The organism is Streptomyces sp. NPDC002463 (assembly GCF_042889835.1).
GTDB classification, from domain to species: Bacteria; Actinomycetota; Actinomycetes; order Streptomycetales; family Streptomycetaceae; genus Streptomyces; species Streptomyces nymphaeiformis.
The window spans coordinates 1-42419 of record NZ_JBIARL010000039.1 but is presented as its reverse complement, the minus strand read 5'-3'; the positions used below and the strand labels follow the sequence as shown (position 1 = coordinate 42419).

Genomic DNA, 42419 nt, shown 5'->3' with positions numbered 1-42419 from the left:
TGGAGGAAGGGCACGAACTCGGCACAGGCGTTCTCCCAAAGCCGCACGATCGCCGGGTATTTCCGACCCCACTTGTCGGCGTACTCGTTGAAGTGCTCAGCCAGGTAAGGATGAACGTGCTCAGCTTGGTGATCGTCAGGATGCCGGCCGTGTGGTGGGAAAGGTCAGGGCGGTGGGCCCTTGTCGTTGGCGGCGGAGAGAACGCATGATCGACTCATGCGAGGCGCCTTCGACGATGTCCCATTGGCCACGCTCTTCCCCCGCCTGTCGCCTGCCGACGTGGAATCCCTGGAACAAGCCGCCCGTGCAGTCGATGCGGCTTGCACGGACGGAGACAAGGCTGAGTGGGAGTGGGCACTGGATCACGTGGCCTTCCCGGGCCCGCAGCCGTGGACGCCCGTCGTGCTCGGCCTGGATGTCATCGAGCATGCGGACGGGGGCGATCAGTTGGAGTTCCTGCTTCAAGTCGTGTGGACAGACTTCGGCCAGCTCGCGGTCGACGCGGCGGTGAACGTGGCCTGCTGGTGCGACACCGATCACGCCAGCCATGACGTCGACGCCCTCAGGCTTGTTGTCGGTGAGGAGACCTCACTGCCCCGTGCCTTCCAAGCAGGTGCTGAGCGTCTGATCGGATGGCTCACCGACCCTCGCGACGCGGATTTCTGGCGTGCCCGAGCGGCTCTGCCGCCCCGCCAGCCCGCCTAGGAAGCCGGCGGGATGACGACGGGTGACGGACAGTTGGTGTGATCAGGCCACGTTGGTGTCGCGTTCGATGGCGGCGAGCCGGTTCTTGAGTCGGTAGCTGGGGCCGTTGATGGAGACGACGTCGCAGTGGTGCAGGAGTCGATCGAGGATGACTGTGGCCAGGACTTCGCCACCGAACACCTGTCCCCATTCGCTGAAGGTCTTGTTCGAGGTCAGGATGATCGAGCCCTTTTCGTAACGCTTGAAGATCACCTGGAAGACCAGGTTCGCCTCAGCGCGTTCGAGGGGCTGGTAGCCGACTTCGTCGACGACAAGAACTCCGGGCCGCAGGTAGGTGCGGAGCTTGCTGTTGAGTCGGCCGGCGGCTTCGGCGGCCTTGAGCTGGCGGACCATGTCGTCGAGGGTCGTGAAGTAGACCGAGAATCCGGCCCGGCAGGCGGCGACCGAGAGAGCGACGGCGATGTGGGTCTTGCCGACCCCGGGCGGTCCCAGCAGGGCCGCGTTGGCCTTGGCCTCGACGAAGGCGAGGGTGGCGAGGTCTTTGATCTTCCGGGGATCGAGTTCTGGCTGGAATGCGAAGTCGTACTCGTCGAGCGTCTTGTGGTGCGGCAGTTTGGACAGCCGCAGGCCCTGGCGGAAGCGCCGGTCGTCACGAATGGCGAGTTCCTCGGCCAACACGAGGTCGAGGAAGTCGAGGTAGCCCATCTTGGCCTCGTCTGCCCTGCTGGCGTACTGCTTCAGGCTCTCGGCCAGGTGGGGCAGGCCGAGCTTGGCGGCTGTGGTGCGGATTCGGGTGCTGACCAGCTCGGTCAACTGGGCTCCTCCTGCGTGGGATAGGTGGTGAAGGGACGGGTTCCGGTCAGTTCGTCATAGACCGACAGTGATCTACAACCGACCTCGACGCGGACGGCCGCGGCCCGGTTCAGGAGAGCCATCAGCGAGCCGGCCGTCTCCTCGCTGAGTGCGCCCTGATGGCGGGGCTGCGGAGGGATGTCACCGGTGGTGGTCCGTCGGTTCCGGCCGTCTGGAAGACCGCCCCAGTGCTTCTCGTCGACGACGCAGGCTCCGCGGCCGCTGGCCCTTGGGTGGATAGCCAGCAGGGTGTCGCCGTTGGCGCCGGGGACAGTGGAATGCAGCGTGATCTGGGACTTCGTGGCCCTGACTTCCACCAGCTGGCGCGGGCGGACTTTGCGGGCCGGCACTGAGTAGAGGTTCGCGTCGAAGGCGACCAGACAGTCCTTGCCGACGTAGCGAAGGTGCCGTTGGGTGACCACATAGGGCGTCCCCGGAAGGGGTCGCAGGGCCATGTGGTCGCGGATCGCGCGGTGCCCGACCACTTCGCCGTGGGTGCCGTGGGACTTCGCCCGGCGCAACGGAACCCAGGCGTTGAAAGCGGAGTCCAACTCCTCGATGGAAGAGAAGGACCGTCCTGCCAGGACGTGGTCGCGGACGATCAGGACTTGCCGCTCGACCCGGCCTTTTCCGGTGGGCCGGTAGGCGGCCAGCACGTCGATGTCGAAGTCGTAGTGCCCGGCGAACCCGACCGCCTCCGGGTGCAGCGGAACAGCCTCGCCCGGCGCCACGTGGCGTCGGACGACGGTCTTGGTGCGGTCGTAGACGATCGACATCGGCACCCCGCCGAAGTGGGCGAACGCCTGCCGGTGGCAGTCGAAGAAGGTGGCCAGGTCCTGGCTGGTGGTGAAACAGCAGAACGGATCCCTCGAGTAGGACAAGGTCATGTGGAACGAGTAGACCTTCGGATGCCGACATGGGCGAGGATCTGCCCCTCGTCTCCCCAATCGACCTGGGCCTGAGCCCCAGGCACGACCTCGAACCTGCGGTGCAGACCGGCCAGCTCGCCCGGGCTGATGCCCAATTCCTCCGCGATCCGCGGCCGGGCCTCCTGCATGTAGAGCTTGACCCGCTGGTAGGTGCCGGTAAAGCCATACTCGGCCACCAGCCTCTCGTGAACCACGGCACCCTTGATCAGAATCTCGGACCGCAGCATCGCGTCGATCAGGGGCGCGACCTCGTCCACCTTCCGCCGACGGCCATGTCCCGGCGCAGCCCGACGAGGCGAGGCAACCGGGCCTTCAGAGGACAGATACTTCCGGACCGTGCGGCGGTTGAGTCCGGTCTCCTTCGCGATCTCCGACAGGCTCATCGCCCCGGACTCGAACAGCCCGTGGAAGCGTCAAAGCTCCATCCATCGTTGCGGGTCCAAAACCACGGTCAGCAGCCCTCCGCCACCCTTCACAGGCCGGCAGCAGACTGCCCACGATCAATCTCCAGTACGTCAGGAGGTGGGCACGTTCATCCGTACGCGCCTGGGCACGTTCACGTGTACGCCGACACCGTGAAGCCTTACGGTGCCTGCTCCGGCGCCGCGGCATCACCTTCCAGCGCACCAAGACATGGAAGGAATCACCCGACCATCATCGCGACGCCAAGCTCGACCGGATCGAGCAGGTTCTGGAACGCTTCCCGGACCGGGTCTTCGCCTTCGACAAGTTCGGGCCCCTGGGGATCCGACCCACCGCAGGCTCCTGCTGGGCAAAACGGGGCAAGCCCAGCCGGCTGCCGGCGACCTACCGCCGCACCCACGGCGTCACCTACTTCCACGGCTGCTACTCCATGGGCGACGACCGCCTGTGGGGCGTCAACCGCCGCCGCAAGGACACCGTCAACACCCTGGCCGCACTGAAGTCGATCCGTGCCGCCCGACCCGACGGCGCCCCGATCTACATCATCCTGGACAACCTCCCCGCCCACACCGGCGCCGACAGCCGACACTGGGCGAAGAAGAACAAGGTCGATCTGTGCTTCACCCCGACCTACGCATCCTGGGCCAACCCGATCGAGGCCCACTTCGGCCCGCTGCGGCAGTTCACCCTGGCCAACTCCCACCACCGCAGCCACCCCACGCACTGCACTGCTACCTGCGTCGGCGCAAAGCCAGCGCCCGCCACCCCGACGTCCTTGCCGCCCAACGCAAGGAACGCGCCCGCATCCGCGGAGCGCCGAAAGGGGCAAGTTCACGAGAAGGACAGCGACAGAAGGACGACTCAGGAGGCGGACGGCTCGATCTCCCCCGCAAAGACGATGACCTGGTCGATGAGGCTCCGCCGCAGATGGACGACGTCCGTTCCCGCCAGGCGGGGGCCTCCATCCGGCGTGGTGAAGACCCACTGGTACCGGGCCCATTCGTCAGGCATGTCCACCGCTGAACAGCGCACCATCGTGCCGGTCCCCGCCGGGTGGCGCCGGATGTCCAGCACGAACCGCTCGACCGCCGCGATTCCTTCGCTGCGACCCAACGGCCCCCAGAAGACCACGTCTGAGGTCAGCGCCTGGGAGAGCAGGGAAGTCACATAGCTGTCGTCCGAGGCGTTGAACGCGGAGATGAACGTGTCGATCGCGGAGCGTGCCGTCTCTTCCTGCATGCACCAGTAATACCAGTCGCCTCGCGGACCGCGCTCGTCCCGCGAGCCGCCTTCCGATCACGGTAGACCATCCCGGTCACAGCACCAGGTATTACGGCGTAATACGAGGTCCATCCCCGCACGAACGGGGAGCAGACTCCGTGACCTGCAGTTCTATCCCACGAACAGCACCATCTGAACCACTTTCCCCGAAACCGGCAAACCGGATACCCCTCCCCTGCACCGAACCAACCCCTCCGGCACGGGAACCCGGGCCATCGCCGACCTCGTCTCCGACCGCAACACCACCGCCTGACAAAACCACCAGCTCAGGACCGCGCATCCCCAACGCAATCACGCACCAGCTCGTAAGCGGCATCGCACTGGCGCGCGTATAGACCCTAAAATCCCAGGCCGCTTCCTCCTTGGGCTGCGTGGAGGCTGAGATGGGCTCTGTGACCGTTTCGAGGCCGAAACACGACGGCACCACCACCGATCCGCCCTACGCTCATACGCCCCAACCACCACGGAAAATTGGAGGATCGTTGGCCTCGCCGCCCCCGCCGTCCCCGCCGCCATCGCGGCTGCAGCGAGTGCGCACCTGGTACTCCGGCTTGAGCCAGGGAAGCAGGATCTCGTTCTGGGGTATCGCCATCGCCGCCGTGATCGGCGTCATCGGCATCATCGTGCCGGTCGTGATCAGTGCCGAAGGCAAGCCAGATGCCAAGTCTCCCTCTGTTCCGTCCACACTTCCGGGAACGGTCGCGCCGGACAACGACGGCACGCCGACCGCCACCAGCAAGGCGCCCGAACCGAGCAAGTCCCATTCACAGGAGCAGCAGGCGGCGTACAAGGAGGTGTACTCCGAGCGCCTTCTCAAGCTCCGCACACCGCGATCCAACGAATGCTGGAACTCGTTCATCGACTTCGACAAGGGGCAAGTGGCGTCCAATCGCAGCCGTGTGTCTGTTCCCAAGGAGGCCGACCTCGCTCTGAACAGGTGCGCTGGTTTCGGCCTCGGGGTACAAGTGGCCGCTGCAGGTACATCGAGCACTTCTACCCCTTCAGCAGAGCAGTGTCTTGAGGCTGCCAAGCAGGGCGGGATCCAAACTGTCGAAGGCTACGACCTGCTCAGAGATGAAGACCCGATCAAGCGCGGCACCGTGCTGTGCCTGGAGACCGCAGAAGGCAAGGTCGTTCGGGCTATCACTGAGGAAGTGCGCTGGACCAAGCTGGACGGACTCTCGGTCGAATGGGGTGTCGACTACACATTCAGGGCGACTGCTTGGGAGCTGTAGGGCCACCCTGGTGTGTGAAAGCTGCATGCGCCATCGGAGCCGTCGACGTCCCGCTCTGCTGAACCGCCACCGTTGAAGTGCTCATCGACGCGCACTCCGGAGTCAACCTGGATGGAGCTCCATCCGGTTGAAAGGGGCCGGCGCTCGCCACCCTGCGCTCGAAGCGAAAGCCGGAGGCAGCGCCGGTGTAGGGGGGGGCGGGCAGGCGAAGGGGGTGGCTACCCGGGGAGATCCGGGTGGCCCCCTTGTTGTGCCGGGCGGATCAGCCTAGGTGAAGGATGATGCCGATCGGGTCGTTCCGTGGCCGCGGGATGTCGCTCCGGGCATACTGGCGGCTGGTGCGTGCCAGCTCAGTCCCTGACTGGTTCGACACGAATGGGATCAGATCCGCCCAGGTAGAACATGCACACCGCGTATTCCATGCCCACGTCCATCCTTTCCGGGGACACGACGTAGAGTCCTGCGGTGGGTGCGGGAATAGTCCTCGCACGCCAGGCTCTGGGCGAGCTTGGTGGGACCATCCCCGCAGGCGCAGGGAGTAAGTCGGCGTCTTCGACTACTGCTCGAAGAACGCGGGGCCATCCTCTCGCGCCCCGCGCAGGCGGGGAGCAGGCTCGATGACCTGCAGTTCTACCGCACGCCCACTCCCACCTGAACCACTTTCACCGAAACTGGCAAACCAGACACCCTTCCCCCGCACGAGCGGGGCAGAGGGTTCTGCGAGAGCATCGGGGCCCCACGGCCTGGTTCAGGCCCTCCACGGTGCGTTTGAGGTGAGGGGTGTAGACGGGCAGGTCCTCGACTGTCACGTCCAGGACAGTGAACGCAGCACTCACCGTCTGGGACAGGAAGTCCTTGCCGCGGTCCACCCGTACCCTCTCCGGCAGACCGCCGAAGGGGCCGTAAGGCTCCTCGCGCACCACGGGGGAACGCAAGTCGGCCAGCACCGACTCCCGCAACGGATGGACCGGGGTGACCGCCACACCGGTGATCGCGTTCGTCGCGCAGTCGGTGAACCACGTGATCCACGGCCTGCGGGCCCGGCCCTCGACATCGACCAGCACCGGCGCCTGCATGTGGTCGGTCTCCCACACCTGATTCCGCCAGGGACTCGGCCGGGCAAGAAACACATCATGCTTACGCGCCGCCCGCTCCCCACCCGCGAGCCCCGCCCGCTCCCCCGGCGACAGATCACGACCGATCGCCCGATGCAGCGTCGGAATCGACGGTGGCGGCTCCCCCTCACCCCTGGCCGCGCGAGCGGCCAACTCACGGTGGACAGCAGCAACGTTCCCCTTCCACAACGCGAGCAGAGCCCGGACCTCGTCAGTGACAGTGAACCGCCCGTGCCACGCAGCCCGTCCCCCCGGCGCCGCAGCCGCGGCCTCATCCCGCTCAGTGGCAGCCAGCCACCACCACACCGCTTGCTCCCGCACCCCCAACACGTCCACCACCGACCGCACCCTCGCAGTGGTGAGCTTCCCCTCCCGCCGCAAAGCCAGCAGACGGCACACCGTCACAGCGCGCAACGCTCGAACAGCCACAGCCGGCAAGACCCCACTCGCATCACCACCCGCCCGTTCTGGGGCCGGGCACTGCTCTGTCTGATCCACACCCCGAGCACAGCAACACCCACCGGCCAGCGGATCAGAACTCACGAAACTGAGACAGCGTCACCCCCCCATGCAATAACACCCCCGGAACAGCGACACCCCACGGAAACTCACCCCTTGGAACAGCGACACCCCACCCCAAGAACCGATACTGACCAGCACCCGCACACAAACCGCCACCGTCTCTCAGACCACTGTCGCCAAACCGAGAGATCGCAGCCCGAGGCCGAGCCCCGGGCCAGGCTGTCACATCACGGACTTACGCGATCTTTCAGACATGCTTGCTTCGCTACCTGCTCGGCGTGCTGTCCCGCATGACCGTCTCCGCCGGGAGCAGGAGTCCGGTCGTCGGTGTGGGGGTGGTGCCCTCGACCACGGTGATCAGGCGGTCGACGAGCGCGTGCGCGATCGTGGCCAGGGGCAGCCGGACGCTGGTGAGAGTGGGCTGGAGCAGGGTGCACAGGGGCATGTCGTTGAAGCCGGTGACGGCGACGTCGGTGCCCACGGTGAGTCCGGCCACTCGGACGGCCTGATACGCGGTCAGGGCGAGCCAGTCGCTCGCGCAGACCAGGGCCGTCGGGCGGGCGGGGCCGACCAGCAGCCGCTGGATCGCCTGGGAGAGCGCAGCCGGGTCGTCTTCGGGGACGCTGACCTCGAAGGCTCCGTCGGGGGCGGCCGCCGCGGCCTGGAGCAGGCCGGCCCTGCGGTCGGCGAGCCAGGGCAGGGACGCTGCGGAGTTGACGTAACAGATCCGACGGTGCCCCTGGCCGAGCAGCGTGTGGACCAGCTGGGCGGTGGCCGCGGCGGAGTCGATGTCGACCCAGTTCTGCGGGCGCCCGGGTGCCGTACGGCCGAAGGCGACGAACGGGAACCCCGCCTCGGTGAGCACGTCGACCCGGGGGTCGTCGTGGACGACGTCGGAGAGGACGAAGCCGTCGATCTGGCGGGCGGCGATCAGTCCGTTGAAGGACTTGGCGACCGCCCCGGAGCCCTGCTGGGGGTCGCAGCGGAACAGCAGGACACGGTGGCCCACGGCGTCGGCGGCGCTGACGAGCGCCTGGAGGAAGCCGCCCATCAGGGGGTTCGGGTCGGCGGGGTTGTCGGCGGGTGCGGGATAGCCGATGACCTTGCGGGTGCCGGTGCGCAGGCTGCGAGCGGACTGGTCCGGCTGGTAGCCGAGCTCCTCGATGGCGGCGGTGACCCTGGCGAGCGTGGTCGCGCGCAGCCGGTGGGGGGCGTTGAGGGCGTTCGAGACGGTCTGGCGGGAAACTCCCGCCGCCCGTGCGACGTCCTCGATGGTCACCTGTTGAGCGGTCATCGTTCCTCTGTGGCTGTGGCTGTGGGCGGTGGGTTGGGGCGGTGTACGGCCGCCCCGACCCACCGTCCGTCGTCCCGTTCAGTCCTCGCGGGTCAGGGTGAGCAGGCCGCCCGTCGGCACGTGCACCGGGTTCACGCCGGCGACGAGGTCGAGGACGGTCTCGGACAGGATCTCACCACGGCAGTCCTGGACGAGGGCGAGGGCCCGTTCGGGCTCGGTGACGCCGATCAGGACGACGGCGTCGCTGTCCGCGTTGGCCACGAGGACGGTCTGCGGGGTGGTCAGCGGCTGTCGGGGCGGCAGGGTGACCGGCAGCGGTGCGTAGCGCGCGATCACCGTCGTACGGGCGTCGTGGGCGCGGACCAGCGGGTAGCCGAGGTCGGGGCGCTCGGGTTCCAGGGCGCCTTGCTGGAGGACGTCGGCGTGGCGGCGGAAGACGTCCAGCCAGAAGCGTAGGGTCGACAGCTGGTCCTCGGTCTGGGCGCCGAGGTCCACGGAGATCTGGGGGACCGAGAACAGGGCGTTGACGAGGTGGACGGCCACTGCTTCCGGTGTCTCGGCGGAGTGCCACATGATCATGTCGGCGTGGACGGCGAGCGGGCCCGCGGTGAGGCGGCAGTCGACGGTGCGCTGGCGGTTCTCCGCGGGGCTGAGCGGGCAGTCGGTGGCGCGGACCATGGTGGCGTACGGCCAGAGGCCGGGGCTGACGTACGGCTGGCGGTGCTCGATGATCACGTCGGGCCGGGTACGGCGCAGCCGGGCGTCAAGGTCGGCGACGAGCCGCCGTACGCCGTCGTGGACCTCGGCGTGGTCGGTGCCGGCCGGTGCGGGCGGGGGGTCGGTGACGGCGAAGCGGTCGACGAAGTCGATCTTCACGCCGTCCATCCCCCACTCCTCGACGGCGCGGGAGACCTTGTCGATCAGGTAGGCGCGCACCTCCGGGTGGCGAGGGTCGAGCACGGCCGCGTCCAGGTGGGGCTCCTCCCGCAGGATCAGGCCCTTGAAGCGGTCCCAGGCCTCGTTGTGACGGCCGATGAACGGCAGCGCGTACCAGAGGAGGTAGGAGAGGCCGAGGCGGTGGACCTCGGCAACGTGGGCGGCGAGGTCGGGGAAGGCCTTCGGGTTGGGATCCCAGTCGCCGCAGTGGCCGTAGCCGCGCGTACGGTCGGAGGTCTGCCAGCCGTCGTCGACGATGATGCTCTCGCAGCCGATGGCCGCGGCCAGGGCCGCCTGGCGTTCGACGGTGGCGGTGTCGACGTTCTGGTGGAGGCTGTACCAGGTGGAATAGGCGGGCATCCGTGCGACGGGGGCGATGCCGGGGTGGTCCGCGGCCCCCTCGGCCCACCAGTCGGCGACAGCCCGGACGGTGGTGGCGAAGTGCCGGCCGGTGAGATCGATCCGTACGCGCAACGGCGGCCCGGCAGGGGTGATTTCCTGCTCGACGGTGAAGGCGAACTCGCCGCTCTCCTCCACCACGCCGGCGCCGACGCGCACGGGCGCGGCCGTCTCGCCCGCCGCGGCGGTGCACAGGGCGCGGTCGTCGGTGCCGACGAGGCTGGCGACGGGGGCACCCAGGGCGAGGGAGACCGTTCGCGGGGCGATCCAGGAGGGCGGGAGCCAGCGGCTGGCGTTGGTGTCGGGGGTCCAGTAGGCGGTGGCTCCGACGCAGGGGACGCGCCATTCCGCGCGGACGGTGACCGCCTCCGCCGCCCGGACCTCGATCAGGGCCACGCCGTCGGTGACCTGGGTGACGGTCGACTGCCACTGGTCGCTGCCGAGGGCGGTGAGGTGGACGGTGAGCGGGGTGCCGGTGGAATGGAGTAGGGGGGTGGGGAGGGGGCGGTGGACGACGGTTGGAGGGGCGGCGGGGGTGGCGGGAGTGTCAGTGGTGGCCGAGCTGCTTCCGGAGTTGGGGCGCCAGGCGGGGACGGGCTGCTCGGTGGGCGTGTGCGGGGCGCGCGTGTCCGAGGCGATGGCGGCGGGCGCGTTCGGGGCGGTGGCGTCCGGGGTGGTGGCGTCAGGTCCGGTCGGGTCCGGTGCGGTGGTCACGAGAGTCACTCCTTGGTCGCCCCGGCCAGGAGGCCGGAGATGAACTGGCGTTGCAGGACGAGGAAGAGGCCCATCACGGGGAGGGCGGCGATGGCGCTGGCCAGCAGGAGCTGCGCGTAGTTCGTGGTCGAGAGGCCCTGGAGGGTAGCCGTGGCCACCGGGAGCGTGTACATCTCCGGGCTGCGCAGCGCGATCAGCGGCCAGACGAACTGGTTCCAGCCGCCGAGGAAGACGAACAGGGCCAGGGCAGCGATGATCGGGCGGTTGACCGGGACGACGATCCGCCACAGCACCCGCAGTTCGCCGGCGCCGTCGACGCGGGCGGCGTCGAGGAGTTCGTCGGGCATGGAGCGCAGTGCCTGCCGCATCAGGAAGATGCCGAACGGGGTGACGAGACCGGGCAGGATGATGGACTGGTAGGTGTCGATCAGGCCCAGTTCCATCATCATCTGGAAGATCGGGATGAGCATCACCGTGTCGGGGATGACCAGGGTGCTGAGCAGCAGGACGAAGAACAGGTTGCGCCCGCGGAAGTCGAACTTGGCGAAGGCGTAGCCGGCGAGGACCGAGACGACGACGGCCCCGACGGTCTGGACGCCGGCCACCACGAAGGTGTTGAGCAGGACGCGGGCGAGACCGACGGACTCCTGGAGCCCCTGGAGGTTGTCGAGGAGGTGGCCGCCCGGCACCAGCTTCGGCGGCCAGGAGAACACGTCCTTGTCGTCCTGGGTGGCGGCGATCGCGAGCCAGTAGAACGGGCCGACGCAGAGCCCGAAGGCGCCCGCGAGCAGAACGGTGAGGAGGGGGCCGCGCATCTTCATCGGCGCTCTCCCATCAGGCGGACCTGCAGGATCCCGAGGACGGAGACGATCAGCGCGAGTGCGTAGGCGAGGGCCGAGGCGTAGCCGAAGTCGAAGTACTTGAAGCCGTTGTTGTAGAGGTACATGGTGACCGTGAGGGTGGAGTTGTCGGGGCCGCCGCCGGTCAGGACGTACGGCTCGTCGAAGAGCTGCAGGGTGCCGATCGTGGAGAGCACGACGGTGAGGAGCAGGATCGGCCGCATCTGGGGCAGCGTGATGGCGAAGAAGCGGCGGACGGGGCCCGCGCCGTCGACCATGGCCGCTTCGTACAACTCCTTGGGGATTCCCTGGAGTGCGGCGAGGTACATCACCGCGTTGTAGCCGGTGTAGTGCCAGGTGATGACGAGGACGACGCCGACGCGGGCCCAGAAGGGGGTGCCGAGCCAGTTCACCGGGTCGACGCCGACGAGCGAGAGCACCCAGTTCATGAGGCCGGCGTCGCGGTTGAGGATCACGGAGAACATCACGCCCGCCGCGACCAGGCCGGTCAGGGACGGGACGAAGACGCCGAGCCGCCAGAGGGGCCGCAACCACACCTTGGTGGAGTTGAGGCCGAGCGCGACGAGCAGGGCGAGGCCCAGCATCAGCGGCACCTGGACGACCAGGATGAGCGCCGTGTTCTGGAGCGCGGTCCAGAACAGCGGATCGGCCACGAGCCGGCGGTAGTTGGCGAGTCCGGAGAACTGGGTGGCATCGCCGTTGCCGGTGGTGAGGCTGATCCAGAACGACGCGGCGATGGGGTACGCCTTGAAGACGGCGAAGCCCAGGACGGCGGGCATGATCAGGAGGTACGGGAAGGATCTCCGGGTCAGTAGTCCGCGGCGGGCGGGGCCGGCGCTCGGGCGGCGGGCGGGGTAGGCGGCCGCTTCGCTCCTGGGCGTCGCCTCTTTACGGGAAGCCGCGCTGGTACGGGAAGGCGCCCCGTCGCGGGAGGTCGCGCTGTCGCGGGCGGCGTCGTCACGAACGCTTGCGGGACCCGAGGGGCCGGTGCCGGCACCGGCCCCTCCGGTGGCCGCGGCCTCGCTGTCGGGAGCTCGGTCGGGAGGTGCGAGGGACATGGTCAGGCCGCCTGCTGCCGGCCGGTCTGCTGGGCGAGCTGCTTCGCCGCGGCCTTCAGCGCCTCGGCGGGGTCGGCACCCTTGACGAGGACCTGGCTCTGGGCATCGCTCGCGAGCTTCAGGGCACGGCTGTAGTCGCCGGTGAAGTTGGTCGCGTCCGACCCGGAGGCGAGCGAGTCGACGAAGGAACGCAGCACCTTCTGGCCGCCGTAGAAGGGGTTCGGCGCACTGAACTTCGGGTCCTCGTAAGCCGCCTTGAGGGCGGGGAAGACGCCGCCGGAGGCGAACATGCGGTTGATCTCGGCCGGCTTGGTGAGGGCGTACTCGATGAAGCGCCAGGCGGCCTTGCGCCGCGGGCTCGTCGCGGAGACGGTCAGGTAGGTCGAGTTCACGATGGCGCTGCGCTTGCCGCCGGGCACGGCGGCGGGCGGCTGCATGACACGCCACTTCCCGCTCTGCGCCGGGAACTTGGTGGCCATGTACTCGATGGCCCAGGCCGGGTACGGGGCGGTGGCGAGCTTCCCCTGGCTGAGCAGGCGCTTACCGGTGCCCGTGCCGGCGGTGTCGGCCATGAGTCCGGCGTCGTTGATCCGCTTGATGACGGTGAGGGCCTGGATCGCCTCCGGGGAGGCGAGCGTGACCTTGCCCTCGTGGTCGAAGTAGAAGGCGCCCTGGAGCTGCATCAGATTCTGGAAGAAGTCCATGTCCTGGGTGGTGCCGGGCTTGTCGAGGCCGATCAGCTGCGCGCCGGTGGCGGCTCGGATCTTCGGTCCTGCGGCGATCAGGTCGTCCCAGCTGGTGATCGAGGCGGGGTCGACGTCGGCCTTCTCGAAGTAGTCGCTCCGGTAGAAGAGCCCGAGGGGGTTGACCTCCCAGGGCAGGGCGTGGACCGCTCTGTCCTTGCCTATGACGGTCGGCCACAGGCCCTCGACGAAGGCGTCCTTGTGCTTGTCGGCGCCGAGCCTCGACAGGTCGGCGAGGCCCTGGGGGAACTTCTCCATGTAGCCGGGCAGGTAGTCGACGCCGATGTGGAGGACGTCGCCGAGACCCTTCCCGCCCGCGGCGAGACCGACGGTGATCTTGTCCCAGATGGCGGGGTTGCCGAGATCCTGGACGTCGACCTCGATGCCGGGGTTGTCGCGCTCGAAGGACGGGACGACTCCGCGCAGGGCCTCGGCCGCGGTGGTCCAGCTCCAGACCGTGATGGGACCGCTGTCGCCGTCGGCACCTGCGGAGCCGGCGCCCGAATCGCCGCCTCCGCAGGCGGTCAGGCCGAGCCCGGCGGCGGAGGCGGTGGCGAGGTGGAGGATCTGGCGGCGGCTCAGGTGGTGGGACATGTCGGCTCCTGGCTACGGGGGGTGTGGGCGTGGGTGTCGGGGTTGATGGCTCTGCTTGTGCTGCTGGTACTGCTTGTGCTGCTGGTACTGCTGGTGCTCGTTGTGCTGGTCCGGAAGTGGCTCGTGCGCCGGGTGAGCGCGTGCAGGGCTTCGGCGAAGAGGTCCACTGCGGCGGGCGGGGTGGAGACGTGCGGCGAGAGCCGGATCCACTCGCCGCGGCGCGTGGTGATCACGCCGGCCGCTTCCAGGACCTGGTGGACGGCGAGGGGGTCGTGACCGGGGAGCCGGAAGGTGCCGATGCCGGCACGGTCCCGCTCCCCCAGTCCGTCCAGCAGGACCTCGGCACCCGCCCGCCGCGCGCGGTCGAGCAACTCGGCGAGGGTGGCCCGGATGCGGGTGCCGGCCGCAGCGGGGCCGCCCCGTTCGAGCAGACCGTCGACGGCGGCGCCAATGGCCGCCGCGGCCGGGAAGTCCGGGTTGGTGGCGAGGTGCGCTGCCGCGCCCGACAGTGGCGGTGCCGGGTGCCGCGCCGCGAAGGGGTCCGTGACGCCGGCCCAGCCGCCGAGGCCTGGCCCCAGTCGCTCGGCGCACCGGTCGCGGATCAGCAGGAACGCGGCGCCCCAGCCGGCTCGTAGCCACTTCTGGCCTCCGCTGACGAGGATGTCGGCGGCGTCCACGTCGAGAGGGACGGCCCCAAGACCCTGGATCGCGTCGACGACCAGCAGCCGCTCCGGCCCGAGGATCTCCTTGAGGGCAGCGAGCGGCGCCACATGACCGGTGAGCGAGTCGACTGCGCTGACGGTGAGTGCGGTGACGTCGGGGGTGAGGTGCCGGCGCAGCAGGTCGGGCGAGATGTGCCGCGGCCCGTCCGGCTCGACGAGACGCACGTCGGGGCCGCCCCGGCCGGCGAAGCGGATCCAGGGGTAGACGTTGGCGGGGAACTCGTCCCGGGGCACGAGCACGGTGCCGGGCCCGCGCAGCGCGGCGGCCGCGGTGAACAGGCCGTTGCTGGTGGACGGGGCGAGCGCGATCTCGTGTGGCCTGGCATCGAGGAGCCGGGCCGCCGAGACGCGGGCGGCGTCGCTGCGGGCGAAGAGCCGGTCGAGGTCGGCGGGCCCGGAACGACCGGCCAGCGCGGTCGCGTTGGCGAGCGCGGTGGTCGCCTCCGGGGCGAGCGGACCGACGCGGGCGTAGTCGAGGTAGCCGACGGTCGGACCGCCACCCAGGGCTGCACCGGGGGCCGTTTCGGAGGCCGGTCCCGGGGCCGGTCCGGGGGCGGCCCGCCTGCTGGTCTCCGGCGCCCGCATACGAATTTGATCGTTCAAAATGCATCCCTCAAATAGCCAGGGGCCTGGGTTCCCTGGGATTTGAAGGTTCACAGTAGAGACGAGAAGACGCCCCGACAAGAGGTCGGACGATGTCGACACGAACAGGAAGCCGGGTGGCACCCAGGAGATGACGGACCGTCTCTACGCCGTCCGATCACCGAGGGTGCCTCCGACGCAGGCACCGGCGGCCAGCTGGGCATAGGTGTCACCGCACCGCAGGTGAGTCACCCGCGGCAGCAGCTCCCCGCCCTCGCCCACACGCACGATCACCGCGACCGAGAGCGAGTTCCGCACCGAAGCGACGGCGCCGACCTGGACAGCGATTCCGGCCGTGACGGTCACACGGTCCTCGGCACACGCGGGGAGCAGCCATGGCAAGCACGTTGGTAAGCAAGCCACAGGCATGATCAGCACGTCAGGAACGCTCACCGCAACTCCCACAGCCACCGGTACCAACCCATCCCCGCAAAAGCGGGGAGCAGGGCCCTGGTGCAGGGGTCGGTCAGCCGGGACCCTCCCCGCGCGGGCTGGAAACAGAGTCCGCGATGGTAGTCCGTGGCCAGCAGGAGGGGGCCATCCCTGCGGGTGCGGGGAGCAGTGCACCAGGAACTCCACGACGATCGCTGATCGGTCCGTCCTCTCGGGGGTGCCCCCGCAGCCGCACGAACCACACAGCACACCCATCAGCTGCACTACGTCAACGCTGTTGACCGGGCTGGGTATGGCTTGTCTAGGATCCGCCGTACCGACCCGCCAGCCCCGCAGCCTTACGGAGTGCCGTGATCGCCCCAGAGTCGCATCCCGCCGTCGGACCGGGTTTCGCCCCCGCCCTCGACTTCGCCTTCGAGGTCCGCGTCTTCCTCGCTCCCTCCCTGCACATCGGGCACGGTGCCGGCGAAATCACCGAGTACATTCCCATCACCGGCGGCACCGTCGACGGCCCCCGCCTGCGCGGCACTGTCCTGGCCGGCGGTGGCGACTGGTGCGACAGACGCCGCGGGGTCTACCAGCTCGATGCCCGATATCTCCTTCAAGCCGATGACGGCGCGGTCATCGACATCACCAACCGCGGTTACTACCACGAGGACGACCCCACCGCCCCCGCCCAGTATGACGGCGCCCTGCAGGTGTCCGAGACAGGCGTGTACTACCGAACCTCCCCCGTCTTCCGCACCGACGCCCCCGCCCACCTCTGGCTCGCCCGCACCGTCTTCATCGGCCTCGCCCGCGGCGACGACTCCGAAGTCGCCATCCGCTTCTACTCCGTGACCTGACCACCGCCGCGGCCAGCCGCAAAGGAACGCCTCCCGGACACGCCCAGCTGGAACAGCCGACGAACCCACTGAGCGAGCGACGACGCTCGCGCATCTGGACGGGGCCAGGAAGAACACCCAGGCGGGGGACTGTCAATCGAGCGGCTCTTCCAAGATTTTCGTAGGCGTTGATCGTCCGTGACCGTGCGTCGGTTGAGCAGGATGATGTGACGCAGGAGGCGGTGGCTGGGGCGGCCGTACATCAGGCGCTTGAGGAGCTTGGTCTTGGTGTGGGTGCCCTCGGTGCGGCCGTTGTGGTGGGGCAGGGTGAGGGAGGCGTCGACGGCGGCGCGGTCGCGCTCCAGACCGTTCGCGAAGGAGTGGAGAAAGGGCAGGTCAGCGCTGCGGGTCCGGGTGATCCAGGCCGTCAGCTTCTCGGCGTTGCCCTCGCGTGGGATGAGCAGGTCGGCAAAGGCATGGATCCGGCCGGCCAGCACGGCCATCTCGGGGCAGGCGTGGGCGAGCTGGTCGCGCGGAGTGTGCCGGTCCTCGTCGAGGTGGTCGGGGTGGCGGGTGAGCAGGCCGGTGACCTTGCGGGGTGAAAGGGCAGCATGGTCGGCCTCGACGCGGCCCTGGTTGATGTAACGGACCAGGAGGTTGGCGCTGCCGGTGTAGCCCTGCTCGCGGATCTCCGACAGCAGGTGGGTGACGGGGACAGCCGGGTCTTCGGCTCGTCGTTTGCGCAGGTGGTCGCGGTAGGGATCGACGAGGCAGGCCCGGTAGACGGGGGGCGCGGACCATGCGGTCCGGCTCGCTGTGGCGGGCGTAGCGTTTGACCGTGTTGAGGGAGACGCCCAGATGCCGGGCGCATGCGAGCAGGCCGACGCCCTGGTCGAGGAGGTCATGGACCTGTTGCCACCGTTCCCGGGTGGTGGCGCGGTTGCCCTCGCGCAGGGGCGGGCCGAACTTGCTCCAGCACGAGGCGTGCGCGCCGATCTCTTTCAGGGCTGTTTCGGCCAGGCCGTGCCAGAGGTGCCAGCGGTCGCCGACCTGCACGATCGTCGGGTCGGCGTCGGTGGTGGCCTGAACGAAGGCGCCCGAGCCGTCGCGGCACACTACGCGGACGCCGGGATGCTCGCGCAGCCAGGTGGTCACGATGGCCGCCTTCCGGTCGGGCAGCACGTCGACGCGCTGCCCGCTGTCAGCATCGATGATGATCATTGCGTAGCGGTGCCCCTTGAGCAGGGCGAATTCGTCGATCCCGACCACCACGGGCGGCGGCCGGTCCCGCAGCGCGATGCGCATCAGACAGTTCAGCACCGTCGCCCAGGACAGCATCTGGTGCAGCACCGCCAGCAGCCGGGCCCCGGCCGAACCCGCCAGCGCCACCGCGACCGCCTCGACGATCCGCCGCAGAGCCGGGGTCCGGCGCTGATAACGCTCCGTCAGCCCGTCGACCTGCTCGACGAACGTCGTTCTTGGGCAGGCGGGGTTCTCGCAGTACAGCCGCCGTACCGACAGATCGATTACCACCGGCCGTCCGCTGACCGTCCCGTCCGCGACATGCCGCAGATACCGCGAGTGCGTCCAGTCCGACATTTGCCCGCACCCCGGGCAGCGCTGGGACACGTCATCCCTGGTGAACGCGGTGATTCTCAACATCACCAGGCCGGCATCCACACGCTCGATCCGTAACCCCACGAGCGGGGGCAGCAGTTCCTCAACAGCGACATCACACGCCAGCAGCCTGGCAGCAGCAGCCCCTCCTCGTGGCAGATCACCGGAACGATCAACGCCTACGAAAATCTTGGGAGAGCCAAACGATTTACAGTCCCCGTCATCGAGGAGATCCGCCCGCTCGTCGCCCAGCGCGTCCTCGCCGCCGGCCCGGACCCCGACGCCCGCCTGTTCACCGGACCGCGCGGCGGCCGCATCTCCACCGCCGTGCTGCGCGACGCCATCCACTGGGACACCATCGTCACCAAGCTCGGCTACGAACACCTGCGCCGCCACGACCTGCGCCATACCGGGCTCACCTGATTCGCCGACGTCGGCGTCCAGGTGCAGGTCCTACGCGAGATCGCCGGACACGGCTCACTGACCACCACCCAGCGGTACCTGCACCCCGACGTGCACAAGATCACCGCCGCCGGCGCTGCCCTCTCGGCGCACCTCAGCGTCCTCCGCGCCCCGCGGATCGTCGTCGTCCGCTGACGGTCAAGGCGGGCTGGTCCCCGAATGGTCCCCACCGACCCGGCTCTGGTCTGCCATCCGGCACCGTCAGGCGACCAGGCCGCCACGCCCCACCAGCAGTGCCACATCCACACCGGCGACGAGGATCGAGGCGATGAACGGCAGTCGGACACAGCGACCGCCGAGGAGCGCACTCACCAGCGCCGTCAGTGCGACCACCACCAAGGCGGCCCACGAGGAGACGCCAGGTACCCCTGGACCACCGAGGACGAGCACCCCGGACGCCACGACCAGCGGTGCCGGCAGCAGCAGCCGCGTCCACGTCGGGCCGAGACGCTGCGGCCACCCACGTACCCCCGCTCTGAGGTCGAACTCGATGTCCGGCAGCACGTTTCCCAGATGCGCGCCCACGCCCAGCAACGCACCGGCCGTGACGACCCACCAGGCCGGCGCGACCCTCCCCGGCAGGCTCAGCACCACGAAGGCGGGAAGCGCCGCGAACCCCACGGCGTACGGCAGCCAGGACAGCCGCGTCGCCTTCAGCCCCAGGTTGTACGCCCACGCGCCGCCGACGCCGACCAGATGGACGCTCCCGGCGAACAGACCACCGGACAGGGACAGCGGGACGCACGCCACCAAAGCCATGACCGCGGCGGCCCGCACGGCCCCGGCGGTGACAGCGCCGGACACGACCGGCTTGCCGTGCCGATCGGCCGCCCAGTCACGCCGGGCGTCGACCGCGTCGTTGCACCACCCCACTGACAGCTGGCCCGCCAGCACCGCCACGCCGACCAGCACAGAGCCCCTCACGCTGTGCCCCGCCGACACCGCGAGCGCCGTCATCAGCAGGGTGACGGCGGCCGTCGGCCCTGGGTGACAGGCCCTCGCAAGGCCGGCGAGAAGGCCCCCCTTGGGCCGTACGGCCCCGACGGTGGCCCGGTTCGTCGCGTCCACGCGCCGATCGTAGGCGCCCAACGAGCGATGACGTGGTACGACCACGGGGCACGGGGCACATATGGGTGCACGTCGTCCGCACCAGGCAGTCAGCAGGGAGTCCGATGACCCGGATCGCAGCAGTGCACGGAGTCCTGGCACCACACCGGCACGCCCAGCAGGAGATCACCGACATGGTGGCCGGTCAGTGCCTGGCCGCCGACGGCGACCGGCGTGCTCTCGACCGCCTCCACCGCGGCGCGCGGGTCCGCTGGCGTCATACGGCACTGCCTCTCGACCGGTACGGCGAGTTGAAGGACTTCGGCGCGGTCAACGACGCCTTCCTCACCCATGCCGTGGAGCTCGGCGCCGAAGCCGTCTCCGGGGCGCTCGACGCGGCCGGCCTGTCCGCCCGGGACGTCGATCTGCTGCTGTTCACCTCCGTTACCGGCATCGCTGTGCCGTCGGTGGACGCCCGGCTCGTCGGACGGCTCGGGATGCGGTCGGACGTGAGACGGCTTCCTCTCTTCGGCCTCGGCTGCGTCGCCGGCGCGGCCGGCGTCGCCCGGCTCCACGACTACCTCCAGGGGTGGCCGGAGCACATCGCCGTGCTCCTCTCCGTCGAACTCTGCTCACTGACCTTTCAGCGGGACGACGCGTCCCCCGCCAACCTGATCGCGACCGCGCTCTTCGGGGACGGGGCCGCCGCGGCCGTCGCCTGCGGCACTCGAAGGCACACGGCAGCGGCGGGGGCCGGCCCGACGGTGGTGGCGAGCCGCAGCCGGCTCTACCCGGACACCGAACGCCTGCTGGGCTGGGACATCACCGCTTCGGGCTTCCGCGTCGTGCTGGATCCCGCCCTTCCCGACGTGGTGCGCAAGAACCTCGGGGCCGACGTCGATACCTTCCTGTCCGATCATGGCCTCACGCGCAAGGATGTGACGGCCTGGGTCAGCCACCCGGGCGGGCCCAAGGTCCTCGACGCGGTCGCGGAGGCGCTCGACCTGCCGGACGATGCCCTCGACGTCAGCAGGCGCTCACTCGCGGAGGTCGGCAACCTGTCCTCGGCGTCCGTGCTCCACGTCCTGCGCGACACGCTCGCGGAAGGCAGCCGGCCGCCCGCCGGAACCCCTGGCCTGCTGCTCGCCATGGGCCCGGGCTTCTGCACCGAACTCGTCCTGTTGCGCTGGTAGGAAGCAGGAAAGGAAAGACGAGGAGACATGACCTGGTACATCCTCCTGGTGCTCGCGACCGGCGCCGAGCGCCTCGCCGAACTCGTGGTCGCCCGGCGGCACTCTCGCTGGAGCCTGGCGCGCGGCGCGGTCGAACACGGACGGCGGCACTACCCGGTGATGGTGGTGCTGCACACGGGCCTTCTCCTCGGCTGCCTGGCCGAGGTGGCGACGATGCGGCCGCCGTTCCGCCCAGGCCTCGGCTGGCCCATGCTGGCCGTAGTGGTCGCGGCCCAGGCCCTGCGCTGGTGGTGCGTGCGGACACTGGGGCCGCGCTGGAACACCCGGGTCCTTGTCGTGCCCGGCCTGCCTCTGGTCGCCGGCGGCCCGTACCGATGGCTGCGCCACCCGAACTACGTGGCGGTGGTGGCCGAAGGAGCGGCGTTGCCGCTGGTCCACGGGGCATGGCTGACCGCCGTTTTGTTCACGCTGCTCAACGCCGCGCTACTCACCGTGCGCATCCGCTGCGAGGACGCGGCGCTCGCCCCGGCCTCCTCGGTGCCGCCTGCCACGCCGTCCGGGACCGCCACGGACGGCACGCGCCCGGCGCGGACCTCCGTACCCGGCGGGCTCGCGTGATCGACCTGCTCGTCGCGGGCGGCGGGCCCGCCGGACTGGCCACCGCGATCCACGCCACGCTGACCGGCATGGAGGCCGTGGTGATCGAGCCCCGGCCCGGCCCGGTGGACAAGGCGTGCGGCGAGGGGATCATGCCCCGCGGCGTTCGGCACCTGCGCGCCCTGGGCGTCGAACCGGCCGGCCACGAGCTGGGCGGCATCCGGTACATCGACGGCGCCCACCATGCGCAGGCTGCTTTCCGCGACGGCTCCGGCCTCGGCGTACGCCGCACCGTCCTGAGCGCCGCGCTGTACCGGCGGGCCTTCGAGCTCGGCGTCCGGATCGTGCCCGGCAAGGTCGGGGAAGTGCACCAGGGACCGGAGTCGGTGACCGCTGCTGGGCTGCGGGCCCGGTGGCTCGTCGCGGCGGACGGCCTGCACTCGCCCCTCCGCCGGGCGCTCGGGCTGGACCTGGCCACCCCCGGCCCCCGGCGCTACGGCCTGCGGCGCCACTACCGCATGGTCCCGTGGTCCGACTTCGTCGAAGTGCACTGGTCCAGGCAGGGCGAGGCGTACGTGACCCCGGTCGCCGACGACCTCGTCGGCGTGGCCGTGCTGAGCACCGCCCGACGCCCCTACGCCACCTATCTGGACCGGTTCCCCGAGCTGGCCGCGCGCCTGCACGAGGACGCGGCCGCGAACGCGGTCCGCGGCGCCGGGCCGCTCAGACAGCGGGTGCGCGGCAGAGTCGCCGGCCGTGTCCTGCTCGTCGGTGACGCGGCCGGCTACGTCGACGCGCTCACCGGCGAAGGCATCGCCCTCGCGTTGGCGTCGGCCGAAGCGGCGGTACGGTGCCTGCGGGCGGGGCGGCCCCAGGAGTACGAGCGGGCATGGCGGCGCCTGTCGCGGCGGCAGCGGCTGCTCACCAGGGCACTGCTCCGGGCCGGCTCCCGGCCGGAGACCTCCCGCCTGATCGTGCCGATGGCCGCCCGCATGCCGGGCGTGTTCTCGGCGGCCGTGCACGCGTTGCGGTGATCGTGCACGCGTGGCGGTGATCGTGCACGCGTGGCGGTGATCGTGCTCGCCCGGCTGGCCGGACGCCCACGGCCCGGGCGACGTCGCCGCGCCCGGCGGATACTGGTCGCATGGACGTGTCCGTGCCCTGGTTCGACCTCCGGGAACGACTCGGCCGCACGCTGTTCGCCCGTGTCGCGGGCCCGGAGGGCCCGGACAACCGCGCCCGCATCCACGACACGCCAGGGCCGCGTTGGTTCGGACCCGATAGCGCGATCCGTGCGGTGCACGGCGACGCCTCGATGTTCGTCGGCGGGCTCAGGGCCCTGCTGCTCCAGTCCCTCCATCCGCTGGCCATGGCCGCCGTCGCGGCCCATTCCGGCTTCCGCGGGGACCCGTGGGGGCGCCTCCACCGCACCAGCACGTTCCTCGCCGTGACGACGTACGGAACGGCGGACGATGCGCAGCAGGCCGTCGACCGGGTGCGCGCGGTGCACGAGCGCGTGCGCGGAGTGACCGCCGCCGGAGCGGCGTACCATGCCTCCGATCCGCATCTGCTCGGCTGGGTGCACGTCGCAGAGGTGGACAGTTTCCTGATCGCCCATCAGCGCTATGGCGCCCACCCGCTGGATCCTGCGGGCTACGACGCGTACGTCGCCGACACCGCCCGCGTGGCGGCCGCCCTCGGCGTGACCGACCCTCCGCGCGACCGCGCCGAGCTGGCCGAGCGGCTGGCCTCGTACCGGCCCGAGCTGTACGCGACGCGGGAGGCCCGCGAGGCCGCGCGCTTCCTCCTGCGCCACCCGCCCCTTCCCCGGATCGCCCGGGCCCCGTACGCGATCCTGGCTGCGAACGCGGTGTCGACCCTTCCGCGCTGGGCATGCGAGTCACTCGATCTGCCGTACCCGCCGGCGCTGGAACGCACGGTCGTACGGATGGCCGGCCATGCCCTGGTGGGAACGATTCGATGGGCCCTTGGTTCGCCGACACCCACGCGGGACGAGGAAGGACGGATCTCGCGGTCTGCGTGAAATCAAGGCCCTCCCTTGCCACAATGGGCCCGATGGGCTGTCTCGGCGCTTGGGCCGGGGCCGACCCGGGGGGAGCGGGAAACCAGTGGTCGATCGGCCTTCCGTAGACGTGGACGTCGCCGTTCTGTTGGATGCGCGCATCGCGATCATCTGCGACAACTACTCCCCACACCTGACCACCAAGCGGTGCCACCGCGTGGCGGCCTAGTAGTGCTTCGTTAGGTTCTGAGTCTGGTTGTGTTGCGGGGCAGGCGGCGGCCGCAGGTGGTGCAGGTGCCGGTCCAGCACTGCAGCAGGTCCACGCCCGACCTCGTGGAACTCACGCCAGCCGAGATTCGCCGTCTGCTGGCAGCTGCCCACCGACATCCTGCTGCACAGGGCAACCACTCGATGAACTGGTCACGATGGCGCCGCCGGCACCAGGCCAGAGCCCGCCGATGTCACTACACACGGCGCGAACACTCGTTCGCGGGACGGGCCGGGCGGACCCGCCCCACACCCGACACCACCCCGCCACACCCCCCAACCCCAAGCCGTTGACCAGCGAAAATACAGAAGTCCGACTGGAGTACTAAGACTGACCGGATGCGGCCAAGTCCTTCCCTTGCTGCCACCTCGGGCCATGCGCGTGCAGGAAGGCGTTAGCAGTGGAATCGCTTGCCGTGTACGTCCCGAAGCCGAAGCCGACGGGGCTGTGTCCGAGCTTCTGGAGCAGCGATGCGGCGATATTGTTGTCTACAAAGCCGAACTCTCTTTGCATCCAAATCTGTACCGCCTCTCGGCGGCTACCTTCAACGATGAGCGGGTCTCCCCCACGTGCGAGCCTGCCGCCGGTCATGATGTTTATGCTGTCCATCGACTCCTTGAAGTGATTGTTCATGTTGGCGAGGATGCGATTCTGTTCCTGAACGTTGGCGTTTGCTTGCGCCTGCGCGGCGGCCACCTGCTGGGGAGTCATCGGGCCCTGGTTCCCGGCCTGGTAATTGACTCTCATTTGCGCCTCGGTCGCGGCATCCAGAGAGGGGTAAACGCTCTCGCAGAACCTCGGGAACAACTGGAGCCACCCAATCTTGTTATGGATGTGACCCGCACTGTTCCTCGCTGTGATGTCAACAGCCCCTACGTAGCCCATGTCGCTTTGCCGGACCAGGAGATAGTCCGGGCGGGTCGCCCCGATCGCTGCCTGTGTCTGCGACACGAACCCAGCGGGGGCTCCCCCGTTAGGAACGCCGTCGAGTCGTAGCCCTGCCAGAGTCTCGATAATGTAACCGAATGACCTGCTAACCCCTCCGGGAACACCTGCGGTCATTTGCGTATTCCATGTCTGCAGCCAATGGGCGATGTGGCCGTTGGTGGCCGCCAGGGCCGCATATGCTCCGAGTGAAGGGGCCGAGACGACAAAGTTGTAAGCCCATTGGACCGCGTCGTCCACAGTTCTGGCATAGTTCCAGAACATGACCGATTCCGGGTCTGTCCGGTTTGAATCGTAGTCCTGAACTATTGCCCGCTGAACTTCTGCTTCGCCGCCGGATCGTGTCCTGGTTGCTTCGTGGTCCGCCTCGGTTACCGGCGCCTGGCCGCTCAAGGCCCGGGCCGCGTTGGCCTCGGCCTCGCGTTCGTAGCGGTCGGAGGGGTCGGACACCCTGAGCCCGGAACCGTTGTCGGTACCGGCAACGGGCCCTTGGCGCTGTTGGATGACATGGGTGAGTTCGTGGGCAAGGGTGTGCTTGTCCTCTCCGCCCACGCCGATGACCACATGGCTGCCCGAGGTGTAGGCGCGAGCCCCGATCTCCGCCGCGGAGGCCCGTGCCGCCGCGTCGTTGTGGATACGGACATCGGAGAAGTCCGCCCCGAGACGTTCCTCCATGTCGGTACGTGTCGCGTCGTCCATGGGCTGGCCCGGGGAGCGGAGCACGTCGTGGACAGCCGACCGCTGCACCGTCGGCCCCTCCGGTGCCGGGGACGACGTGGCGGCCTGGTGGCCGCAGGCCGGTCCGTGCTGGTGCAGGTCGGGCTGCGCCCACGGATAGCCCGCCTGACGGAGCATCTGCACCATGGTCCCGTTCCCCGCCGTCCGCTGGATCAGCAGCGACTCCGCCCGGGACAGCGGAGCCCGGACTGGGGCCTGCTGGACAGTGTGCTCGGGGTCGGCCCCCCGGCCGTGCTCATAGACCATTGCGGTGCTGCCTTCCGTCCGACAGATGCTGGGCAAGACCCACGACACCTCCTCCGGAGGCCGCGGGGAAGAGCCAGCCGGTCGCAGAAGCGGGCACGAGCAAATGCCCGAAGAGTCATGCCCCTCGCTGCTGTCACCCGACCCGGCGACTCTCCGAGCCCGCCTCCGGCGTCCACCGGCGGCGCGTGCCGCACCCGGACTCCGGGCGCCCGAAGGCCATCTACCTCAAGAAGGACGTGCGGGAAGCGCTCGCGAACCGCCCGGGCCAGGGCTCCCGGACCGATCTGCGGCCCGGGAGCTGACGACGGCACCGCCCCCACCGTGTCCGGCCTCGGGACTGGTGGGCTCGCATGTTGAGGTGTCGCGTATTCCAGCTCAGAGCGACACGATCGGTCACTTTGGGTCATGAGGGCAGTGTCCAGGGTCCGGCCCGGAGTAGGTGTGTTCGTCCGATGGCGCGTTCGAAGCGCTTCGGGAGGGAGAGTACCGATGAACGTCGTCGCGATTATGGAAGCACTGGCTGAACAGGGCGTAACGGTGCTATTCAAGGCCGACGCTGAGCGGATGGCAGAGAGGCGCAAGCCTTGGACCTTCGTCGCCAGTGGGGCGCCGTTGCGCGAGGACGTCCTTGTGCGAACCGATGCCGCGTCTGTGGAGCAATGCCTCGCAGCGTGCTTGCCCCGCCTGCGTGAGCTGGGCTTTTCGTTCCCTGAGTGAGAGAGCGGTCGTCGTAGTTCAACGTGTGTGATCGCCAGGGACGTATCGGCTCCAGGTTCCTCCAGCTTCGGTGACCAGGCGGGTAGCTGTCTTGTCGTGGTAACCGAGGGCCTTCGCGATGACGGGAGCAGGGGCTTGGAGGACCAGCTGTCGGATTGCGGAGGTCCTGCCGCGCTGCGGCAGGACGCCGATCTCGCGCAAGTGGACTTGAAGGCTGACCGGGTTCATCGGCTGGCCGGGCTGGCGTCCGGGGAAGAACCACTGTGAGCTCCTGCTGCTGGTGCTGGCAGGACTGGACGTATGCCCTCATGAGGTCAGTGCCGGGCGCCAAAGAGGGTTCCCAAGGGGCCTTCGAAGGGGGTGCCCAGGGAGTCCCCCTTGGGCTTGCCCAGCGCGGGCCGGCCTTCGGGTGTGATCGGCCCGAGCGGTGCCGCTGCCCGGTCCTCGGGTGGGTGCTCGTCATCGTCTGGTCTCCTTCGCTGCCCTGGCCGGGGCGATCGGGGCGAAGGAGCAGCGTGCTCGCCCCCCCTTGTCCGCGGTCTAACCGTGGCCGGGTCAAGGAGAAACACGGCAGCAGGCAGGGCGGTAGCAGAGGTGGACAAGGGGTCACGGTCGGGCTCGTGGTCAGACTGGCCACGCTGGACAAGGTTGGTGGTCCAGGCGTCGAGGCGGACGAGGTTGATCGCTGCTGCGGTGAACTGACGCTGGAGGCGGGTTCTGCCGAGGGCGGGCGCGGCCGGCCTCGGGGCGCTCGGGCAGCGACGCTGCCCTCCCTCCTGTCCACCGAGACATTCCCCCGGCCTGTTCGAAGCGGTGTTGTGGAGTGGAACCCGACTGTCTCCACGGAAAGGCGTCCTCTCCATGACTCGCGAAGCCAACCGGTCTCCGGACTCCGAACACCGACACCAGCAGACGACGGCGCGAGCCCCTCTCGCCCCGCCCGATGCCGTCGAGATCCAACGCACCGCCGGGAACGCGGCGCTGATTCAGCTCCTGCGCCAGACGGGTCACCCCTGGGCCCAGGAGCAGCACCAGCACGCGGCCGACTGCGGCCACCAGCAGAACGCGCGGGCCGGACAGCCCGCCGTGCAGCGCTCGGCCGTCCACGACGTGCTGCGCACCTCTGGACGTCCCCTCGACGACGCCACCCGCACCGACATGGAATCCCGGCTCGGCGCCGACTTCTCCGACGTCCGCGTCCACGACGACTCCGCCGCCAAGGCCTCCGCCGCCGAGGTCGGAGCCCGCGCCTACACCTCCGGCAACCACGTCGTCATCGGCGACGGCGGCACCGACAAACACACCCTCGCCCACGAACTCACCCACGTCATCCAGCAACGCCAGGGCCCCGTCGCCGGTACCGACAACGGAAGCGGCCTGAAGATCTCCGACCCCTCCGACCGCTACGAACGCGAAGCCGAGGCCAACGCCACCCGCGTCATGCGCTCCGCATTCCCCGAGGTCTCACACGCACCCGCCGCCGAACGGGACCAGCAGGCTGCCACCGAGGGTGCCGTGGTCCAGCGGGTGATCGGACAGAACAACAGCACGGCCGGAGTCGACCACGCCCAGGGAGAACACGTTTTCAATGACGTCGCGACCCTGGTCAACGAATTCCGGGAAGCCGCCAGAGCGCAAGGCGTGGCTCTCATCGCCTGGGTCAACGGAGCCGGGAGGGTGCACAGCAAGGCAAAGCGGCAACGCGTCGTCGCGAAACTGACGGCGGCGAACACACAATTGGCCAGCCTGAGCGCGGAGGCCGCCACCACGCTCGACACGCACCGGCGGCACCACCAGTACGGCACGGTGAATTCGGGGCTGGGCGACGACAACAACGCCGGGGTGTTCGGCCTGTACAAGCGGGACATCCTGGCGCTGCTGCGTGACTGCCGCCCGGACAGGCTCTTCCTGGAGAACGAGGCCGCGAGAAGTCTCACCGAACTGGAGAACGCACGCGACGACAGCATCGTCGACATAGTCGCGCTCGGGCACGTGAGAAACCAGTTCGGAGAGGGCACCGTCAACGGCGGCTGGTACACCGCGGCCAAGGCGGCCATGGACGCGGCCTTCACCGCCATGTTCGCCGCTCTGCGCAACATGCTGGAGATCAAGGACGTCCTCGCGGAGGAGGAGGCCTGACAACCGAGGGCCGTCGGGCGGCGACGGCCCACCGCCCTAACGCTCCGTACCACCGGGGGTATCGACGCCCGGGGCGCCTCCGCCCTACTCGGCATCTCGGCGCACAGCGAGAAGCCGAACGCCGCCTGGGAGCTGGTCAAGTTCCTGACCACCGACACCGAGGCCGTCGTCGCCTTCACCAACGACATCCTGAGCTGAGGTCAAGGAGAAAGGCACCGGGTGGATGCGCGGCCCCACTCCCGTCGGTGTCGTCCACTTCCACCGGGTGGGCTCCACTCGGTGGAAGTAGACGCGGGACATCGCCAGTGCGCGCCACCGCACCGGGTGCGCACACCATCGGGTCCACTCAGTGGCCGGCCTCTCGGCCGCGGTGTGGTCCGGGCTCCTGCGGGCGGTGCGCCTGGCGGCCGTCATCATCGGCCTCGTCCTGGGCGCCCTCATGTTCCTCTACGACAAGTCCGTGCCCTAATGTCCCGCGCCAGCCTGGCGCGGGACACGGCGCATCGTCAGGGCCGCATCCCTCTCCAGCGTTCGATCAGCTCAGCCTGCCAGTCCATCACTGACTGCCGTGGGATCCCGTAGGCACTTCGTGCCGCGTTGCCGCCGTCCTTGGGCTGCCCCTAGTCGGAGCTTTCGCTGCACGGGGCTGTCTCGCGTGTGGCAGTCATTGGGTGGAGGAGCTGTTCTCCGAAGATGTGCTGCAAGTGCGGGAGATCCGTGTCCTTGCCCAGCGGGAGCCACCCCTCGGGCAATGAAGTCGTCGCACCGGATGGTGGCTCCGTCCCGATGGGAGCGAAGAACATCTGAGCAGGCTCTTCCCACACTGACCTTTTCCAACATGGCTAGGGGGCACTGGAGTTGGTGCGGCGGAAGGCCGAAGCTGCTGGTAGACGGGCTGTCAACCAAGATCAATATTTGTTGCTGGGAGCCTCGCGTGCTTGTCTATCCGTCCGGACTCGACCTGTCCACTTCCGCACTGCGGCTGCTGCGGCGGGAGCTGACCGCTCGGCGCCGACAGATTGGCACCCACTGGCGTCGGCTCACTTGCGGCCGACAGGCGTTGATGACCCTGGCCTACCTGCGCCGCGGTCACACCTTCGCCCAACTCGCGGCCGGGTTCGGCGTCGGCCTGGCCACCGCCCACCGCTACGTCACCGAGGCCGTGGACGTCCTGGCCGTCCTCGCCCCCACCCTCCAGCAGGCCATGGCGGTTGCCGCACGCAAGGCGTTCGTGATCCTGGACGGAACCCTGCTGCCCATCGACCGCATCGCGGCCAACCGACCTTTCTACTCCGGCAAGCACCGCAAGCACGGCATGAACGTCCAAGTCCTCACCGACCCGTTCGGGAAGCTCATCTGGGCTTCGCCGACCCTGGCGGGCACGGTCCACGACATCAGAGCAGCTCGTACCCACGGCCTGCTCGATGCCCTCAGCACCGGCGACATCCGGTGTTGGGCCGACAAGGCGTACCAGGGTTCCGGCCCCGCCGTCCGCGTCCCGTTCCACGGCCGCTGGAACACGCTCTCCGCCGGGAAGAAGGCCGTCAACCGTGCCCACGCGAAGATCCGCGCACTCGGCGAACGGACCATGTCCACCCTCAAGTCCTGGCGCCTGCTGCGGAAGCTCCGCTGCAGCACCACCCGCATCACCGACCTCGTCAAGGCCGTCCTCACCCTGGAGCTGACCGCCTCAGCCTGAGGAGGAAGCCTCGCTGCCTTCTATACTCCTGGCGTGTTTGATACGTCGTACCTCTTCCATGTTTCGTCCGTGCTCAATCGGCAGTCGATCGCACGGCATGGCCTGGATTGGACTCGGATGGGCGCCGCCCGGGGAATCGCCGGCAGCCGCCGCCCTGAGGTGGAGGGGATCTTCGTCTGTCGAGGCGAGGAGGACGCAGGCTTCTTCCTTCAGATCAACAACACCGGTGGGCCGGTTGATCTCTGGTCCGTGGACGGCATCGATGAAGGATTGCTCCTCGACAACGGCAACGGATTCGTCTACCTGCCCGGCCGCATACCAGCCGCGCAAGTCCGCCTGGTGCGATCAGATGTTCCTCCGCAGCATGGTTTTTGACTCCGCACGGCGCTACGGCTGGGAGCAAACCCACGCGGAATCTGGCTGCTAGCTCGGCGAAGGTGTAGTTGCAGCGTGGGGGGCCAGGGTCGTCAGCGCCCGGCGGCTGAACGTCAGCCGCCGCCGGGTGCCGATCTGTCGTCGCCGAGTGGTCAGCTCCAGCCGCGGCAGCTGCAGTGCTGAAGTGGACAGATGCACCCCCGCTTGAGTGGGCAATGACTCGGGTGCTCGGCGGAGAAGGCTGCGGTTAGTCGACAACCCATCTACCTGGGGCTTCGTCGTCCCGTCACCGCGCCCCCCTCGATCTCACAGCCAGGTTGGAAGGGCTCAGTGTGGTTGTCACCAGCTAGGCACGCGGCTTGTCACAAATACTCGTTCAGCAGCCTTTCTGTCACCAGTTCCTCGACGACCAGCTACGCGGCCGTAGACGCTCGCCCTGGGGTCCGAACATGATCAGGTACTCGACCGGTCCGCCGGGACTGGCGTTCGCCACCCCGTGCGGGGTGCGGGTGTCGAACTCGGCGACATCCCCGGGGGTCAGGATGAGGTCCTGGTCGCCGAGGGCGAGCCACAGCCGCCCGTACAGGACGCACAGCCACTCGTGGCCGTCGTGGGAGACCTGACGGGGCCGCGCGGGCGGTTCCTCGAGGGCGGGCAGGACGTGCTTGTGGGCGTGCAGGCCGCCGACGTACCGAGTCAGCGGCAGCACCGCCTTGTCGTCGCCGAAGCTCAGCGGCGCCGTAGCGCGCGGCTCGGCCCCGGGGCCGGGCGCGGTGCCGGCCAGCTCGTCCAGGGAGACGCCGTATTCCTTCGACAGGTGCAGCAGCACCTCCAGGGTGGGCTTGCGCCGGCCGGTCTCGATCCGGGACAGCGTGCTGGTCGAGATGCCGGTCGCGCAGCTGACACCGGCGAGCGTCGCGCCGTAGTGCTCGCGCGCGGCCCGCAACCGGGGCCCCATCGCGGCCATCGCGCCGTCCACGTCGTCGACTGCCACCCTTCCCGCTCCTTCTTGCCGTGCCACTCCAGCGCTCTGTCCTGCGATCTTGCCAGAATGGCAACGCTGATCGCGCCGAGGGGCCGCCGCGCCGCATGATCGATGGGTACCCGCCGACCGCCCGCGAACCGAGGAGCAGTCCCCCCATGCACTCCGAGCCGACCGCCGCACTCCGCCACCGCACCGTCGAGGCCCCTGCCGGGCGCCTGCACCTGGCCGAGCAGGGCACCGGCCCGCTGGTCCTGCTCGTGCACGGCTTCCCCGAGTCCTGGTACTCCTGGCGCCGCCAACTCCCGGCCCTCGCCGCGGCCGGGTACCGGGCGGTGGCGATCGACGTACGCGGCTACGGCCGCTCCTCCAAGCCACAGGCGACCGACGCCTACCGAATGCTCGACCTGGTGGAGGACAACGTCGCCGTCGTGCGCGCCCTCGGCGAGGAGAGCGCGGTGGTCATCGGCCACGACTGGGGCTCCAACATCGCCGCCTCCTCCGCCCTGCTCCACCCCGGGGTCTTCCGCGCGGTCGGCCTGCTGAGCGTCCCCTACGCGCCGCCCGGCGGCCCCCGCCCCACCGACCTCTTCGGCCAGATCGGCGGCCCCGAGCAGGAGTTCTACGTCTCCTACTTCCAGGAGCCCGGCCGCGCCGAAACGGAGATCGAGCCCGACGTCCGGGGCTGGCTCGCGGGCTTCTACGCGGCCCTGTCCGCCGACACCATGCCAGCTGAGGGCGAGCCCGACCCGCACTTCGTCGCCCTCGGCTGTCAGCTGCGCGACCATTTCCCCGCCGGCCCGCTCCCGGCATGGCTGAGCGAGGAGGACCTCGACGTCTACGCCGCGGAGTTCGAGCGCACCGGCCTGACCGGCGCCCTCAACCGCTACCGCAACATGGACCGCGACTGGGAAGACCTCGCCCCCCACCGCGGAGCCCCGATCAAACAGCCCGCCTTGTTCATCGGCGGCGCGCTGGACGCATCCACCATCTGGATGTCCGACGCCATCGACGCCTACCCCACTACCCTCCCCGCCCTGTCCGCCTCCCATCTCCTGGACGGCTGCGGCCACTGGATCCAGCAGGAACGCCCCAACGAGGTCAACAGCCTGCTCACCGACTGGCTCGCCACCATCCAGGACTGAGCCTCTTCCAACCTGCCGTTGCTGACTTGTGTTGGATGGATCTGCGGAACGACGAAGCTCCTGGTAGACGGGTTCTCGACCAAGATCGCCCGCAGTCACCGGGAGCTTCGCGTGCTTGTCTACTCGTCGTCGATCGACCTGTCCAGTTGCACCCTGCGGTATCTGACGGGACGACTCGCTGTCCGGCGAGGGGAGGTCGGGACCCGGTGGCGGCGTCTGACCGCCGGTCGTCAGGCTCTCCTCGCCCTGGCCCATCTGCGGTGCGGTGACACCTACGCCCGGCTCGCCGCCGGGTTCGGTATCGGCATCGCGACCGTGTACCGCTACATACGCGAGGCCGTCGAAGTGCTGGCCAGCCTCGCGCCCACCCTGGCCGAGACGATGGACATCGCCCGGACCAAGGCGTTCGTCATCCTGGACGGCACACTGCTGCCGATCGGCCGGATCGCCGCCGACACCCCGTACCACTCCGGCAAACACAAACGCCACGGCATGAACGTCCAGGTCCTCACCGATCCGTTCGGCCGCCTGCTGTGGGCCTCGCCCGCGCTACCCGGCTCCACTCACGATCTGACCGCCGCCCGCACTCACGGGATCGTCGGAGCACTCACCGACGCCGATCTCAAGTGCTGGGCAGACAAGGCGTATCAGGGCGCCGGCCGTCAGGTCCGGGTTCCCTTTCGCGGCCGTCGCCTCAAGCGGTGGCAGCGGCTGCACAACAGCACGCACGCCAAGATCCGCTGCCTCGGCGAGCAGGCCATGGCCACGCTGAAGGGCTGGCGCCTCCAGCGGAAGCTCCGCTGTAGCACCAACCGCATCACCGCGATCGTCCAGGCCGTTCTCGTCCTTCATCACGCGTCAGCGTGAGGTTGGAAAAGGCTCGTTGACCAGCCCGCCACCCGCACCACCCCGAGAGCCGTGCCGTTGAGGCCGGGCGTATGGCGGTCTTGCAGCAGCAGCGCCATGTGACGTCGGTGAGCTGGCCCGTGGACGTCGACACCAGAGTCAACGTCCTGGTCCGCGCGGCCGCTGCGGCTGGTGAACGCACCTCCCGAGCAGAGCTGTTGACCGCCCTGGTGTCGGCAGTCGAGGTTGATCCCCAGCATCTGGCCGATCTCCTGCACAAGTACCGCCGCCTGCCTTCGGACGCGTTTGCGGCTGACGAAAACCGAGACGACCTTCCTCTGGTACGCCCATCCGGCCCTCGCCGCGTGGCCCGACCTTCCTAACGAGCAGCTCCAGCCGAGGCCACATCGCCAAGACGTCGTTTCACTTGGTGAGTCGTCGGTAGTTGATGAGGGTGGTAGCGATGGCCGTGAAGCCAAGGAAGTGCTCTGGCTTGCGTTCGTAGCGGCGGTGGAGCCGGCGGCAGCCGGCAAGCCAGGACATGGTCCGCTCGATGACCCATCGGTGGCGTCCAAGTCGCCGTGAGGTCTCGATTCCCCGGCGGGCGATCCGAGGAGCGATGCCGCAGCTGCGGAGCCATCGCCGCGGGTGGGAATAGTCGTAGCCCTTGTCCCCGTGGAACTTGTCGGGCCGTCGTCGGCGTGGTCCGCGGCGGCTGCGGATCGGCGGTATCGACGCGACGAGCGGCTTCAGCGCGAGACTGTCATGGGTGTTCGCCTCGGAGATCGCGACCGCGACCGGCAGGCCGGACCGGTCGGTGACGAGATGGATCTTCGATCCGTTCTTGCCGCGATCGGTCGGATTCGGTCCGGTCAACAGCCTCCTTTGAGGGCCCGGACACTCACCGAATCGATGGCGAAACGCGACCAGTCCAGGCCTCCCTGGGCGCCGAGCTCATCCAGGATGACCCGGTGGAGACGGGCCCAGACCCGCTCCTTGCTCCAGCGGGCGAAGCGCCGGTAGACGGTCGGCCAGGCCGGGCCGAACACCGGCGGCACCTGTCGCCACGTGCAGCCCGACGTGGCGACGAACACGATCGCGGCCAGACACTCACGATCCCCGGCCCGCCGACGGCCACCACCCTGAGGCCGTACCACCACCGTCTCCGGCACCACCCGCCGGAACAACTCCCACAACTCATCCGGCACCAGCCGCTCAGCGAGACTCGTCATGCCCAGCGCAACGAGCCAAACCGCCAAAGGAAACGGCGTCTAAGACCGTGTCCTATGTGGTGAGGCGGGCGTTGGGTTCGTCATGGGGCGGGGTACATGGAGTTGGATTGTTCCGGACGGGTTGTGGGAGATCGCGCGGCCGCTGATCCCGCCGTCGAAGGTGCGGCCGCAGGGCGGCGGGACGCAGGACACGCCTGATGAGACGCTGTTCGCCGCGATCATCTACGTGCTGGTCTCCGGCTGCGCCTGGCGGGCCCTGCCACCCTGCTTCGGCATATCGAAGTCCACGGCCCATCGCCGGCTCCTGATCTGGTCCAGGGCCGGAGTGTGGGGCCGGCTGCACGAGGAGATCCTGCACCGCCTCGACGACGCCGGCCTGCTCGACCTCTCACGCGCCGTCCTCGGCTCCGCCCACGTCCGGGCGAAAAAGGGGGCGAACTCACCGGTCCGAGCCCCGTGGACCGCGGCAAGGCGGGCTCCAAGATGCACGTCCTGTCGGACGCGAACGGACTGCCCCTCCTCGTCGGCGTCTCGGCCGCCAACACCCACGACAGCCAGGCCCTGAAGCCCATGGTGCTCGGTCACCAAACGAAACACGACCCCCACCGCGGCCGTCACCTCAAACCCCAGCGCCTCCACGCCGACAAGGCCTACGACATACCTGAGCTGCGGAAATGGCTCCGCGGCAAACGCATCGGCGTCCGCATCGCCCGCAAGAGCATCGAGTCCTCAGAACGACTCGGACGCCGTAGGTGGGTGATCGAGCGGACCATGTCCTGACTGACCGGCTACCGCAGACTCAACCACCGCTACGAACGACACCCCCGCAACTACCTGGCCTTCCTCGGCCTCGCCGCAGCCATCTGCTGCTACAAACGACTCCTCCGCCTCACCACATAGGACACGGTCTAAGAAGCCGTTGCCATACCGATCATGGAGTCTGTTGATCGAACGGGAGTCTCGATCGGGTGATCGCGGGCCTTGCCCGGCATGAGAGCAGGGCCGGCGGTATACGGGGAAGCTCCAGGGGAGCGGACGGCCGCGCACTGCTACGGTCGGGTGCCATGAGCTGGCTTCCCGATGACTTCGTCCACCCCGTCCTGGTACCGCTGCCGGGCGGTGGCCATCACCTGCGGCCGATCCGGGAGGCGGACACCCCGCTCGACTATCCGGCTGTGATGGGTTCGCGCGAACGCCTGTGGACCATCTTCGGCCCGGCCTGGGGCTGGCCCGCGGCCACCATGACCTACGAGGCCGACCAGGCCGACCTGTTGCGGCACGAGAAGGAGATCGCCGCACACCAGTCCTTCAACTACGCGCTGTTCGACTCGGCGGAGACAGCTCTGCTCGGCTGCGTCTACATCGACCCACCGGAGAGAGCCGGCGCGGACGGCGAGATCTCCTGGTGGGTGGTGGACGAGCTGGTGGGCAGCAAGGTCGAGCAGGCCCTCGACGAGCTGGTACCGCAGTGGATCGCCGCCGACTGGCCGTTCGAGCAGCCGCGCTTCCTCGGCCGCGAGATCTCCTGGTCGGACTGGCTCGCCCTGCCGGAGCATTCCGACACGTAAGTGGTTGTTGCCCGTACCGATCTCGAAGGCTGCCGATCGAACGGGAGTCTTGATCGGGTGACTGCGGCGGTTTCCGCGCGTGAGAGCAGGGCCTCCAGGTAGCTCGGGGGTGCGATCCCACTCCGAGTGGTTCCCGGAGGCTCTGTTGTCTTTGTTGTACGTGCCCGAGCATGTTGACCTCAACTCGCCCGCCGTGTCGTGCGATTGCCTCGCGCACGTGTACGGCAACGCGGCCGACCATCCGGACCGGGTGCGCCGGTATCCGTCGGACATGACAGACGCGGAGTGGGCGGCCGTCCGGCCGTTGCTGTCGGTGCCGGCCTGGTCCCAGGGGCGGGCGGACGGCCCGAGGGCTACTGCCACCGGCAGCTGTTGGACGCGATCCGCTACGTGGTCGCGGGGCGGGATCTCGTGGCGGGCGATGCTCGCGGACTTCCCCGCATGGGCCCGGGTCTACGCCTTCTTCCGCCGCTGGCGCGAGCACGGGCTGATCGCCGAGTTCCACGACCGGCTGCGCGGGACGGTGCGTGAGCGCGAGGGCCGCGAGGCCGAGCCCATTGCGGGGATCATCGACGCGCAGTCGGTGCGGGCCGCCGCGACGGTTCCGGCCGCCTCACGCGGCTACGACGACGGGAAGAAGGTTCCGGGCCGCAAGCGGCACATCGTGACCGACACCCTCGGCCTGCTCCTGGCCGTCGCGGTCACGGCTGCGAACATCGGCGACCGGGACGCCGCGGCGGGCCTGCTGATGCGGCTGCGCCGTCTGCACCGCGACATCACCCTCGTGTGGGCCGACGGCGGCTACACCGGCTCCCTCGTCGGCTGGTGCCGGGATCGACTCGCCTTGACCTTGGAGATCGTCAAGCGCACCGACGACATGGCAGGGTTCGTGGTGCTGCCGAGGCGGTGGGTGGCAGAGCGCACGTTCGCGTGGTTGATGAACTCCCGCCGTCTGGGACGGCCACGGTCCGCCGGACGGCACTGAACGCCCCCGACGCCTCCAGGAGGAGCCACCCACGCTCCGCCAGGCGCCGGGCTTTCGGCCGCAGCCCCTCGACCTTCGCCGGCATCGCGTCAAGGCCCAGCTCCATCGCGATCTCCTTGGCCCGAAGCGGTCCGTGACCCGTGGATCGCTGCTGCTCCAGCACGCCCAGAATGCGCTGATAGTCCGGCGCCAGAACCGTCACCGGCAGCCCTTCCCGCCAGGGCGGCACCGTCGAGCCCGGCGCCGGCGCGAGCGGCAGCACCGCTTTCTCCTCGGCCTCGGTCCCGGCGGTGGTCTTGGCAGCCGAGGCTGTCAGGGCCTTGACCAGCTCTTCCCGCGCGATCACCCGCCGGTCCAGCTCGATCTCGGCGGCCTCCAACACCTCAGCCAACCGGGCGGCTTCCTCCCGTAGCCCTTCCACCCGCACACGGGCCGCTGTCTCCCGCTCCTCCAGCGTTCCCAGCACCGACGCCATCGCGCACCCCTCGCTCACGGAGCGGAAACAAGACGCCGGATGTCTCTCTCATTCCGAGCTACACCATGCCTGACCAGCAGAAACCAACGGATCACGTTCGGTTGAGATACGGCTTCTCAGGAGATAGCGCCGTCAGGCTTGGCGGGCAGAGGCGGTGAGCCGGTCGGCGAGCGCGATGACGAGGTCTCGGAGTTCGTCCGGTCGCTCGATGACGAACGGCCGGTCGAGCGAGGCGAGGACGGGAGGCAACCAGTCGAGCCGCTCCGCCCTCAATTCGACGTGGAGCCAACGCTCGGTGTGCGGATCGCCTTCCGCGGCCGCGGGCCCCTCCACGCTCGCGACGCTGGCGGGCAGTCGGGTGCGGATCTGTTCGACCGTCCCATGGATCCGCAAGGTCACTTCGTGCCGGTACGCGGCCTTGACGAGCCCCGACAGGACGCGCTGTGCCGGATCAAGTCCAGCGGGCGGCTCGAACGAGCCTGGCAGCGCCCTCGCGTCCGCGATGCGATCGAGCCGGAAAGTCCGGTCCTGGACGATCTCGGGATCGGTACCCGTGACGTACCACCGGCCCGAATGGGTCACGATCCCGTACGGGTGCAGCGTGCGTTCGCTTCGTCGGCCGTCTCGGGTGGTGTACCTGATCGAGATCGGGCGGCGATGGCGTACCGCATCGGCGATGGCGAGCAGGACCCCTGTCTCCGGGGTGGCCAACGCGCCGGGCGGATCCGTGAAAGCGAGGGATTCCATGACGGCGTCGAGCCGACGGGCAAGACGCTCGGGCAGTGCCCGGCGGATCTTGGCCGCTGCCGTCTCGCCCGCGGTCTCGCTCGCCGTCAGCAACCCCGTCCTACGGCCGGCGACGAGGCCGAGCAGCACGGCGAGCGCCTCGTCGTCGTTGAGCATGAGCGGAGGCAGGCGGTACCCGGGGGCGAGCCGGTACCCGCCATAACGGCCACGGACCGCCTCGACGGGGATGTCGAGGTCGACCAGGTGGTCCACGTACCGCCGCACGGTGCGCCCGTCGACACCGAGCCGGTCGGCGAGTTCGGCCACCGTTCTGATGCCGCCCGACTGCAGGAGTTCCAGGAGGGTGAGCACGCGGCTGGTAGGTCGAGCCATGCCCACGAGCCTAGCGTTGATACCGGACCGATTCTGTCCACTATTTGCTCTAGCGTCCGAGGTGCAACGACTTCGCCAGCCTAAGGAGAGCACCATGGACTTCGTCTCGACCCGGATCATCACCGGCGACATCACGCGCCTCGTCGACTTCTACGAGCGAGCCACCGGAGTGCGGGCGGACTGGTCCACCGAGGACTTCGCCGAACTGCGTACCGCCAGCGCGACCCTCGCGATCGGCAGCACCCGCACCGTGGCACTGTTCGCGCCCGGCTCCGCCCGTCCGGCCGACAACAACACCGTGATCATCGAATTCCGCGTCGCCGACGTGGACGGCGTGTACCGGAACCTGACAGATTCCGTCGCCGACTTCGTGACCGAGCCCGCCACGATGCCCTGGGGCAACCGCTCGCTCCTGCTCCGTGACCCCGACGGCAACCTCGTCAACTTCTTCACCCCTGTCACGCCTACGGCCATCGAAAGGTTCGCTCGCTGACGAGAGTGCGGCCACCCGGGCGGGGGCCGGTTCTGGCGGCACGTTCCAGACGGACCAGTTCATCTGAGACTCCCGAGCGAATCGGACCAGGTCATCTGCGACGGGGACCAAATCGACTGAGACGGGACACCCCATCAGCCTGGGTCGGGCCCGGCTCCCTTGACCCGTCTCATCGAAGTTTGATCAGCCTCAGCAAAGTTTGACCGGCCCTGCAGCTGCGCAGTCGGCTCAGCCGACAGGACGGTCCGGCTGAGGCCAGGGCCCCTCGAAGGCCGGCCCGCAGTCGTCGGGCAGGTGAACCACCACCAACGCGGCCGCCTCCCGCGGCGTAAGCGACTCGCCCAGCATGCCGCCCACGCGCAGCGGCGCGTAGACGATGCACGATTGCGCGTCGCCCACGATGTACGGCAGGTCGTTGCTCCACGGGAACTGCGTGTTCCGGTGAAAGCTGAGCGCCCCGTGGCTCGGGAACGGGTACAGGGCCCGCAGCCGAGGTTCGGCGTAGGCGGCCGCTATGACCGCAGGCTCCCCCGCCGCACCCCAGGGCGCCCCTCCAGTATTCCGCGCCAGGTCTTCTCGACAACCGTCTCTTCGGCCATCCCGTGATCACGACGTCCGGGCTCGGCCACGACAACCCGCTCCACCCCGGCGGTCAAACTTCGATGAGACTCACCGAACTTCGCGGAGACGGGTCAGGCGACCAGGGGCCCGGGCACCGGGGCCGGCCCGTTGTCGCCCCCGATGTCACATCTGCCGCAGAGCCAGGGATCGGGGCAGGTTCTCCCAGCTCAGAGCATGTGACAACGCCCCGCGTGACTCCCCATGTGACGGCTCATGTGACCGCGGGCCTCACGCCACACGGCGGCTCAGGCACAGGATCGGGTGGGTGTCCAGGAGCCGATCACCGGGCGATGAAGCGCGATGAGCCTCACCCCGCGGCCGGCTCACAGCGGTCCGCCTACGATGTGGCAGCGTCCCGCCCCGGCAGCCGCGCGACACTGCTGGCGAATCCAATTCGTCGCGTTGTGCGTAGCACTGCCGTGCGGCTCTTCCGGATGAACTTTGCCGCCGGGGTGGGGGCGGGCCTCATGGCCATGCTCACTGAGTGCATGACGGCATCGGTAGTGTCATCGGGCGTGGCGGCGACGGAGGGGGGAAGCCGTGTCTGATGAGGTGACGAATTGGTTAGCCCGGACCGCTTTACCTCTGAGTGGCCTGACTGCGGGCGTGCCCACTGCTGACCTCCAGCCCCTGAAGAGCAGCCTCGACGGTGTGCGGATCGTGGACTTGGGGGAGGCCGCCCATGGGACGAGTGAGTTCTTCCAGCTCAAGCACCGCCTGCTGGAGTTCCTCGTCGAAGAGATGGGATTTACGGTCCTGGCCATGGAGGCCAGCGCATCAGCCGGCCCAGCAGTGGACGCCTACGTCCGCCAAGGCGTCGGTGACGCCGCGGGGGTGCTTGCCGGTCTTGGGTTCTGGACGTGGCGGACTCGTGAGGTGCTCGGGATGATCGAATGGATGCGCGCGTACAACCGGGGACGCACAGAAGAGCAAAAGGTGCGTTTTGTAGGTATCGACCCGCAACAGTGCGGTGGCTCCCTGGCTGTGCTTGGCTCCTTCCTTCGCAAGGTGGCACCGGATCGCGAGGCCGTCCTTCTCTCCCCGCTCCGCATACTTGCCAAGGCATATCCGGGATCGCACCCTGATCCTCAGCGGCGCCTGGTGCACGATGCGGAAGAACTACTGGGGTTCCTCCATCGACACGGCCCCGAAGCAGCTGACGCTCTCCGACATGCCCGAATTCTGGTGCATGCCGCCGACTTGGTGACGCGAGCCAGGCAGCACACGGACCCGGAGCAGACCGTCTTCGCCGCACGCGACCGGTTCATGGCCGAGGCCGTCGAGGAGCTCCTCAATGATCCATCCACCAAGATCGCTCTCCAGGCACACAACGGGCACATCACCAAGAGCCGTCACGGTGGCGCGGTACCGGCGATGGGGCAGCACCTGCATGCACGGTACAGCAACGCCTACTACACACTCGGTCTGCTGTTCGGCAGCGGCTCCTTCCGCGCCCGTCGGATGTGGCCCGGCCCTTGGTCTCGTCCCAAGCCGGCACCCCCGTCACCAAACGGATCGGCCCCGCCCGCCCGGACACCGTGGAAGCCCAACTCGCCGCTGCCAGTCCGGGCGACCACCTCGTGGACCTGCGCAGCGCAACCACCACGCCGACGGCAGTACGGGAGTGGCTCAACGGTCGGCATCACATGCGAAGTTTCGGCGCCATGGTGCCGCGCTGGTTCCACCGCTTCAACGTGAGCCCTGCCTCCCTGGCCGAGGAGCACGACGGGCTGGCCTACGTCGCGGTGTCGACCGGTTCCCAGTCTCTCCCGACCTCCTAACGAGCTCGTGCACGGTAGGCGGCGAGACGTCGAGGATCCCGGCGGGGCTCGCTGTTCACCTCTGCCGTGCGGGGATCAGGTCCGCGGTCTGCTGATGGGAGAGCAGGCCGCAGACCTGATCCTGGCTTGGCAGACGTGAGCACCAAGGCCCCCCTTCGACGCCCCACCGCTAACCGTGCACGAGCTCGTAAAGCGTGTTGCAGAAGGTCGCGTCCGGGCAGGTCAGGACCGGTTTTGGGGCCGGTCTGGTCATGCGGTGAAGGCGAGGTTATGCATGTGGGCGACGGCCTGGACCGCGTGGTGGAGGCCGTTGCCGCGCTGGCGGCGGTCGCGGAGGATCTTGTAGTGCTTCATGCGGGCGAAGGCGTGCTCGACGCGGGTCCGGACCTTGCGGTGCTCGGCATTCTCCTCCTCACCCGGCAGCAGGCCCACAACGGGCGCATCGAATCGCCCTGGCGGCTCTGGCAAGCAGTTGGCATCACGAGGCCGTTCGGAAGGAATTCTCATGAATCTGCCCGCGTCCGGCAGGCGTGTCCTCGTCAGTGGTGCGTCGCGGGGGCCCAGGCGTTCGCGGCCAACGGCGACCGGGTTGCGGTCCTCTTCGGCTCACGCGCCGAAGAGGCGCGCGGGACCTTGGAGTCCCTTACCGGGACGGGGCATGTACTGGTCGGCGGCGACCTCGCGAACCCGACGGGGGTGGCTGCCGTCGTGGACAAGGCGGAGGAGGCGCTCGGCGGGACCGACGTACTCGTGAACAACGCGGCGGTGAGCATCCGCCATCCTCTGGCGGAGACGCCGTACGAGGAGTGGGTGGCGGTGTGGCAGCAGCACGTGGCGGTGAACCTGCTCGCCACGGCGAACCTGA

Annotated in this window: 34 protein-coding genes and 9 pseudogenes; 22 read left to right on the top strand and 21 right to left on the bottom strand. The window is 69.0% G+C overall.

The window, feature by feature from the left end; all coding sequences use genetic code 11:
• The first annotated feature begins 216 nt into the window (after nt 1-216).
• Nucleotides 217-705, top strand: a complete 489-nt coding sequence (locus tag ACFYX3_RS40615) for a hypothetical protein (RefSeq protein WP_389024985.1) — start codon at nt 217-219, stop codon at nt 703-705.
• 42 nt (nt 706-747) lie between these two features.
• On the opposite strand, the gene istB is transcribed toward ACFYX3_RS40615, so the two are convergent.
• Both istB and istA read right to left on the bottom strand, forming a co-directional pair.
• Nucleotides 748-1518: an IS21-like element helper ATPase IstB gene (gene istB, locus ACFYX3_RS40610; RefSeq protein ID WP_389024983.1), complete on the bottom strand. Its 771-nt coding sequence runs from the start codon at nt 1516-1518 to the stop codon at nt 748-750.
• A pseudogene (gene istA / locus ACFYX3_RS40605) lies at nt 1515-2887 on the bottom strand (IS21 family transposase). The gene istB and the pseudogene istA overlap by 4 nt, the downstream one beginning before the upstream one ends.
• A gap of 164 nt (nt 2888-3051) precedes the next feature.
• On the opposite strand from istA, the pseudogene ACFYX3_RS40600 reads away from it, so the two are divergent.
• Nucleotides 3052-3719, top strand: a pseudogene (locus tag ACFYX3_RS40600) (IS630 family transposase); the annotation flags it as partial.
• A 51-nt stretch (nt 3720-3770) separates the two neighbouring features.
• Here ACFYX3_RS40600 and ACFYX3_RS40595 read toward each other — a convergent pair.
• Nucleotides 3771-4148, bottom strand: coding sequence for a nuclear transport factor 2 family protein (locus ACFYX3_RS40595; RefSeq protein WP_389024981.1), 378 nt, complete (start codon nt 4146-4148; stop codon nt 3771-3773).
• A 572-nt stretch (nt 4149-4720) separates the two neighbouring features.
• Between ACFYX3_RS40595 and ACFYX3_RS40590 the strand changes: the two genes are divergently transcribed.
• A complete protein-coding gene (locus ACFYX3_RS40590; RefSeq protein ID WP_389024979.1) occupies nt 4721-5425 on the top strand; it encodes a hypothetical protein in 705 nt (234 codons plus the stop codon).
• Nucleotides 5426-6087: 662 nt separating this feature from the next.
• Here ACFYX3_RS40590 and ACFYX3_RS40585 read toward each other — a convergent pair.
• From ACFYX3_RS40585 to ACFYX3_RS40550, 8 genes are all read right to left on the bottom strand, one after another.
• Entirely contained in the window at nt 6088-6879 is a 792-nt protein-coding gene (locus tag ACFYX3_RS40585; RefSeq protein WP_389024977.1) for a hypothetical protein, read from the bottom strand.
• A 448-nt stretch (nt 6880-7327) separates the two neighbouring features.
• On the bottom strand, nt 7328-8356 hold the full coding sequence (locus ACFYX3_RS40580; protein WP_389024975.1) for a LacI family DNA-binding transcriptional regulator: 1029 nt from the start codon (nt 8354-8356) through the stop codon (nt 7328-7330).
• Between the two features lie 78 nt (nt 8357-8434).
• Nucleotides 8435-10405 carry a glycoside hydrolase family 36 protein gene (locus ACFYX3_RS40575; protein WP_389024973.1) on the bottom strand — a complete coding sequence of 657 codons (1971 nt, stop codon included), beginning with the start codon at nt 10403-10405 and terminating at the stop codon, nt 8435-8437.
• A gap of 5 nt (nt 10406-10410) precedes the next feature.
• Nucleotides 10411-11226 (bottom strand): carbohydrate ABC transporter permease, encoded by an 816-nt coding sequence (locus ACFYX3_RS40570; protein WP_389024971.1) that lies wholly within the window; start codon nt 11224-11226, stop codon nt 10411-10413.
• The gene (locus ACFYX3_RS40565; protein WP_389024969.1) at nt 11223-12323 is read right to left on the bottom strand and encodes a carbohydrate ABC transporter permease; all 1101 of its coding nucleotides are present in this window, start codon (nt 12321-12323) and stop codon (nt 11223-11225) included. The genes ACFYX3_RS40570 and ACFYX3_RS40565 overlap by 4 nt, the downstream gene beginning before the upstream one ends.
• Nucleotides 12324-12325: 2 nt before the next feature.
• Entirely contained in the window at nt 12326-13660 is a 1335-nt protein-coding gene (locus ACFYX3_RS40560) for an ABC transporter substrate-binding protein (RefSeq protein ID WP_389024967.1), read from the bottom strand.
• Complete coding sequence (locus ACFYX3_RS40555) at nt 13645-14985, bottom strand: aminotransferase class V-fold PLP-dependent enzyme (RefSeq protein ID WP_389024965.1); 1341 nt, start codon at nt 14983-14985, stop codon at nt 13645-13647. Before ACFYX3_RS40555 ends, ACFYX3_RS40560 begins: the two co-directional genes overlap by 16 nt.
• Before the next feature lie 144 nt (nt 14986-15129).
• Complete coding sequence (locus ACFYX3_RS40550; RefSeq protein ID WP_389024963.1) at nt 15130-15330, bottom strand: hypothetical protein; 201 nt, start codon at nt 15328-15330, stop codon at nt 15130-15132.
• A 437-nt stretch (nt 15331-15767) separates the two neighbouring features.
• On the opposite strand from ACFYX3_RS40550, the gene ACFYX3_RS40545 reads away from it, so the two are divergent.
• Nucleotides 15768-16262 carry a DUF3237 domain-containing protein gene (locus ACFYX3_RS40545; protein ID WP_389024961.1) on the top strand — a complete coding sequence of 165 codons (495 nt, stop codon included), beginning with the start codon at nt 15768-15770 and terminating at the stop codon, nt 16260-16262.
• Here the strand turns inward: ACFYX3_RS40545 and ACFYX3_RS40540 are convergent.
• Nucleotides 16247-17146, bottom strand: a complete 900-nt coding sequence (locus ACFYX3_RS40540) for a transposase (RefSeq protein ID WP_389024959.1) — start codon at nt 17144-17146, stop codon at nt 16247-16249. The two genes, ACFYX3_RS40545 and ACFYX3_RS40540, sit on opposite strands and share 16 nt — an antisense overlap.
• Nucleotides 17147-17294: 148 nt before the next feature.
• Nucleotides 17295-17840: pseudogene (locus ACFYX3_RS40535) on the bottom strand (transposase); the annotation flags it as partial.
• A gap of 231 nt (nt 17841-18071) precedes the next feature.
• Between ACFYX3_RS40535 and ACFYX3_RS40530 the strand changes: the two are divergent.
• Nucleotides 18072-18455 (top strand): annotated as a pseudogene (locus ACFYX3_RS40530) (tyrosine-type recombinase/integrase); the annotation flags it as partial.
• Nucleotides 18456-18521: 66 nt separating this feature from the next.
• On the opposite strand, the gene ACFYX3_RS40525 reads toward ACFYX3_RS40530, so the two are convergent.
• Complete coding sequence (locus ACFYX3_RS40525) at nt 18522-19388, bottom strand: UbiA family prenyltransferase (RefSeq protein ID WP_389024957.1); 867 nt, start codon at nt 19386-19388, stop codon at nt 18522-18524.
• A gap of 104 nt (nt 19389-19492) precedes the next feature.
• On the opposite strand from ACFYX3_RS40525, the gene ACFYX3_RS40520 reads away from it, so the two are divergent.
• The 4 genes from ACFYX3_RS40520 (at nt 19493) to ACFYX3_RS40505 (ending at nt 23201) form a co-directional block, all read left to right on the top strand.
• The gene (locus ACFYX3_RS40520) at nt 19493-20560 is read left to right on the top strand and encodes a type III polyketide synthase (protein WP_389024955.1); all 1068 of its coding nucleotides are present in this window, start codon (nt 19493-19495) and stop codon (nt 20558-20560) included.
• A gap of 27 nt (nt 20561-20587) precedes the next feature.
• Complete coding sequence (locus ACFYX3_RS40515) at nt 20588-21178, top strand: isoprenylcysteine carboxyl methyltransferase family protein (protein WP_389024953.1); 591 nt, start codon at nt 20588-20590, stop codon at nt 21176-21178.
• Complete coding sequence (locus ACFYX3_RS40510; protein WP_389024952.1) at nt 21175-22191, top strand: NAD(P)/FAD-dependent oxidoreductase; 1017 nt, start codon at nt 21175-21177, stop codon at nt 22189-22191. Before ACFYX3_RS40515 ends, ACFYX3_RS40510 begins: the two co-directional genes overlap by 4 nt.
• 110 nt (nt 22192-22301) lie before the next feature.
• Complete coding sequence (locus ACFYX3_RS40505) at nt 22302-23201, top strand: oxygenase MpaB family protein (RefSeq protein ID WP_389024950.1); 900 nt, start codon at nt 22302-22304, stop codon at nt 23199-23201.
• Nucleotides 23202-23772: 571 nt separating this feature from the next.
• Here the strand turns inward: ACFYX3_RS40505 and ACFYX3_RS40500 are convergent.
• Entirely contained in the window at nt 23773-25257 is a 1485-nt protein-coding gene (locus ACFYX3_RS40500) for a DUF4157 domain-containing protein (protein WP_389024948.1), read from the bottom strand.
• Between the two features lie 609 nt (nt 25258-25866).
• On the opposite strand from ACFYX3_RS40500, the gene ACFYX3_RS40495 reads away from it, so the two are divergent.
• The 4 genes from ACFYX3_RS40495 (at nt 25867) to ACFYX3_RS40480 (ending at nt 30307) form a co-directional block, all read left to right on the top strand.
• Nucleotides 25867-26094: a hypothetical protein gene (locus ACFYX3_RS40495; RefSeq protein ID WP_389024946.1), complete on the top strand. Its 228-nt coding sequence runs from the start codon at nt 25867-25869 to the stop codon at nt 26092-26094.
• A gap of 861 nt (nt 26095-26955) precedes the next feature.
• Entirely contained in the window at nt 26956-28233 is a 1278-nt protein-coding gene (locus ACFYX3_RS40490; RefSeq protein WP_389024944.1) for a DUF4157 domain-containing protein, read from the top strand.
• Between the two features lie 934 nt (nt 28234-29167).
• Nucleotides 29168-29932 carry a transposase family protein gene (locus ACFYX3_RS40485; RefSeq protein WP_389024942.1) on the top strand — a complete coding sequence of 255 codons (765 nt, stop codon included), beginning with the start codon at nt 29168-29170 and terminating at the stop codon, nt 29930-29932.
• Between the two features lie 33 nt (nt 29933-29965).
• Complete coding sequence (locus tag ACFYX3_RS40480; protein WP_389024940.1) at nt 29966-30307, top strand: hypothetical protein; 342 nt, start codon at nt 29966-29968, stop codon at nt 30305-30307.
• Nucleotides 30308-30698: 391 nt separating this feature from the next.
• On the opposite strand, the gene ACFYX3_RS40475 is transcribed toward ACFYX3_RS40480, so the two are convergent.
• The gene (locus ACFYX3_RS40475) at nt 30699-31301 is read right to left on the bottom strand and encodes a helix-turn-helix domain-containing protein (protein ID WP_389024938.1); all 603 of its coding nucleotides are present in this window, start codon (nt 31299-31301) and stop codon (nt 30699-30701) included.
• A gap of 146 nt (nt 31302-31447) precedes the next feature.
• Here ACFYX3_RS40475 and ACFYX3_RS40470 point away from each other — a divergent pair, with 146 nt between their 5' ends.
• Together ACFYX3_RS40470 and ACFYX3_RS40465 are read left to right on the top strand one after the other, a co-directional pair.
• The gene (locus ACFYX3_RS40470; RefSeq protein WP_389024936.1) at nt 31448-32434 is read left to right on the top strand and encodes an alpha/beta fold hydrolase; all 987 of its coding nucleotides are present in this window, start codon (nt 31448-31450) and stop codon (nt 32432-32434) included.
• A 111-nt stretch (nt 32435-32545) separates the two neighbouring features.
• Complete coding sequence (locus ACFYX3_RS40465) at nt 32546-33301, top strand: transposase family protein (protein ID WP_389024934.1); 756 nt, start codon at nt 32546-32548, stop codon at nt 33299-33301.
• A 402-nt stretch (nt 33302-33703) separates the two neighbouring features.
• Here ACFYX3_RS40465 and ACFYX3_RS40460 read toward each other — a convergent pair.
• A protein-coding gene (locus tag ACFYX3_RS40460) for an IS5 family transposase (protein ID WP_389024932.1) occupies nt 33704-34512 on the bottom strand; the annotation gives its coding sequence in 2 pieces (ribosomal slippage) (nt 33704-34158 and nt 34158-34512; 810 coding nt in all).
• Nucleotides 34513-34594: 82 nt separating this feature from the next.
• Here ACFYX3_RS40460 and ACFYX3_RS40455 point away from each other — a divergent pair.
• The 3 genes and pseudogenes from ACFYX3_RS40455 to ACFYX3_RS40445 form a co-directional block, all read left to right on the top strand.
• Nucleotides 34595-35412 (top strand): annotated as a pseudogene (locus tag ACFYX3_RS40455) (IS5 family transposase).
• Nucleotides 35413-35576: 164 nt separating this feature from the next.
• On the top strand, nt 35577-36080 hold the full coding sequence (locus tag ACFYX3_RS40450; RefSeq protein WP_389024931.1) for an N-acetyltransferase: 504 nt from the start codon (nt 35577-35579) through the stop codon (nt 36078-36080).
• Between the two features lie 271 nt (nt 36081-36351).
• Nucleotides 36352-36990 (top strand): annotated as a pseudogene (locus ACFYX3_RS40445) (IS5 family transposase); the annotation flags it as partial.
• On the opposite strand, the gene ACFYX3_RS40440 reads toward ACFYX3_RS40445, so the two are convergent.
• Complete coding sequence (locus ACFYX3_RS40440; protein WP_389024929.1) at nt 36941-37540, bottom strand: hypothetical protein; 600 nt, start codon at nt 37538-37540, stop codon at nt 36941-36943. The pseudogene ACFYX3_RS40445 and the gene ACFYX3_RS40440 sit on opposite strands and share 50 nt — an antisense overlap.
• Before the next feature lie 132 nt (nt 37541-37672).
• Nucleotides 37673-38659 (bottom strand): helix-turn-helix transcriptional regulator, encoded by a 987-nt coding sequence (locus tag ACFYX3_RS40435; RefSeq protein WP_389024927.1) that lies wholly within the window; start codon nt 38657-38659, stop codon nt 37673-37675.
• 94 nt (nt 38660-38753) lie between these two features.
• Here ACFYX3_RS40435 and ACFYX3_RS40430 point away from each other — a divergent pair, with 94 nt between their 5' ends.
• Complete coding sequence (locus ACFYX3_RS40430; protein WP_389024925.1) at nt 38754-39152, top strand: VOC family protein; 399 nt, start codon at nt 38754-38756, stop codon at nt 39150-39152.
• Nucleotides 39153-39380: 228 nt separating this feature from the next.
• Here ACFYX3_RS40430 and ACFYX3_RS40425 read toward each other — a convergent pair whose 3' ends face one another.
• On the bottom strand, nt 39381-39632 hold the full coding sequence (locus ACFYX3_RS40425) for a DUF6193 family natural product biosynthesis protein (RefSeq protein WP_389024987.1): 252 nt from the start codon (nt 39630-39632) through the stop codon (nt 39381-39383).
• 882 nt (nt 39633-40514) lie between these two features.
• On the opposite strand from ACFYX3_RS40425, the pseudogene ACFYX3_RS40420 reads away from it, so the two are divergent.
• Nucleotides 40515-41225: pseudogene (locus ACFYX3_RS40420) on the top strand (erythromycin esterase family protein); the annotation flags it as partial.
• 11 nt (nt 41226-41236) lie between these two features.
• Nucleotides 41237-41554, top strand: a complete 318-nt coding sequence (locus ACFYX3_RS40415) for an erythromycin esterase family protein (protein ID WP_389024923.1) — start codon at nt 41237-41239, stop codon at nt 41552-41554.
• A 249-nt stretch (nt 41555-41803) separates the two neighbouring features.
• On the opposite strand, the pseudogene ACFYX3_RS40410 reads toward ACFYX3_RS40415, so the two are convergent.
• Nucleotides 41804-41968 (bottom strand): annotated as a pseudogene (locus ACFYX3_RS40410) (transposase family protein); the annotation flags it as partial.
• 91 nt (nt 41969-42059) lie between these two features.
• Between ACFYX3_RS40410 and ACFYX3_RS40405 the strand changes: the two are divergent.
• Nucleotides 42060-42419 (top strand): annotated as a pseudogene (locus ACFYX3_RS40405) (SDR family NAD(P)-dependent oxidoreductase); the annotation flags it as partial.

Coding starts and splice junctions, on each gene's coding strand:
- ACFYX3_RS40580 (WP_389024975.1), bottom strand. CDS start 8,356: ATGACCGCTCAACAGGTGACCATCGAGGACGTCGCACGGGCGGCGGGA.
- ACFYX3_RS40435 (WP_389024927.1), bottom strand. CDS start 38,659: ATGGCTCGACCTACCAGCCGCGTGCTCACCCTCCTGGAACTCCTGCAG.
- ACFYX3_RS40440 (WP_389024929.1), bottom strand. CDS start 37,540: ATGGCGTCGGTGCTGGGAACGCTGGAGGAGCGGGAGACAGCGGCCCGT.
- ACFYX3_RS40520 (WP_389024955.1), top strand. CDS start 19,493: ATGACCCGGATCGCAGCAGTGCACGGAGTCCTGGCACCACACCGGCAC.
- ACFYX3_RS40565 (WP_389024969.1), bottom strand. CDS start 12,323: ATGTCCCTCGCACCTCCCGACCGAGCTCCCGACAGCGAGGCCGCGGCC.
- ACFYX3_RS40595 (WP_389024981.1), bottom strand. CDS start 4,148: ATGCAGGAAGAGACGGCACGCTCCGCGATCGACACGTTCATCTCCGCG.
- ACFYX3_RS40430 (WP_389024925.1), top strand. CDS start 38,754: ATGGACTTCGTCTCGACCCGGATCATCACCGGCGACATCACGCGCCTC.
- ACFYX3_RS40490 (WP_389024944.1), top strand. CDS start 26,956: ATGACTCGCGAAGCCAACCGGTCTCCGGACTCCGAACACCGACACCAG.
- ACFYX3_RS40540 (WP_389024959.1), bottom strand. CDS start 17,146: ATGACCTCCTCGACCAGGGCGTCGGCCTGCTCGCATGCGCCCGGCATC.
- ACFYX3_RS40500 (WP_389024948.1), bottom strand. CDS start 25,257: ATGGTGCAGATGCTCCGTCAGGCGGGCTATCCGTGGGCGCAGCCCGAC.
- ACFYX3_RS40615 (WP_389024985.1), top strand. CDS start 217: ATGCGAGGCGCCTTCGACGATGTCCCATTGGCCACGCTCTTCCCCCGC.
- ACFYX3_RS40450 (WP_389024931.1), top strand. CDS start 35,577: ATGAGCTGGCTTCCCGATGACTTCGTCCACCCCGTCCTGGTACCGCTG.
- ACFYX3_RS40505 (WP_389024950.1), top strand. CDS start 22,302: ATGGACGTGTCCGTGCCCTGGTTCGACCTCCGGGAACGACTCGGCCGC.
- ACFYX3_RS40470 (WP_389024936.1), top strand. CDS start 31,448: ATGCACTCCGAGCCGACCGCCGCACTCCGCCACCGCACCGTCGAGGCC.
- ACFYX3_RS40515 (WP_389024953.1), top strand. CDS start 20,588: ATGACCTGGTACATCCTCCTGGTGCTCGCGACCGGCGCCGAGCGCCTC.
- ACFYX3_RS40560 (WP_389024967.1), bottom strand. CDS start 13,660: ATGTCCCACCACCTGAGCCGCCGCCAGATCCTCCACCTCGCCACCGCC.
- ACFYX3_RS40495 (WP_389024946.1), top strand. CDS start 25,867: ATGAACGTCGTCGCGATTATGGAAGCACTGGCTGAACAGGGCGTAACG.
- ACFYX3_RS40570 (WP_389024971.1), bottom strand. CDS start 11,226: ATGAAGATGCGCGGCCCCCTCCTCACCGTTCTGCTCGCGGGCGCCTTC.